This is a genomic window from Photorhabdus viridis (genome assembly GCF_040256935.1).
Lineage (GTDB): Bacteria > Pseudomonadota > Gammaproteobacteria > Enterobacterales > Enterobacteriaceae > Photorhabdus > Photorhabdus viridis.
Map to the genome: position 1 here is coordinate 1 of NZ_JBEJZY010000026.1, position 57,671 is coordinate 57,671.

Below are 57,671 nucleotides of genomic sequence, written 5' to 3' on the forward strand. Positions count from 1 at the left end.
ACCACCGTAGGTTTTAGCCAGTACAGTAGTGATAGCAGCAGTCAGGGTAGTTTTACCATGGTCAACGTGGCCGATAGTACCAACGTTAACGTGCGGTTTTTTACGTTCAAATTTTTCTTTAGACACGACTCTATTCCTTAATATCGCTCCCTCGTTATGTGAGGAGGGAGCTAAATCTAGATATTAAACCCGAAAAGCTTATTTAGCTTTACGAGCTTCGATAATAGCCTGAGCGACGTTGCTCGGCGCTTCATTGTACTTCAGGAACTCCATGGAGTAAGAAGCACGACCTTGGGTCTGAGAACGCAGGTCAGTAGCATAACCAAACATTTCAGATAATGGTACCTGAGCACGTACGATTTTACCGGTAGCAAGATCTTCCATACCGTCGATCATACCACGACGACGATTCAGGTCACCGATAACGTCACCCATGTAGTCTTCTGGAGTTTCAACTTCAACTTTCATGATAGGTTCCAGCAGAACTGGTTTCGCTTTCATGAAGCCTTCTTTGAAGCCCATAGAACCTGCGATTTTGAACGCCATTTCAGAGGAGTCAACTTCGTGGTAAGAACCATCGAACAATGCCACTTTAACGTCAACAATCGGGTAACCAGCCAGAACACCATTTTTCATTTGCTCCTGAATACCCTTATCTACCGCAGGGATATATTCTTTAGGAACAACACCGCCAACAATTTCGTTAGCGAATTGGTAGCCTGGACCACCTGCTTCCATTGGCTCAATACGCAGCCATACGTGACCAAACTGACCACGACCACCAGACTGACGAACAAATTTACCTTCTTGCTCAACAGTAGTACGGATGGTTTCACGGTAAGCAACCTGAGGTTTACCGACGTTCGCTTCAACTTTGAACTCACGACGCATACGGTCAACCAGAACGTCTAAGTGAAGCTCACCCATGCCCGCGATAATAGTCTGGCCGGATTCTTCATCGGTAGACACGCGGAATGATGGGTCTTCCTGAGCCAGACGACCTAAAGCGATACCCATTTTTTCCTGGTCGGCTTTAGTTTTTGGCTCAATCGCAACAGAGATTACCGGCTCTGGGAATTCCATACGCTCCAGAATGATTGGAGAACTGATATCACACAGAGTATCACCAGTAGTCACGTCTTTCAGACCGATCGCAGCTGCGATATCGCCTGCGCGAACTTCTTTGATCTCTTCACGCTTGTTAGCATGCATCTGAACGATACGGCCGAAACGCTCTTTTTTGTCTTTCACTGGGTTAAGAACAGTATCACCGGAATTAACCACGCCAGAGTAGACACGGAAGAAGGTCAGGTTACCAACGAATGGGTCAGTAGCGATTTTAAACGCCAGTGCCGAGAACGGTTCGTTATCGTCAGAATGACGCTCTGCCGGGGTATCTTTACCATCTGGCAGAAGACCTTTAATAGATTCAACGTCAGTTGGTGCCGGCAGGTACTCAATAACGGCATCCAACATTGCCTGAACACCTTTGTTCTTAAATGCAGAACCACAGGTAACCAAGATGATTTCGTTAGTCATAACACGATGACGCAGGCCAGCTTTGATCTCTTCTTCAGTCAGCTCTTCACCGCCGAGGTATTTTTCCATCAGCTCTTCTGATGCTTCCGCAGCGGCTTCAACCAAGTTGTTACGCCATTCTTCAGCCAGATCCTGCATATCAGCCGGAACATCTTCATAAGTGAAAGAAGTTCCCTGATCTTCATCGTTCCAGTTGATAGCTTTCATTTTCACCAAGTCAACAACACCGGTGAAGCCATCTTCTGCACCAATTGCCAATTGCAGAGGTACTGGGTTTGCAGCCAAACGAGTTTTGATCTGCTCAACAACGCGTAAGAAATTCGCTCCCATACGGTCCATTTTGTTAACGAACGCAATACGTGGAACTTTATATTTATTCGCCTGACGCCATACGGTTTCAGACTGTGGCTGAACACCACCAACCGCACAATAAACCATGACCGCACCGTCAAGAACACGCATGGAACGTTCTACTTCGATAGTGAAGTCAACGTGTCCTGGGGTGTCAATGATATTGATACGGTGCGCGTCAAACTGCTTAGCCATACCTGACCAGAAAGCAGTTGTTGCTGCGGAGGTGATGGTAATACCACGCTCCTGCTCCTGTTCCATCCAGTCCATAGTAGCAGCGCCATCATGAACTTCACCGATCTTATGGTTTACACCAGTGTAGAACAGAATACGTTCGGTAGTGGTGGTTTTACCGGCGTCGATGTGTGCACTGATACCGATGTTACGGTAGCGTGCAATGGGTGTTGTACGAGCCATTTGATTCCTCTATTCCTAGGACGTTCAATTTAAATCTGGGTGGCAGTGCCGCCACCCAGGGCATCATCACTACAATGGAATTACCAACGGTAGTGTGCGAACGCCTTGTTAGCTTCTGCCATACGGTGAACGTCTTCACGTTTCTTAACAGCAGAGCCTTTATTCTCGGCTGCGTCAGATAGTTCGTTCGCCAGGCGCAGGGCCATAGACTTATCACCGCGTTTACGAGCAGCTTCAACGATCCAGCGCATTGCCAGAGCATTACGACGAACCGGACGAACTTCAACTGGAACCTGATAAGTAGAACCACCAACACGGCGGGATTTAACTTCCACGGTTGGACGCACGTTATCCAGTGCGAGTTCAAACGCTTCCAGATGTTCTTTACCAGAACGCTGAGCCAGGGTCTCAAGCGCACTATATACAATTGCTTCCGCAGTAGATTTTTTACCATCTACCATCAGGATATTGACAAATTTGGCCAGTAATTCAGATCCGAACTTTGGATCTGGCAAAATTTTACGCTGACCAATTACACGACGACGTGGCATGGAAATACTCCGTTTCGAATTCAGGGTTGTCCAAAACTCTACGAGTTTATTTTGACATTAAAGTGAAAATGTTTGGCCTTACTTAACGGAGAACCATTAAGCCTTTGGCTTCTTCGCACCGTACTTAGAACGACCTTGTTTACGGTCTTTAACACCGGAACAGTCCAGTGCGCCGCGCACAGTGTGGTAACGCACACCTGGCAAGTCTTTAACACGACCGCCACGGATCAAAATTACGGAGTGTTCCTGCAAGTTGTGGCCTTCACCACCGATGTAGGAAGAAACTTCGTAACCGTTAGTCAAACGCACACGACATACTTTACGCAGTGCGGAGTTTGGTTTTTTAGGGGTGGTGGTATATACGCGAGTACATACGCCACGCTTCTGTGGGCAAGCTTCCAGAGCAGGAACGTTGCTTTTTGCAACCTTCATGCTGCGGGGTTTGCGCACCAGCTGGTTAATAGTTGCCATTATTAAAAAAACTCCTGGTTTTTTTGCTTCGTAAACACGGATAAAATCTCTTGTCTGCCCTGACGGCAAAACACGAGGACGCGGAATTTTATGGCTGACTCGCCGGGGTGTCAAGAAATATACATTTTCTCTGACTACCAAGCGAATTGTTGATGGTGTTTTACCGTCAGGTTAACAAAGTCAGTATAGTCGATAACTTGCACTTTGTCCGAAATCCGACCTACCAATCCCCGCGCCTCAATATCTTCTTTCAGAACATACAATGTAACGCCATGACTAATTAAAGCCGGAAGATAACAATTACCATCAATGCTTGCTAGTACGCCATCCTGAATAAACAGTATGTCATCACCACTGGCAAGCAGATTGAATATCACATTGAAATCACATTGATAAGGGGATCGGCCAACAGTATATAGCATATTATCGTCCTTCCAATCGCTCAGAATGTCAGCACCACATCATAGCCAGCCAGTTTTTCACGAATCGCTTTTGCGGATATCACTTCCGCATCCAGAATACCACTGCGGACTGCGCTTAACCCACGCATGATAAGGTCTTCCTGGCACAAATAATATTTTTCAATATCGTACAGAGGCAAGACCTTAAACGTAGCAATATAGTTTCTGGCGAGGATCCTGTCAGGTTGCTGATCCGGCAGGAGTTGCAGCACACCATCAGAAATAAAAAATACACCAATCTCTTCTGTTAATGCCGAGGTTGCCAATAATGCATCCAAACCTTCTCTACCGCCAGAATCACCATGAGGTGCTTTTGTAAAGACAAAAGCAATTCTTTTCATTTTTGCCTCTCAGAATTGCACCACACGATCACAAGTCAACATGGCTTCAGCGAGCGTTCCCAATCCACTTAATTCAAACCCTTCAGCCAGGTTTGCAACAGATAAATTCAATTCATTCGCCTGCTGCGTATCAAGGACGCCACGGCGAAGAGCGGCGGCAATACAAATATGTATGCCAAACCGATGCTCTGTTGCCATCATCTGCCACGCGTTAACCAAATTAAACTCATCACTGGCTGGTGTGGTCAATTGATTACCGTTATAAACCCCTTCCCGATAAAAAAATACGGTATTCAGTTTATGTCCCATCGCAATCAAAGTTTGCGCAAATTGGTAAGCACTGCTGGCTTGCTGGGCGCCATACGCAGGTCCCGTTACCAGCAGACAATAAGACAGCGAAGACATTACCGTTCGGGCCCTAAGCATTCCCCATTTTTAAACTGGCGAATATAAAGGTAAACAGTATGTTTAGAAATATTTAAACGCTCAGCAACCTGATTAATTGCGTCCTTAATATCAAAAATGCCTTTCTCATAGAGATTCAGAACCACCTGTCTGTTCTTTGCATTATTAGATACATTGCGATCAATATTAACTTCTTCAATAGTATATTCCAGCGTTTGCGCCACCAAATCATCCACGGATGATGCAAAGTTTACATTTGTTGGTGCAACGTCATGGGTTTCCTCTGGAATAAATGTCTGAATTATTTCAGAGAAAGGGACATCAAGATTCATATTAATGCACAAGAGGCCGATCACTCTGCGATTCCGGTTGCGGATCGCAATAGTGACAGACTTCATCAATGAGCCGCTTTTCGCTCGGGTAAAATAGGCTTTGGATACACTACAGTCTTCATCTGTAATGTCATGTAACATACGCAACGCAAGATCAGTGATAGGTGAACCTATTTTACGACCTGTATGTTCTCCATTAGCTATTCTGACCGCTGAACATTTAAGATCTTCCAGTGAATGAAGGACAATCTCGCAATGCCCACCAATCAGCATAGCCAAGCCATCAACTGCGGCTTCATAAGATTTTAAAATTTCGCGATCCGTTTCATTAAACGGTTGGTTTTCCAATAAATCGATATCATTGATATCATTGATATCACCAGATAATAACGGGTTAGACATTAAATACACCATCCTTCAAACGCAGACAACGTCTTGCTAAAAACACAACGTGATAAACGTATAAAAATTTCTTGTGAAAATTCAACTATTGCAGCTTAACAGAGATCTCAGCCAAAGATCTTTTCATTCACATCAAATATTGACGTTAAAACCACATTACATCATCGTCAAGCCATAGCTACTCAGACATTTGGCCTATATCACAGCTTTCAGTAACAAAAAACCGTTGACAGAATCTCTACCAACGGTTTTATCCATATTCATCAAAGATACTGAGTGAATAGATTACTTAGCTTTGGTATCCGCTTTCACATCCAGCAGCTCAATATCAAACACTAATGTAGAGTTTGCAGGAATGCCTGGAACACCAGCCTTACCATAGGCCAGCTCTGGTGGAATAACCAGTTTGATTTTTCCGCCTTTTTTCACATTTTGCAAACCTTCTGTCCAACCAGGGATAACGCCGTCCAGACGAATAGAAAGTGGTTCATTACGTTTATATGAACTGTCGAACTCTTTACCGTCAATCAACGCTCCCTTATAGTTTACGACGACAGTGTCACTTGCCGCAGGCTTTTTACCACTCCCTTCCTTTTCTATTTTATACAAAAGGCCGGTTTTGCTCTTAACGACGCCTTTTTCCTTAGCAAAAGCTTCACGATATTTAGCACCCTTAGCTTCATTATCGCTGGCTTCTTTTTCCATCTTAGCTTCAGCCGCAGACTTCACTTTGCCTTCAAATGCACGCAAAGTATTTTCAATTTCGCTGTCATTCAGTTTGCTCTTGTTATTAAAAGCATCCTGCACACCCGCCAACAATTGATCTTTATCCAATGGGATACCCAGAGATTTCTGCTCTTTCAGAGTGTTTTCCATATAACGCCCTAAAGATGCGCCCAGAGCATAAGCATTTTGCTGATCTTCCGTTTTAAATGCGCTGTTCAATTCTGTACTGCTCTGACTATCCGCTTTAGCAGCCAACGCCTGAGGAACGCTGAAAGCCATCGCCAATGTGGCAGTAAGCAAGGTCACTTTAAACAATAATTTCATCTATTTCTCCAATAACTTTGGGGGATATTTACCGTCAGCAAAAGTTATGCAATCAAGTCACTATAACTGTCTACAGGAGCACAACACAATATTTGCTGCTGTTTAGTGCCCCAAAACTGTTAAGACAACATGAATGAAAAGAGGTTTCATAACAACCATATTTCACAAAATATTCTGGGCATAATAGGTTACTCTTAATTAATATAAGGCGTCTAACACTAGTCATACACGACCTGAAACGGGAGAAAATCATGGATCTGTCAGAATTTGAGCAACGGCTTGAACATTTGGAAAGCCGGGTTGCCTTTCAGGAAATAACTATCGAAGAGTTGAACGAAGTGGTTACTGAGCAGCAAATGGAGATGGCTAAGTTAAGGGAGCATTTGCGGTTGATGACAGAAAGATTGAAAGCCACTCAGCCATCAATGGTCGCTTCACAGTCTGAAGAAACGCCGCCACCTCATTACTGATTTTGACTAAGTAAAAAAACAACCAGCCACTATACACAGGGCAAGTAAGAGAAACCGGCTCTCCCAATCTTGCCCCGCTTTTTTAAATATTAAAGCCTGACAATCCGCTTTAATTTATCAATGGCAGCTACCGCCACCGCAGCATCCGTTCCCTTCATTATGGTGGTGGTGACCATCGTCATGGCCGTGGCCACCACAGCAACCACCTTCGCCATGTTCGTGACCATGCGCGCCGTGAACATGACCATGAGCCAGCTCTTCTTCGGTCGCTTCGCGGATAGCAATAACTTCAACATTGAATTTCAGATTCTGGCCAGCCAGCATATGGTTACCATCAACCACAACGTGCTCATCTTCAACCTCAGTGATTTCTACGGGTACCGGTCCCATGTCAGTGTCAGCCAGGAAACGCATGCCAACTTCCAATTCATCAACACCAACAAATACATCTTTCGGCACACGCTGAACCAAATTGTCATCATACTGACCATAGGCATCATCAGCCTGTACGCTAACATCAAAATTCTCACCAGCCTCACGGCCTTCCAGCGCTTTTTCCAAACCGCTGATCAATGAACCACGGCCATGCAGATAGTCCAACGGCGCACTCACCGGTGACTCATCAACTAAAACACCATCTTCCGTTCTTACCTGATAAGCCAAGCTGACTACCAAGTCTTTTGCTACTTTCATGACATCTCCTACCCGTGGGCCTAAAAATTTTTACCGATTGTAGCGGAATTCTAAGCCCCTGTACCCACCCGCATTAAAATTCATACAATTATTGTGGTGTAAAAATACCAATAACCTGCTCCTGTTTTCTCACATGAGAGGCCACTTTCTCATCAGTTTGGCGTTGTTGATGTCCACAATGGACACATTCCACCACATCCACCTGATCTTCCCGCCACATTGCCAGCGTGTCTTGAGAGTGACATTCAGGGCAGACAGCACCAGCAATAAATCTTTTACGGCTTACTGTCATTGTTTGCTCCGTTACTAGTCATATGTTCGTGTTCATTCCAACCATCCGGTTGGAGACGCTCATTCAACATTTCCCGTTCGAACAACTCTTCCAGTTCCCGTCGCGCCTCTTTTATGCGGGATATGTGAGCCACATCACCCTGTAGCTGTGGCATCAATTCTCTCAGCATCCGCATATCCAACCGCTGAAAATGATGTTTTGCACGATAAGCCTTATGCGGATGCATTCCCAACCCGACCAACGTCTTACGGCCCAATTCCAATGCACTGGAAAAAGTTTCGCGGGTGAAATTTTCTACGCCATTCTGTAGCAGTTCATGCGCTTCCAGGCGTCCTCTGGCCCGCGCCATAATATGCAGATTCGGGAAATGTTTTTGGCATAAATGAACGATCATCATGGTATCTTCCGGCTCATTACAGGTAATAACAATCGCTTTGGCTTTATCTGCCCCTGCCGAACGCAGCAATTCCAACTCAACTGCATCACCATAATAAACTTTATAGCCATAACGCCGCATGGTACTAACAACACTGACATCACGCTCCAGCACAGTTATGTGGATTTTATTCACCATCAGAAGACGGCCTATTACCTGCCCAAACCGGCCAAAACCAACTAAAATCACCTGCGGATCATTATCTTCCACAAATGGCTGTTCTTCCGTCTCATCCGAGGCATTATAGCGGCGTGCCAAAATAGCATCTATCAATTGCATCACAAGCGGCGTTGTCATCATTGATATCGTCACTACAACCAACAGCAAAGCCATCTGCCCACTACTGAGCACATTCTGGCCCAGTGCAGCAGAAAACAGAACAAAGGCAAATTCTCCGCCCTGGCTGAGAACGCCGGAAAATTGCAAGCAGGATGAACCCCGTAAGCCAGCAGTCCATGCGATAAGATAAAGAACAACGCCTTTCACAATGACCAAAACCAGTACGCCAAGTAACACATCGGACAAATGTATCAACAACACGCCCAGATTCAGGGACATACCTACCGAAATAAAAAACAGTCCTAACAGTAATCCCTTGAACGGTTCTATGGATATTTCCAGTTCATGGCGATATTCACTATCTGCTAGCAATACCCCGGCGATAAAGGTTCCCAGCGCCATAGAAAAACCCAGCGCTTCCATAAACAGCGCCGAACTGAGCACCACCAATAATGCCGCCGCAGTAAACACCTCACGCACTCCAGCTCTGACGACCAAACGAAACAACGGACGTAACAGATAACGACCACCCAGCAACATAACGGCAAAAGCGGCTATTTTTAACGCTATCCGATACCAATCACTGGATGCTGTTTCACCTGCCAGAAGTGGGATCAATGCCAAAGCCGGGATCACCGCCATATCCTGAAACAGCAAAACAGAGAAACCAAGCTGCCCGCCTTCATTGCGGTTCATGCCCTTCTCTTTCATCAGTTGCAAAGCCATTGCTGTTGAGGACATCGCCATCCCGATACCACCGATAACCGCCGCCTGCCACGAAAAATCTGTCAGATATAACAGCCCAGCCAGCACACCTGCGGTGAAAATAACCTGGGCTGCGCCGACACCAAAAATCGATCGCCTGAGTTGCCAGAGTTTAGAAGGGTTAAGTTCAAGACCGATGATAAACATCAGGAAAACGATCCCCAGCTCAGAGAAATGAAGAATATCATCAACATCCCTGATAAAACTGAGCCCCCACGGGCCAAGGACAATCCCGGCAAACAAATAACCTAATACTGCCCCAATCCTGAATTTCTGTGCGATAGGCACTGCCACTACCGCAGCAAATAAAAACAACACCCCGGCGCTGAGTTGCGCTGAATGCTCCATAGCTATAGCCCTCCTAATGATAATGGCGATTTAAGCCACTCACGATAAGCATTAGCATGGATGGCAAGAAGTTCAGGTTTTTGACGACGTGCCCAATAAATAATGATCGGTGATAACCAATGCATATGGCACATAGATGCTGTTAGTTCAAAAGGGCGAAGAATCTCTTCCATCGGATAGAAGTTATAACCATCAGCCCGGAAAGCGCCTTCCGGTTCTCCGGTTGTGATCACTGAACGCCAATATTTCCCCTGTAATGCCAACCCGGTGGTACCACTAGCAAATCCCCGCGTCAGCACGCGATCCATCCACTCCTTTAATAAAGCTGGACAACTGTAGGTATATAATGGATGTTGAAAGACAACCACCTGATGTTCACGAAGCAGTTGTTGCTCATGATGAACATCAATAAAAAAATCTGGATAAGCTCTATATAAGTCGTGAACCGTAACATGCTCTAAATCCAGCACAGGTTGCAACAAAACGTGATTTGCTACTGAATCCTGTGGCTCAGGATGGGCATACAGCAGCAGGACTTTAGGCGGCTGTAACATCGTTCCCTCCTCAAGAACGTGTCAGGACACGTATTTTCCGTTACCATGCATACAAAGTGACAAAATTAGGGCGCTTATTGTCCCATTACTTTCTAATAATTTAACATACTCTATACAAACGACACCTATGATTGTTTTCTCTTCATTACAAATTCGTCGCGGAATCCGTGTCTTGCTGGATAATGCCAGCGCCACTATCAATCCCGGACAGAAAGTTGGTCTGGTAGGGAAAAATGGCTGTGGTAAATCCACCTTACTTGCACTATTAAAAAATGAACTTCAGGCTGAAGCAGGAACATTCACTTTTCCCGCTAACTGGGCGCTGGCTTGGGTGAATCAAGAAACACCAGCACTGGAAATACCTGCTCTGGAATATGTCATTGATGGTGATCGTGAATTCCGTCAACTGGAACGGCAACTACAATTAGCCAATGAAAAAAATGACGGTAATTTGATCGCTCATCTACACAACCAACTGGACACAATTCAAGCCTGGACCATCCGTTCAAGAGCATCAAGTTTACTTCATGGTCTAGGCTTTTCTCAGGATCAACTGAATCAACCAGTACGTGCGTTTTCCGGTGGATGGCGTATGCGCCTCAATCTAGCGCAAGCCTTGCTCTGCCGTTCTGATTTATTGTTACTTGACGAACCAACCAACCATCTTGATCTGGATGCAGTGATCTGGCTGGAGAAATGGCTGAAAAACTACCCCGGTACACTAATCCTTATCTCCCATGACCGGGATTTTCTAGACCCGATTGCCGATAAAATCCTTCATATCGAACAACAATCACTGTTTGAATATAGTGGCAACTACTCCTCTTTCGAACGTCAGCGCGCGACCAAACTGGCGCAACAACAAGCACTTTATAAAAGTCAGCAGGAGAAAGTAGCACATCTGCAAAGTTATATTGACCGCTTCCGGGCCAAGGCCAGTAAAGCCAAACAAGCTCAGAGCCGTATCAAGATGCTGGAGCGAATGGAGTTGATAGCGCCTGCCCATGTTGATAACCCGTTCCATTTCAGTTTCCGTAAACCGGAGAATCTGCCAAATCCCCTGCTGAAAATGGAAAAAGTTAGCGCAGGATATGGAGAACGAACGGTTTTGAACTCCATCAAACTGAATTTAGTCCCCGGCTCCCGCATTGGCCTACTTGGTCGTAACGGCGCAGGTAAATCCACGTTGATCAAATTACTGGCTGGTGAACTGCAATCCCAGAGTGGAGACGTGGAATTAGCCAAAGGGATCAAACTGGGATATTTCGCCCAGCACCAGTTGGAATATCTGCGTGCTGATGAATCACCATTACAGCATATAGCACGCCTTGCGCCACAGGAAACAGAGCAGCAACTCAGGGATTATCTGGGTGGTTTTGGTTTCAAAGGTGATCAAGTCACTGACCCAAGCGGACGTTTCTCCGGGGGAGAAAAAGCACGTCTGGTTTTAGCATTGATGGTTTGGCAACGCCCTAATCTTCTGTTGCTTGATGAGCCAACCAACCACCTAGACCTGGATATGCGTCAGGCCCTGACAGAAGCGCTGATCGATTTTGATGGTGCATTGGTTGTGGTTTCCCATGACAGGCATCTACTGCGTTCAACAACCGATGAGTTGTATTTGGTTCACGATGGCCGGGTAGAATCTTTCAATGGCGATTTGGAAGATTATCAACAATGGCTGACAGATCAGCAGCGTCAACAAAATCAGCAATTACGAGAGAACAACGATAAGGAAAAAGAATCTTCCGGTCAAAGTGCTCAGGAAAGAAAAGATCAAAAACGGCGTCAGGCTGACTTCCGTACCCAAACGCAGCCATTGCGCAAACAGCTGACCAATCTGGAAAAACAGATGGATAAACTGGGTAACGAACTGACGGTATTAGAAGAACAGCTGTCAGACAGCGCTGTCTATGATAATAGCCGTAAAGCAGAATTGACTGAATATCTGCAAAAACAAAATCAAACCAAATCAAAACTGGAAGAAATTGAATTAGCGTGGATGGAAATTCAGGAGCAACTTGAGCAAATGATGCAAGAGTTTGAAGGGTAAATACTTTCATAAATAACATTAAAAAAATAAAGCGGAGAAAACAATCCGCTTTATTTTTAATAACATTTACACCAAAAAATCTCATTCATATTATTAACCCATTCACAAAAATGAATATTATTATCGTAAAATTTTAATTAAAAAAATCATATGAAATTTACTTTCATCTAAAATTGCATTTATTAGTCGAATCCACCCGCGTTTTTCTGATTTACATATTATCAACTAATGTAGAAAATAGTTTCGCTGCATTTATCAAATCACAGTCTATTACTGGACTCCATAAGATACCAAAATCAATCTCCATATCAGTTTCTAAAATTTCAAGTAAATCAATATATTGTGATGGAATTGAACGAACCACTTTCTGCGGAACTAAAGAAAAGCCATTATGTTTTGTTATCAATTCAGTCATTACTATAATATCATTAGTTTTTAACATTAAATTCATGCTCTTATCATAAATAGAAAATATGTTGATGACATCGGTAAAATCAAGAGACATATCATTCTCACCAGTATCAATAAGATGATATAAGGAGACTATTTCAGCATTTAATTCAGCAAAACTCTGAATCCAATCACTGCCTTTTTTGAAAAGATAAACGAGTTTTTCAGTAAAAACCCGCTTGGGCATCAGTGATGAGGTTAACGGCAAAGGAACAATAGCAATATGCAATAGACCAGAATTTAACAAACTCATCTGCTGCTCGAATGGCAAACCTGTAATTAGCACAAGCACGGTTTTTTCCTGTGTACCTAAAAAAAGCGGCTCTTTCATTTTCCCAGAATCATAAATAGAAAAACAGGAACTCACATAAAGATAATTTGGTGAGTCGCCTTGCAAATCATGGTGAACCTGAATCTGAAACTGCTCAAAATGCCCCAGTAATTTCTGAGCATTCTCTAATGTTTTTTGCCCAAAATCAGTTAGCCTAGTCCCATTTGGCCCTCTGGAGAAAAGTAGAGCGCCAAATAATTTTTCCAGTACATTAATTTTCTTTGTCAACGCAGGTTGTGAAATATTTAATATTTGAGAGGCCTTATGATAATTAAGTGTTTCAGCTAACACGATAAAAGCTTTTAGATTACGTATATCCACATTTTCACCACTCAGGTTTATCTCATATACTTTCTTTACGTTACTATTTCAGCAATAAACTAAATCATTTGCATTTAAATTAATCAAACAAAGATTAAACAACAACTATACGATGATCAATTAATTTATTCTAAAAAAGTCGGCGATATATATTACGATATTTGCTATAACGATTTACCCATGTTTCCCAGATGAACAAGTAAGTAATCCAATTAAATAAAATGCATTAGAAAATGATAATTTTTTTCATTTTTTAAAATTTTTCCATATCAATTACCAGCCATCCTGTGATACGTAATTCCTGCTATGCAGGATAGTGCAATTTACCTGACGCATGCTATTTTTAAATAAAAAGAACAAGATCGCCGGTTATATGTATAATATTTTCTTATTTACCATAACACCCCTGTTTGAATAAATTGATTGAGATTAACCCCTGACATTCTTGGTTTTCTCTCCATTTCTTTTTTGATTAAATTAATGCCAAAATAACAATAATCCAAAAAAATAATTAACTCCCATAAAAGATCCTTAAACCATATTAAAAAAGCGCCTTGAACCATTTCTTACTAAAAATTTCCAGATCTCACACCCATGCTAAAATGCTAATTAATTAGTTATTGCAATAAAACAAGCTAAACATATATAAATATATTTATCTCCTCTTACTAATACACCAAAAAACAAAAGCCGTAACAACAACAATACCCAATAATGTTAATCGCCCCCATATATCTGGAAAACAGGCTGCGGCCATAGCTGACCAAGCGATAATCAAGATAAAAGGAATTGTGTTCCACAAAAGATCTTTAATCCATATAAAAAAAAGATCTTTGAACCATTCCTTACTGAAAATTTTTTTACTCACCTTCACACTCGTATACTAATTGAATTCGATAAACAATAATAAAATGATACAGCATGAAAAAGTCCTTAAAGAATACAAATCTATATCCTAGGATCACATAACAGCAGGCACATTAACCATATAGTATATGGGATGATAGAATTTATTAAAAATAAGCCAAGCTAAGCATATATATGCTTTTCACTTATATATGAAAAAACAAAAAGACAAATAAAAACAACAATAACACCAAACAATGCTAACCATCCCAATATATCTGGAAAAAAGACTACAGCCATCATTGACCAAACAAAAATAATTATTACAGGTATAGTTGACCACAAAAGATCCTTAAACCACTCTCTGCTAAAAATTTTTTTTTACTTTATTCATAATTAAATAGCTTTTCATAATTCTGCTACACATGACCTTCTTCAACCCATTGTTATATATGGAGTTATGAGTGGCATAAGATGTAGCGCTATTTTAGAATCTTATTTAATCATTCCAATAACCTCAGAAACAATATCATCTTCGCTACACTTTCCCCCAATAAGGCTAACACCTTTGACAATACAGGTCCAAATATAAAATACAACATTTCCAATTTCAGGTTGTGCAAGGTGTGGCACTATTTTGGAATGTTATTTATATGCTTAACAACGTTTACCAATAAACCACATAGCAACAAAAACAATAAAAATACCAACCAAAGTTAAACTAAACCATATATCTGGAAAAAAGATATTAGCTACAAATACCCAAATAACAATAATCCCAAAAGGAATGACCTCCCACAAAAGATCTTTAAGCCATATGAAAAAAAGATCTTTGAACCACTCTTTGCTAAAAAGTTTATTACTCATATTCACTCTCACACACTAATTACTTTAACAATTGTAGAAACAACATCGTCTTCACTGCTTTTTGTTCCAATAAGGCCAACACCTTTTGACAATGCGGGTTCAACTAAAAAATACAACATTTCCAGTTTCTTGCTGTACAAAGCCCAATAAAAATATGGATGCTCTCTTTTTAACTTATCTGCTGACACAGCAGCTTTCTCAAAGAGACCATATGATTGAAAAGCCGTCAAAATAATATTACCATATCTTCTAATGCCTTCTCTTATAATCACATTCATAATTAAAGATTGATATATAATCTCAGCTACCGCAGTAGATATAGAACTTTTTGTAGTTCTAGATGTTACGAATGTTGCTGAAATCTCCAATAATTTCTCTACTAATTTAGTGTATATCCTTTTTTTAGCTTCATCACTTTGATTCCTTAATAATTCTTTAGAAAACACTTCCGTTATTTCCTTCATAGGATTTCGTCCTTTGGTTACACTCCATAGAGCTGAAACAAACCTTCCATCCTCACTATTTATTTGTTCATTTACATCACGATAATCATCGAAGAAATATGACCCGCGCCTGACTAATCGATTGAACCCACCCTCCATTGTATTTACTGTATCTTCTGAGATTTCTCTTACTCCATCACCAGCCTTTTCTAGCCTTAAAGCCAGAATTCGGTCGGCCTCAAGTTTCATTTTTATATAATGTTCAACATAGTCTGCCATTTTTTATCTCCCTAAAAAATGAATTAGTCAAAAATCGCCACACTAGTGTTTAACGGATGGCGTTTCTAGTTTGAGTGAGAGAGTACGGCCATCCGAAACTCTCATATTAATTAAATCAGCTTCAATTGACGATAACAGCTGAAAACATAGCATCATCATCAATGCCAGTTTCTCCTCTGAAACTAACGAGCTATTCTCTAACGCATCACTTAGTTGTTGTAATAACTGTTCTCTATCTTTATCGTCCATACGACTAAACCCATTCACAATTAAAATTAGAGTATAACACCATTATATAGAAAATAACCACATCGATTATATAATAGCAAAACGTTTGTAAAGAGTAGAGCTTCAAATATGAATAAAATATAAATATTATTTTTAAGTAAATAAACTGTTAGATACTTCTTATGGAAAAAATTCGATATTGAACTATTAATTTTTTTATATTTTAATGTTAAGGTTACACTTCCACCACTAAGCACACAGCTTAGGTAATTTAAACAAAGAACTCATATGGTAATTGTTTATGTCACATATAATTTATTTGTCGTTAAACGGTAAAAAACAAGGTTTAATTTCTGCTGGTTGTTCAACGCTGGATTCTATAGGCAACCGATATCAAAAGGGGCACGAAGATCAAATACAGGTACTGAGTTTAAGTCATATGATAACTCGCGAACAAAATGTAGATCACCACCCATTGCAGTTCATTAAGCCAATAGATAAATCATCTCCATTATTATCAATGGCAATCTCTTCAAACGAACTACTGCATGCGGTTTTTTTCTTTTATAGAACAAACACCGCTGGACAGTTAGAACTTTTCTATGAGGTCAAATTAACAGAAGCGAGCATTGTTGACGTTTCTTGTACCTATCCGCATTCAATAAATGATAATGAAATGATGCCGTATGAAAAAATCCTTCTCAAATACAGATCTATATCTTGGAATCACGTAACGGCAGGCACATCAGCCTATAGCATATGGGATGACAGAATTTATTGAAAACAAGCCAAGCTAAGCATATATATTACATATGCTTAGTATTGACGTTTCTCACTTATATATGAAAAACAAAAATTTTCTCAAACCTATTCACAGCACTTTGTTCTATAACCGATAAAATACATTCACTTAACAAAGCCATCGCTTTTATCGAAATACCGATCAAATTTGCGCTTTATGACAAAGAAGAGTAAATAATTATTTATCATTTTAAAAGTATTCCGTTAGGAAAGTAATATGAAAATCAATCTCAACAATATGGTGACAGAAAGCCGCAACCCAGCCAGTGCCTGCATTGACACTCTGCCTACCCTTGAGATGCTAAAGGTCATTAATGATGAAGACAAAAAAGTCGCACTGGCGGTAGAGCAAACTTTGCCGCAAATTGCTGCAACGGTAGATAAAATTGCCGAAGCTTTCCGTCAGGGAGGCCGTTTAATCTATATTGGTGCCGGTACATCTGGCCGGTTAGGGATCCTGGATGCCAGTGAATGCCCACCCACTTATGGCTCCAGACCGGAGCAAGTGGTTGGCTTGATTGCAGGAGGGCATCAAGCCATCTTGAGGGCCGTTGAAAATGCAGAAGATAACCGGCAATTAGGCACAAATGATCTTCAAGCGCTAAACTTTAACTCTAAAGATGTACTGGTTGGTATTGCCGCCAGTGGCCGTACACCTTACGTTCTAGGTGCCATGGAGTATGCGAAATCAGTGGGAGCCACCGTCGCCTGTATCAGTTGTAATCCTGACAGTCCGATGACACAAGCAGCCGATATTGCCATAACACCTGTCGTTGGGCCAGAAATCGTCACTGGTTCATCACGTATGAAAGCAGGTACAGCACAAAAGCTGATCCTCAATATGCTCACTACCGGTGCCATGATCCGCACAGGAAAAGTGTATGGCAACCTGATGGTGGACGTAGAAGCGACAAATGCCAAACTGGTTGAAAGGCAGAAAAATATCGTTATAGCCGCCACAGAATGCAACCGCATACAAGCTGAACAGGCACTGGCTGCATGTGATGGACATTGCAAAACAGCCATTGTGATGATTCTGGCAGAGATAGATGCTCAACAAGCAAAGGCTTTACTGGAAAAGAATCACGGTTTTATTCGCCCGGCAATCTCAACAGTTCGGTAATCGTTTCTTCTTCTGAACAGGAATAAATAAGATGGCTAAAATTAATCAGGCAATAATTGTTCAGATCCTTACAGCTATCGGCAATGCGGGTAATGTGGCTCAATGTGGTAACTGTATGACCCGCCTGCGACTGACACTGCATGATAATACTCAGGTGGATAAAGCCACACTGAAACAGATCCCCAATGTGCTGGGTATTATTGAAAGTGATAACCAGTTGCAGATTGTCCTTGGACCGGGAAAAGCCCAGGCTGCGGCTGAAATAATGAATCAATTGCTGGATTCTTCTGTTCATGTAGAACAACCAGCACAAAGCGACACTGATTTAACCCATATAGCCTCCGCCAATAAAAAGCAGCTTAAAGAGAAACAGGTCAGCGCAGTACATAAATTTCTGACGAAATTCGCCACTATTTTTACACCGCTGATCCCCGGCTTTATTGCCGTTGGTTTACTGCTGGGCTTTGCCACTTTACTTGAACAGATCGCCATTCAGGGCGTTGAACATCCTAATACTGTATTGGTTGAAATCATCGGTTATATGAAAGTATTCAGTAAAGGAATGTTCAGCTTTTTGAGTATCCTGGTTGGTTATAACGCGCAAAAAGCCTTTGGTGGATCAGGTATAAACGGCGCAATTATCGCCTCGCTGTTTGTACTGGGTTATAACCCGGATGCCACCAGCGGTTTCTACTCCGGTATCTCCACTTTCTTTGGTTACAGTATCGATCCACGCGGCAATATTATCGGCGTTCTGCTCGCCGCTATTCTGGGAGCATGGGTAGAACGACAAGTTCGTAAGATCATTCCGGACAATCTGGATATGATCCTCACTTCAGCGATTACCCTGCTGATCATGGGAGCAATCGCCTTTATTATTATCATGCCGCTGGGAAGCTATCTGTTTAGCGGCATGTCATGGTTATTCCTTAATCTTAACGGCAATCCTTTTGGTACAGCGATATTGGCAGGGCTGTTTCTGCTCGCCGTTATGTTTGGTGTACATCAGGGGTTTGTTCCGGTCTATTTCGCGTTAATGGACGCACAAGGCTTTAACTCTCTGTTCCCAATCCTTGCTATGGCTGGAGGCGGGCAAGTTGGTGCAGCACTAGCGCTGTATGTCAAAGCGAAAAAAGACTCTCTGCTGCGCACTCAGATAAAAGGCGCCATTATTCCAGGCTTTCTCGGCATCGGTGAACCGTTGATTTACGGAGTAACCTTGCCACGCATCAAACCTTTTATCACTGCTTGTCTGGGAGGTGCTGCCGGTGGTTTCTTTATCGGCTTAGTGGCTTATTTAGGTTTACCTGTTGGATTGAACACGGTTTTCGGTCCATCTGGATTGGTAGCACTACCCCTAATGACCTCCAACAGCGGTATTTTTATTGGGATGGCAATTTATGCCGCAGGATTGGTGGTTGCTTATATCAGCGGTTTTGTCCTGACTCTGCTGTTCGGCAATAAAAATGTCGATTTAACTTAATAACCAAAATGAAATTAATGAGTTAAATTATCCAATCCAGATCAATGGCACACAGCTTGCCGTTAATATTCCCATCATGATATTGAAAATAAACCAGGCATTGCGACTACGAAGTAATGTTCCAATCAACGAACCAAAACCAGTCCACAGGATACTACTCAAAAAACTTATCAATATCGTTGCGACACTAATAATGATGATGGAATAGAGATACTGTTCACCTGCAATACTGTAACTGCCAACCGATCCTAATCCCATCAGCCAGGCTTTCGGATTCAAGAACTGTAGTAACCAGCCCTGATACCACCTCACTGGCTTTATGACAGCGCAGCCTTTAGTATCCAGACGCCGATAACTGGCTGTTGCCGTTTTCCATGCTAACCACAGTAAATAGAGACTACCCGCTATTTTCATTATCGTGTGAATAGTAGGATAAACCAGCAGTAATGCCGCCACACCGAAAGCGGACAGATATAAAATCGTCTGCATTCCCAAAAGAATGCCACATATCAATCCCAAAGAACGGATAAAACCAAAGTTAGCGCCCGATGAGGTCAGTAACATATTGTTTGGACCTGGGGTAATCGCAGAAATAAACAAAAAAGTTGTTAATGAAAAAATCAGGCCTGCTGTCATGAATGGTTCCTTTCATCCTGAATAATGGCGTTTCCCTTTCACAGAAAATATCAGTATGTTATTCACCATACAAGATAACTAATCAATTTAACTCGAAACCATTATGTCCGATATCTTTCGTCCTCTAACCGGAGCCAGTAATCCGCATTTGCAAACATTGCTCCCGCGTCTGGTGCGGCGGTATCCTGAACTGCAACCCTACTGGCAACGACTTAATCTGCCAGATCACGATTTTGTTGACCTGGCATGGAGTGAAGATCCAGCAACCGCAGCACATAAGCCACGGCTGATCCTGTTTCATGGTCTGGAAGGCAGTTTCCGCAGCCCTTATGCTCACGGTTTGCTTCATATCTGTCAGAAAAAAGGCTGGCTTGGCGTTGTCATGCATTTCCGTGGATGCAGTGGTGAACCAAACCGCCAAAAACGTCTCTATCATTCTGGCGAAACAGGCGATGCCCGTTATTTTCTGAACTGGTTAAAACAGACCTACGGTGATATACCAACCTCAGCCGTGGGTTATTCAGTCGGCGGTAATATGCTGGCCTGCTATCTGGCAGAAGAAAAAACACAGGCCCAGCTCAATGCAGCAGTCATTGTTTCTGCCCCTCTGATGTTAGAAGCCTGTTCCAGCCGGATAGAAAAAGGATTTTCTCAGGTTTACGAGCGCTATTTGCTTAACAATCTAAAACGTAATGTTACCCGCAAGTTGCTACGCTACCCAGGTTCTCTGCCTATCAATCTGTCCCAGGTAAAAGGATTGAAACACATTCGGGAATTTGATGAAATTGTAACCGCAAAAATCCACCGTTTTAAAGATGCAGCGGACTACTACCGCCAGTGTAGCGCTCTACCACGCCTGTCTGACATTACGGTACCACTGTTGATTATTCATGCAAAAGACGATCCTTTTATGACACCGGAAGTCGTTCCTGACCTCAAAACACTACCCAAAAATATTGAATACCAATTAACAGAATACGGTGGACATGTCGGCTTTGTCAGTGGTTCACTGAAGAAACCACAAATGTGGCTGGAACAACGTATTCCAAGCTGGCTGTCATCTTATCTGGAGCAACAACGATGATTATTCCATGGCAACAACTGGAGCCAGAAACTCTGCTAAATTTGATAGAGAGCTTTATCCTGCGGGAAGGCACTGATTATGGTGAATATGAAAAATCCCTTGAGCAGAAAGTCGCTGACATACGTCGTCAGTTGGAGCAGGGGGATGTTATGCTGGTGTGGTCTGAACTGCATGAGAGCATCAATATTATGCCAAAAGAAATGTTCCATTCTTAACATTATGGAGTTTACTGCTTATGTCTGCCAAACATCCGATTATTGCGATTACCGGTTCCAGCGGTGCCGGAACAACAACAACTAGTTTAGCTTTCCGTAAGATTTTCCAGCAACTTAATATCAGCGCAGCACAGATAGAGGGGGATAGTTTCCATCGCTATACCCGCCCTGAAATGGATGCAGCAATCCGTAAAGCCAAGGAGCAAGGCAGACACATCAGTTATTTTGGGCCAGAAGCCAATGATTTTGGCATGCTGGAAAAAACCATGATTGACTATGGTGAAGCTGGTGAAGGCCGTTGCCGTAAGTACCTTCACACCTATGATGACGCGGTTCCTTACAACCAGCTCCCCGGTACATTTACTCCGTGGGAAACCTTACCAAAGCAGACCGATGTGCTGTTTTATGAAGGCCTGCACGGTGGCGTGGTAACACCACAACATAATGTTGCCAGTCATGTCGATCTGCTGGTGGGGGTGGTGCCGATTGTCAACCTTGAATGGATACAGAAACTTATCCGCGATACCGGAGAACGGGGACACTCACAGGAAGCAGTAATGGATTCCGTCGTTCGTTCTATGGATGATTATATTAACTATATTACCCCCCAATTTTCCCGGACACATATAAATTTCCAGCGCGTCCCGACTGTTGATACGTCCAATCCATTTTCAGCCAAAGCCATTCCATCCCTGGATGAAAGTTTTATCGTCATCCGTTTCCGTGACCTCACTCAAATTGATTTCCCGTACCTTTTATCAATGTTACAAGGTTCATTTGTTTCAAGCATTAATACCATCGTAGTTCCCGGTGGAAAAATGGGACTGGCCATGGAGTTAATTATGACGCCATTGGTACAGAGATTACTGGAAGGGGAAAAAATTTGTTGATTAAAACCTAGGATAAATCCAAAAAAACCCGCATTTGAATCCACTTCTTATATTATTCAGTTAAAAAAACAGGTAACTGATATTAGTTACCTGTCGTTATTTTTCAATCAGGAAATAGTATCTTACTCTGTCTCTTTAATTTCAAAGCTGTGGGTAAGTTCAACTGATTTCCCCAGCATCAACGAAACAGAACAATATTTCTCAGCGGAAAGCATGACGGCACGTTCAACCGCGTTCTCTGTTAAATCCTTGCCGGTAACAATAAAATGCAGATTAATAGAAGTAAATAAGCGTGGCGCCTCTTCACGACGGCGGGAAATTAATTTCACTTCACAATCTTTTATGTCATATCTGCCTTTCTGCAAAATAGAAATAACATCAATCGTGCTACAACCGCCAACTGCCATTAATACCATTTCCATTGGGCTTGGTGCCTTATCGCCGGCATTTCCATCCATCATGATCTGATGACCCGAAGACGACTCCCCCAAAAGAGACAACCCTTCAACCCATTTTACCCGCGCGTGCATAAGTACCTCTCAAGTCATTTTTTGCATCAAAGCCTACTCTTTCAGTATTAAACTGGCAATGTGACTACTCCCCGCCGTAAAAAACGGCGAGGCTTCCCACTTCTCAGGCCGCAACCGTTGGTGCAACGGATTTACGCAGGCCTCCATGAGCAGAGACGACGTGTCCCGCCGCCTGTCATTCAACTATCCCTTTTTGCCGGATGTCATGTTCTACCGCGCACTCAGGGCATTGCCAGCGCCGTTTATGCAGCGGCATTTCCGACATCTTGCCACCACAACAATGACACCTTCTGGAACTCGCATACCACTGATCGAGTTTCACCACATAAACGCCTTTTTGTTCCGCTTTGTATTCCAGCCTGCTGATGAAACTATGCCAGCCTGCATCCCCAATGACACGGGAAAGCTTATGCTGAAAATCGGCTCTAGCGTTAGCTACGTGTTCATGGCACCTGACTACCTATAACCGCGCTTTCGCCCGGTTAGCACTGCCTTTTTTCTTTCGGGATAAGGCTTTTTTATCCGCAGCCGCCATGTCAGAATTTTAAATACGCATTTATCTCGTCATGCACTATGGTCACGATCTTATTTTGCATGTAGGTTAGCTCCCCTTATATCGCCGCCCGATTGGGCGACGGTTTACGGGGCAATGGCTAATGAACGGTTTATTATGCTGAAACAATACAAGACAAGACAGAAACCTTTTCCTGTGTTAAAAACAGAAGCAGGTCCGGGTATATGTGGGTTAAGATCAATACTCAAGTTTCAAATTTCAGATAACCTATATAAAACCCTCACCTATCGGTTTTTCAGCAAACTAATATGTTAAGCTAGTGTCTTTATAAGCCAGCCTGACGAGAAACTTTTAGGTTCTCGTGTTATTTAGGCAGCGATAACAACAGAGGATGAAGAGAATGGTTCTCGGCAAGCCACAAACAGACCCCACTCTTGAATGGTTTTTGTCACACTGCCATATTCATAAATATCCATCCAAAAGCACGCTTATTCATCAAGGCGAAAAAGCAGAGACGCTTTACTACATCGTAAAAGGTTCTGTTGCGGTTTTGATTAAAGATGAAGAAGGCAAAGAGATGATCCTCTCCTATTTAAACCAGGGAGATTTCATTGGCGAGCTTGGATTATTTGAAGAAGGACAAGAGCGAACAGCCTGGGTTCGGGCCAAAAGCGCCTGTGAAGTAGCGGAAATTTCCTATAAGAAATTCCGTCAACTGATTCAGGTAAACCCGGATATTTTAATGCGTTTATCTGCCCAAATGGCAAGCCGTTTGCAAACAACTTCTGAGAAAGTCGGTAACCTGGCTTTCTTAGATGTAACCGGCCGGATTGCTCAGACTTTACTGAATCTGGCGAAACAACCCGATGCAATGACTCACCCTGACGGGATGCAAATCAAAATCACTCGCCAGGAAATTGGTCAGATTGTTGGCTGTTCCCGTGAAACGGTTGGCCGTATTCTGAAAATGCTGGAAGATCAAAACCTGATCTCCGCACACGGCAAAACAATTGTTGTTTACGGTACGCGTTAATTCTGGATTAATCAGCGCATGATACTGCGCTGATTTCTCTTATCCTTGTTATACCAACTGGCTAATCGCCTTCTCCAGCCGTTCCATCCCCTGATCTATCTCCTCTTCACTGATTATCAGCGAAGGTGTGAAACGCAGTACATCACTACCGGCACTCAATAACATCAGGCCATTTTCAGCCGCCAGTCGCAGGATCTCTTTAGATTTTCCCTGATACTGCGCTTTTAGTTCCGCACCAATCAGCAATCCCTTGCCACGGATTTCACCAAATATCGAATATTTCTGATTGATATCGTTCAGAAAATTCACAATCAAATGATGACGTTTTTCAACACCATCCAAGACCTCTGGCGTATTGATAATGTCAAAAGCAGCATTTGCAACCGCACAAGCCAGCGGATTACCACCATAAGTTGTGCCGTGAGTTCCCGGCACCATCGCCGAAGCGATATTCGCCGTAGTCAGCATAGCGCTGACAGGGAAACCACCTCCCAGAGCCTTCGCTGTGGTGATAATGTCCGGCACAACATCATAATACATATAAGAAAATAACTTACCGGTACGGCCCATTCCACTTTGTACTTCATCAAATACCAGCAGTACCTGATGTTTATCACAAAGTTCACGCAACCCATGAATAAATGCGGATGTCGCCGGCGTGACTCCCCCTTCACCCTGAACAGGTTCTAATACAACAGCGCAAGTATGATCATCCATGACCGCCTTTACTGCATCTAAGTCATTAAAAGGCACATGAATAATATCTGCGGGTTTTGGCCCAAAACCATCAGCGTATTTTGGCTGACCACCAACAGAGACCGTAAACAGAGTACGACCATGAAACCCCTGATGGAATGCGATAATTTTGGTTTTATATGGATGGTAACGGGTAATGGCATAGTGACGCGCCAGCTTAAATGCGGCTTCATTCGCTTCCGCTCCTGAGTTGGCAAAAAATACCCGCTCGGCAAAAGTTGCATCAATCAGTTTCTGCGCGAGTATCAAAGCCGGTTCACAGGTGAAAATATTACTGATATGCCAAAGTCTCTCCCCTTGCTGCTTTAAAACATCCACTAACGCAGGGTGACAATGTCCCAAAGCCATAACAGCAATACCACCAGCAAAATCAATATACTCTTTTCCTTGCTGATCCCATACACGGCTGCCTTGCCCTTTCACCGGTATAAACTGTGCCGGTGAATAAATTGGCAACATGACTTGATCGTATGTATTTCTGTTTACTGCGGCATGCTCCATCATTTTCCCACCCGTTTTTTATATATACGCCATTCAAAAATGAAATTATAATCACTGAATATGCATAAAAAATCAAAGATGGGCAAATGAAAAAGATAAATAAATGAAGAAATTATTGGTATCTGGTTAATATCTAAGGAAGTTACTCAGTAGCTGATGCCCTTGCTCGCTGAGAATACTTTCAGGGTGGAACTGCACACCCTCCAGGGGCAGAGTACGATGACGAATTCCCATGATCTCATCTACATTACCGTTATGCTGACTCCATGCAGTGACTTCAAATACGGCTGGTAAAGTCTCTGCGGCAATCACCAATGAATGGTAACGGGTAACCGTTAATGGCCTGTTAAGCCCTTTGAACACACCTTGCTGATTATGATGAATAGCAGAAGTTTTCCCATGCATCACTTCCCTGGCTTTTACTACACTGGCGCCGAATGCCTGCCCAATTGCCTGATGCCCAAGGCAAACACCAAGAATCGGCAGTTTATCCGCAAAATGAGAAATCGCAGCCAGAGAAATTCCTGCTTCATTTGGAGTACAAGGACCTGGGGAAATAACCAGATGTGTAGGCGCCAATCGCTCAATATCTTCAAGCTGTAATTCATCATTGCGCTTGACTAAAACATCTGTTCCCAATTCACAAAAATATTGATATAAGTTATACGTAAAAGAATCATAGTTATCTATTATTAATAACATAGGAGTCTATCCTACCCATTTTTATCGCTGTATTTGTTGTCCTGCCAATCCTGCAATTTGTTTATCATGAACAACATGATTTCAGGTAAAACGGCCTAACGACAACGGGGCGGCTATCATAGCACATAAGCACTTGCAGCATAGTGTAACAAAATCAATGACTACTTTTTCCTCAATCAACTTACTCTCATACCGCTACAAAACATAGGCTCTTTTTGATATTCAATAAGTAAGGTAATTGTTATGAAGACAAAATTGATTATAGCATCTTCCCCGTTTTTGCTGTCTACCTGAGAGCCTGCAAATCCATTGTCGGGCTCGGGTATTTTCCTCTCCCTCTGCACGTTGTAATCGCCAGACCAGAACACAGGCCATGCTCGCTATCAGTAACCGGCGTAACACCGCAGGTGCACTGCGTTGCAACCACGAGAGTAAAGAGAAGGAATGCTATAAAGACGGATATTATCCACGAACCGAAGAAAATAAAGAATTCACCAAGAAGTTGTATGAATAACGGTAAAACGAGCCTTCATTAAATGAAGGCCCGATTGTTAATCAGATGCAAATTCACTGAGAGACCAGAAACTGCCATAATCGCAGCAATCATTAATATCTCAGAAAAAAGTTAAGGGACAATCTTAGCAGACAAGATAACCACAGGTTTCACCGGTACATTCTGATATGGGCCGACATTTTCAGTTTTTACTTGAGAAATTTTATCTACAACATCCATACCTTTTACGACTTTACCAAATACTGCATAGCCAAAGTCACGCTGACCATGATCAAGGAAAGCATTATCCGCTACGTTGATAAAGAATTGACTAGTAGCACTGTCTTTATCAGCGGTACGCGCCATAGAAATCGTTCCGCGTAAATTACGCAGCCCGTTATCCGCTTCATTTTTAATGGGTTCTTTAGTCGCTTTCTGCTGCAAATCTTTGGTAAAACCGCCACCCTGAACCATAAATCCAGGGATTACCCGATGAAAAATTGTGTTGTTATAATAACCCTCATTGACGTATTCAATAAAGTTTTTGGTTGTAATCGGCGCTTTCTGGCTATTTAATTCCAGTTCAATATTACCCTCTGTTGTCGTCAGCTTCACATGGGTTTCACCCGCAGCCAGAGCCAAAGGCGCCATTGCGCTCAGAGAACATGCAGTTACAAGCGTCACTAAAATACGTTTAAACATTCTGGATTCCTATATATTAAAGTCAACAACACAAGCTGAAATCAATTCTAATAATCTCCTCAGCATAGTGCTCAATATTTACTTACATTTACGATATCAATCGGTTGATGCCTTGGATAAAAATTTATCCTCTCACAATAGATCAGATTTTATTTCACAAATAAGGCAATAATTGACGGCAAAATAGCAAGTTTGACTTAACCCATCAGAAATATGTCATTACTTTTAATCCTGTCAACCAACAGTGGCTATCGGTATAATCCCCTTTGGCATATATTCAGTGCATTTCTCAGGGAGATAACCATTTTGACCATCAAAAACCACAACTATCATATGACCCGTTTTATCACGAGCGCACCTGATATTCGCCATCTACCTCAAGAACTGGGTATTGAAGTCGCATTTGCCGGTCGCTCAAACGCGGGTAAGTCCAGCGCGCTAAATGCCCTGACGAAACAGAAAAGCCTCGCCCGTACCAGCAAAACGCCAGGGCGAACACAACTCATCAATTTATTTGAAGTAGAAGAAGGTATTCACCTGGTTGACTTACCCGGCTATGGCTATGCCGAAGTACCAGAAGAGATAAAGCGTAAATGGCAGAAAGCATTGGGTGAATATCTGCAAAAGCGTGAGTGCCTAATTGGGCTGGTCGTACTGATGGATATCCGTCATCCATTGAAAGATCTCGACCAACAGATGATCCAATGGGCCGTGGCAATGCATGTACCGGTTATTGTGTTACTAACTAAAGCCGATAAACTGGCATCTGGCGCCCGCAAAAGCCAGTTAAATAAAGTACGTGAAGAATTAACAACTCTCAATGGAGATATTCAAGTGGAATACTTCTCCGCCCTGAAAAAAATCGGGATCGATAAATTACAACAAAAACTGGATATGTGGTTCAGTCAACCAACCATTCAAATTGAAAACAATATTTAACATCGCTTTTGTTATCCCCACCCGCTGAATTCAGACGAAAAAAATGCCCCAGTCAAAACTGACTGGGGCAGCTAATATTCAGCTAAATCCGATTACGTGAAGTAAAAGGTCTGAAAGATAGAACATCTTACCTCTGTACCCTACGCCAGTAACTCTACCTTATTTTATTTCTCAGAAAAAGCCTTTTTGTAATTTATTTTCAATGACTATCTCGATTCAGCTTAAGATTTTGATTGTTTTATCACCATTAAATGTAGTTTAATTACATATTTATGCGATCTGGATCTAATATGCATCGGATGGCGCAACAAATTAAATAGCACCTTGGTATCAAGTACCAGAACAACCGCTATATCTTGCTTGGGAAGACGGGGATACCAGAGCATATGGTGACTATGGTTAACAGGGCCATTGGACATTCAGCAGATTAAAAAAGGCTGAGCCAAATACACAGCTCAGCCTGTCGCTTATTAAACTGGCATATTAGTGTGCCTGATCCCAGTTGTCACCGATACCCACATCCACTTTCAAAGGAACATCAAGCACCAAACTTTTCTCCATCAATTCACGAATTTTCTGTTCTGCATTTTCAAGTTCTGACTCATGAACCTCGAATACCAGCTCATCGTGAACCTGCATGATCATGCGAACCTTCGGATCTTCACCGATAATCCATTTATCCACCGCAATCATCGCTTTTTTGATAATATCCGCTGCGGTTCCCTGCATTGGCGCATTAATGGCTTCACGCTCTGCCGCCTTACGGCGCATACCATTGCGAGATTTGATATCTGGCAAATAAAGACGACGACCATCCAAGGTTTCAACATAACCCTGCTCTTCCGCTTGCTTACGGGTACGCTCCATATACGCCAATACACCTGGGTAGCGCTCAAAATAGAGATCCATATAACGCTGAGCTTCACCGCGTGGAATACCCAACTGACGGGAAAGACCAAATGCGCTCATACCGTAGATCAAACCAAAGTTAATTGCCTTAGCACTACGGCGCTGCTCACTGGTTACCTGCTCCAGCGACAAACCAAAGACTTCCGCCGCCGTTGCCCGGTGAATATCTTGCCCTTCGGCAAAAGCCTTCAACAACCCTTGATCCTGAGATAAATGGGCCATAATCCGCAGCTCAATTTGAGAATAGTCAGCTGCCATAATTCGGTAACCTTCAGGTGCTACAAATGCCTGACGAATGCGGCGACCCTCGTCATTACGGACAGGAATATTTTGCAGGTTGGGATCACGCGAAGAGAGACGCCCAGTTGCTGTTACCGCCTGGTGATAGGAAGTATGAACCCGTTTAGTCAACGGATGGACCATCTGCGGCAGTTTATCTGTGTAAGTGGATTTCAGTTTTGCCAAGCCGCGATGCTCCAAAATCACTTTCGGCAAAACATGGTTATCCGCCAACTCTTCCAACACTTCTTCATTGGTGGATGGTGCGCCGCCCGGTGTCTTTTTTATTACCGGCAGCTGCAATTTTTCAAACAATATCGCCTGTAGCTGTTTTGGCGAAGCCAAGTTGAAAGCCTCGCCTGCCAGTTCATGTGCTTCTTTTTCCAATTCACCCAGACGAGCAGTAATCTCTTTTGAATGCTCAGCCAGAATATTTGAATCAATCAGTACACCTGTACGCTCCATGCGAGAAAGTACCATCACCAATGGCATTTCTGTTTTCAGGAATACTTTTTCTAGAGCGGGAGCTTTCTCCAGTTGCGGCCACATAACCTGATGCAGCAACAAAGTGACATCTGCATCTTCTGCGGCATACATTGCAGCCTGTTCCACTGGAACCTGATTAAAAGTAAGCTGATTTTTGCCTTTACCCGCGATCTCTTCAAAAGTCGTGGTCTTATGATTCAAATGACGTTCAGCCAAACTATCCATATCATGCCGCCCCATGCCTGCAACGCTGTTGAGCACGTAAGATTCCAACATGGTATCGTAAGCAATGCCTTGTAGTTCAATGCCATAACGAGCCAGAACACCACGGTCGAACTTAATATTCTGACCAATTTTCAACAAGTTACTATCTTCAAGCAGCGGTTTTAATACCGCCAGCACCGCATCTCGGTCAAGCTGCTCTGGCGCATCCAGATAATCATGCCCCAGAGGCAGATAAGCTGCGTCTCCGGCAGTCACTGCAAATGACATCCCCACCAAATTAGCTGTCAGGGTATCAAGGCTGTCAGTCTCGGTATCAAAAGCAAAAACCGGCGCTTTTTTCAGCTTCTCAATCCACTCATCGAAGCGTTTCTGATCGAGAATAGTCTGATAATTATCAGAAGAAAGTGTTGCCGAAACAGATTTATCTTCAGCCGAAGATGATTCATCATTACCCGTAGATGTCGGTTTTTTGCCCTTAGCAACCAACCAATCACCATTTGCCAAGTCACTCAACCAACGTTTAAATTCATAACGCGAGAACAATTCATGCAGTTTCTCTGTATCAGGCTCTTTGACTGACAAAGCAACACAGGTTTTATCCAACTCAACATCTGTTTTAATCGTTGCCAATTTATAGGAGAGATAAGCTACATCTTTATGTTGCTCCATTTTATCCGCCAGCGTTTTTGCGCCACGGAAGCTCAACCCCGCAATTTTATCCAGATTGGCAAAGATATCGTCCATGCCGCCAATTCCTTGCAGCAATCCCAGAGCCGTTTTCTCCCCTACTCCAGGCACGCCAGGAATATTATCTGAAGAGTCGCCCATCAGTGCCAGAAAATCGATGATCAGATTTGGCGACACGCCATACTTCTCAACCACTTCTTCTGGCCCCAGAATGGTATTATTCATTGTATTGATAAGTGTGATATTTGGCGTTACCAGTTGCGCCATATCTTTATCACCCGTGCTGATAAGGACCGCACGCCCCTCTTTTTCCGCCTGTAACGCCAGAGTCCCGATAACATCATCGGCTTCCACCCCCGAAACCACCAGCAACGGCAACCCCATAGCTTCTACCATCTGATGTAACGGCTCTACCTGCGCACGCAGATCATCCGGCATAGGGGGACGATGAGACTTATACTCAGCAAACAATTCATCACGGAAAGTTTTACCTTTAGCATCAAATACTACCGCCACATGGCTCGGTTTATACTGCATCACCAAACTGCGCAGCATATTCAATACGCCATACATGGCTCCGGTCGGTTCTCCAGCGCTGTTGGTCAGCGGAGGAAAAGCATGATAAGCACGATAAAGGTATGAGGAACCATCAACCAAAATCAGGGGATTGTCTGCTATCTGAGCCATAAGTCTTCTTCATTATCTGTTACGGGTGTAATAGGAATAGGATGCCACAGCAAGAAGCAGGAAACGAATTTTGTGTGAATTTTCTTTGCTGAAGCCAGATCCAAATATTCACACTCTGCTATAAATTCTGTGGATAACTTTGTGTATAGATATTACGGATTTCATTCAAGCATAGACCGTTGATAAAAAAAATTTATCAACGGTGGGTAAAAATCAATGACTTATAATCCTAGTCATTAAACTGTCATATTACCTTATAGATCACAGAGTTGTGGATATAACCGGAGTTTGCCTTACAAAAAATTCTTTCTGGCACGCATTGTGCCAAAGCTTCTCACTCCGGCACATGCTCATGTTATTCTATTTCAGTAACCAACCTTACTTCTGCTTTAACAGGAAGTTAACAACGTCCGAATATGATTTCGCATAGGTATCAGCAGAAGTTTCATCAATACCATTATTTCTCACCATATATTTGCCGTTAACAAACATTGCTGGTACACCACGCAATTGCAAGTCCTGAGCGGCTTTTTGCTGCTTAACAACTAAAGATTTCACAACAAAACTGTTCATTGCAGCATCATAATCTTCACCGGTTACTCCTGCTTTGATAAAGGTATTACGAATATCGGCCGGGGTATTAATAGTCTGTGTTTTCTGAAGGCCCTCAAACAGTAGTGGAGTCACTTTATCTTCAACACCCATCGCCATTGCCACCGCCCAAGCCACAGTCAAATCTTCACCCAGCGGCCCCAAGAACTCCACATGATAACGAACAAAATTCGTTCCCTCCGGTAAATTTTGTTTCACAGTCTGGGGAACTTTAAAACTCTCTTCAAACTGATAGCAATGAGGGCAATAGAATGAGAAGAACTCTAGCACCTGAGGTTGATTTGCCACGGGTGATTTCAGTTCAACATACTGTGTTCCTTCGGTAAAACTGGCAGCAGAGGCACCAAATACCATCACCATTCCAACTAAAGCTAACCAAAACTTTTTCATAAATATCTCCATGATAAACATTAATACATTGGGTTAAGCTGCAAAGGTGGTTCTTGTAACAGCTTAATCTGCCCAGCAAAAAGTGACGTCTGTTTTAACCAAAAATCGGCATCTGTCATCCAAGGAAATGCTCTGGGAAAAGCGGGATCCTGCCAACGTTGGGCAACCCATGTCAAATAATAGACCATCCGCATAGCACGCAATGGTTCTATTAATGACAACTCTCTAGGGTCAAAATCCGTAAACTCGCCATAGGCTTCCAACAGAGTATCCAACTGTAATAACTGTTCTTGGCGGGAGCCATGAAGCAACATCCATAAGTCCTGAACTGCCGGGCCATTACGCGCATCATCAAGATCAACAAACCAGGCTCCATCACGCCACAGGATATTACCTGGGTGACAGTCACCATGAAGCCTCAATATTTGCCAATCATCGCGCCAATTTGATTCTACGGCATTTATCAGATCATCCAATATAGTCAAAAATTGCACTTTCTGTACTGAAGGAATTAACTCACATGCAGCCAAAAACTGTCGCGGCTGATGCAAATACTCATTTAACCCGATAGTTGGACGAGAGGTGAATTTTTGCCGACGACCAATCTGATGCATTCTACCTAACAAGCGCCCTACATCTTCTAACTGAAAGAGATCATCGGATTCATATTGGCGGCCCCCGATACTTGGGAAAACAGCAAAAAAGAAATCCTTAAAAGTCAGTAAAGTTTGCTGATTAAACACCAGAGGCGCAGCTACCGACAAATCAGCCTGTTGCAGCGCCAGGGAAAAATCATGCTCTTCCTGAATCTGTTGCCGATCCCAGCGCTGCGGACGATAAAACTTCACGACATAACGTTTGCGATCTTCATCTGTAAACTGATAAACACGGTTCTCATAACTGTTTAACTCGGTCAGCCCGGAATCTATGTACAGTCCGGTCTGCACCAATGCATCCATAATCAAATCCGGTGTTAATTCCCGGAAATTAAAAGCAGACTGGTTTGTTAGCACATTCTATTCTCTTGATTAATTTGTAATAACGCCACGGGCGCACAATAACGCGCCAACTTCCGCAAAAATTCAGCCCGTGATATTTCACACCAAATTCCTTAATAGACAGAAACCTATACAAATTAACAGGGATAGCTATTCAGAGAAAGAATTGCTCTGTCAATAAGCGTAAAGATTATTATTTTATCAGCGAGTTATCCGGTAATCTTATCTGAAAAACGTTTTATGAAGCCCAAATAACCAAGCAAAAAAAGGTTATATTAGCGGACAATAACCGTCTTAGCTGATAGATTGAACATTATGCAACCAAAAATAAGCGGTGCGATCCTCGCAGGAGGCCGAGCTACCCGCATGGACGGCCATGATAAAGGGCTAATTCTCTTAAATAAGATACCGCTGTACCAGCATATTGTGAATAAGCTGTTACCACAGGTAGATGAATTAATCATCAATGCCAACCGTAATCTGGATATTTACCGACAAAGTTGTGATCAAGTTGTTCCTGATTTAACACCAGACTTCTCTGGACCACTGTCTGGAATGCTGGCAACCCTAAAATCAGCCCGCCACGATTGGGTTGTGTTTGTTCCTTGTGATGTACCGGGCTTGCCCCCTGATTTAGTCACTCGTTTATGGCAGGGCAAGCAGCAGGCATTAGCCGCCTATGTAAATGATGGCAATCTCGCTCATCCTACTCTCGCTTTACTGCACTGTAGTCTGTTCCATCAATTGGAAAATTATCTGGCTGCTGGTGATCGCAAACTGATGCTGTTTATGCATAAGATTGGCGCAATAGCTGTTCAGTTTGACGATAATCCAGTTGCTTTTACCAATCTGAACACACCAGAGGATTGCCGGAATTGGGAATATATGCGGGAGACCAGAAAATGAGTACAAGACCCCTTCCACTACTTGGCATCACGGCATACAGCAGTACAGGAAAAACCACGCTTCTCAAAAAAGTGATCCCATTATTACGCCAACGGCAAATCCGGGTTGGTCTGATAAAACACACTCATCACGATATAGATGTAGATAAACCAGGCAAAGACAGTTATGTACTACGCAAAGCTGGCGCAGAGCAAACGCTAGTCGCCAGCCAACAACGCTGGGCATTAATGACAGAAACGCCAGATTCACAGGAATTAGATTTGAGCTATCTTGCCAGTCGCTTTGATCCAGATTCACTGGATCTGATTCTGGTGGAGGGCTTTAAGAATGAGCCAATCACTAAGATTGCTCTATACCGTCGTATTCTTAACCGCCCATTAAGCGATCTTCTTGATCAATATGTGATTGCTGTTGCCAGTGATGAAAAATTGGAGACCGCTTTACCACAACTAAATCTCAATCAGCCTGAACAGGTGGCTGATTTTATTGTGGAATGGTTACAAAATCAGCAGCACTCCCACGCTGGATAAATTCATCAATACGCCGCCTAAAAAATTGTTACTCTAAATCCTGGATTCAGGAATGATTCACGAGGCGTATAATCCAGAGTCTGGCCTTTCCAGTTTGTCACATGAGCGCCGGCAGCAATTGCTATAGCATGACCTGCTGCGGTATCCCAGATATTAGTTGGTCCGAAACGGGGATAAAGTTGCGCCTTTCCTTCAGCCACCAGGCAGAACTTCAATGAAGAACCTACAGAAACCGTCTGATGTTCACCTAACTGATTGAGATAATCCTCCAATTCTGTATCCATATGAGAGCGACTGACGACCACCATTGGGGGATTAGCATCACGAATTTTAATCGGCAAACATTGACCACCACAGGTTTTTTTCCATGCTTGCCGTCCTTGCCCAAAATAAAGCGTCCCCTGCACAGGAGCATACACCACCCCCATCACAGGAATTCCACCATCAATCAGAGCGATATTAACCGTAAATTCACCGTTACGATTAATAAACTCCTTGGTTCCATCCAAAGGATCAACTAACCAGTAGCGCTTCCAATTACGTCTCTCTTCCCAGGCTGGCGGCTCTTCTTCCGACAACAATGGAATTTCCGGTGCGATACGGGATAATCCGGCTTTAATTATTTTATGAGCCGCAATATCAGCAATAGTAATCGGTGAATCATCCTGTTTATGATCAACTTTCAGGGGATGTTCATCCTGATAAATTGTCATAATAACCGCGCCAGCTTCCTGGGCCAGTTGGCAGACTTGTTCTAGCATCATACACCTCTACGGTTAGTTATCTGTTATCATTTTAGACTAAATTATCAATCGATCTTCTGCTGAAATTGTAAGAATTTTATTACCATCACCAAAGCAAAAACAGCCGGATATACCGGCTATTTTTAATCATATTTCTGGATAAAATTACAGAATATCCAGTAATTCCACTTCAAAAATCAGTGCGCTATATGGGGGAATCGATGCGCCGGCGCCCCGCTCACCATAAGCCAAATCATATGGGATATAAAGTTCCCATTTAGAACCGACAGGCATCAGGGTCAATGCTTCGATCCATCCGGCAATCACACCATTCACTGGGAATTCGGTAGGTTCACCACGCTGTACTGAACTGTCAAACACAGTGCCATCAATCAGGCGGCCAGTATAGTGAACACGAACCCGGTCAGTACGGGCCGGAATTGCGCCATCACCCTGTTTTAGTACAGAGAACTGTAAACCAGATTCTGTCGTACTGATACCATCACGCTGGGCATTTTCTGCCAGAAACTTCTGACCCTCTTCTGCCATAGCCTGCTGGCGTTCACGGCGCACACCGTCTGCACGCTCATGCATCTCACGTAAAGCACGATGCAGTATATCAACCGGCACCGCTGGAGAACGACTTTCCAGCGCATCACATAATCCTGTCAGCAATGCTTCAGGCTCCAGACCTTGCAGACCAGATTCCAGTAATTGCTGACCGACTTGTAAGCCAACCCCATAACTTGCTTGTGCTTCGATAGAGTCAAAAGAAAGTTTTGTCATGAAAATACCTGTGATCAAATTAAATTAGGCCTGCAAGCATAACAGTGCTATGTAACAGGGTAAACCGAAGATATCACTGGAGGATACGTCTCACCGCAATATATAAAACTCAATAATCGGTATAACTCTAAGTGGCATATTCATTTCTTAAAGGTTACAATACAAATAAATTCTTTCAAAATATTTTTACTTCCAATTGATTATATAAATAAAATATTGTTGATATAGAATTAATTCTACTGCTAATATTATACAATGAGGAAAATCTTATGAATACGTCATTTAATGAGATTTTATCAGAAATTCAGAAATCCAAGACTATGCCGGAATTAGAAAAAAAATTGTTAAACGCGATAAATTATCTGGATTTTGAATTTTACTCAATTTATCAGGAAGAAAAATACCCATTCACGACAAAAAAATATGTTTTAATAACCAATTTGAATATAGAAACCGCAAATAATTATAATCAAAATAATAATCACGACAGCGACCAATTAATGAACGGTGATTATACTTTCTCCATACCTTCAATTTGCAATGAAAAAATATCAAAAAACACTGATTTTATGATTGAAAAATCAAAGATAAATGAAGTTAAAAATAGTCTCTCAATTAAAATAAAAGGTTCCCATGGAGAAAGATCAATTTTTTCAGTTGCCAGAAAAGAAGGCGCTATTTCTCACAATGAGATACTCAATAAAGCAGGCATGCTAGGCATATTAGCAAATGAATGTGTGGAAACGTTCAATAACCTAAAGAATAAAGAGGATAAAATAATCGTCCCAACACTGTCCACAAGAGAAGTCGAAGTAATAAGATGGACTTGTGAAGGAAAAACCTCTGCTGAAATAGCCAATATACTGGAAATTTCAACAAGAACAGTTAATTTCCATATTAATAATATTATGGAGAAATTAGTTGTTCCCAATAAAGTCGCAGCGGTTGCTAAAGCAATAGCATATAACCTGATCATATAACAATTAGAGCCAAAACGAGGCCCTAATCATATAAAATTATAAAATATAATTTTTCAAAATATCTCTCCAGGCATCATTAACTTCATTCATCAGGGATTCACATTTGATATGCTCGTCATGAATATGCACACAAACATAACCACAGAAATCATTATTGCTCTTTGGTGTTTCATAAACCAGCGAATTTTTGTCTAAATTAATACTTATTGAAATAATATCATAATGTAATTTTCTAAAAATATTATCAATAGATAGTAATAATAATTTATTTACTGCTGTTTTACTAAATTTATCATTAATTTTCCCATTTTTACCCGCCAGCAAATTAATCAAGAATGCTCTCCCCTTCGCTTCGGGTAATATCATTCGATCACTAAACCCTTTAACTAAGTGATCAACCCAAACTTCCTGCAAGCTTATACCATATACCCGATTCGCCATATCCCAAATACGCATACCTGCTGGTCTACGGTTAGTTTCAACCAAGAAAGTTTCTCCCGTTTTACTATCTTGCTTAATCTCATTATGGAATGCGCCGAGAGTCTGGCCTGAAATTAGGTTAATTGCTTGCCCTGCTTTATGTAATGCAACAGCATTTCTTCCATCGCATTGCGCGGGAACTATTTGCCCTATTTCAACAGGATATTCGCCTTTCTGAGAGACTTTTTGCGTTAAAAAAGCCATACAACCAATACCATCGTACGAATATTCTGTATCGAAAGTAATAAGTTCTTCTGCAAGAATTGGGTTGCCACCAGACTGCGCAACAGATTGAGCAAAAGCAGTTGGAATTTTATTCCTATCTTTAATCGCCACCACACCGAAATTTGCCCGACCACAATTAGGTTTAATAACCGCACCATACGGAACAGAATCATAAAACTCCTCCAGTTCATTAATATCATTAATGAAACTGTATCGAGGGGTTTTAATATGCTGGGCCGCAAGCAGTGGCGATATACGGGTTTCTTGTTGACGGAACTGAGATTTCTCAATACCCGCGAAACTTAATTCAGGATCATCACCATAAACATTTAGTTTCTTCGCTATAACAGCAGCATATCCAGACACCGCATCCATAAAGGGAAGAATAGCGGCACATGTCATATCAAGTTCAGAAAGAACACCTATTACTTTATCAACATAATTTTCTGTCCGTACAGGTACATGATAGACAAATGGGGTGATATTTTTCTCTTCACCGGACAACATATCACTAATAATCACTAATTCAAGGGAATAATTATACTGAATATAGTCACGGATATTAACAATTTCATTCAGTCTTGCCGGAAGATAATCAAGGACTAACAAGTATTTTTTTGAACTCATATTTCCTCCATTATTAACTATTATGCAAATTGAATTTAAGCGAACGATAAGGATTAATAATGACGAACATCAATAAAACAAATACAGAGAATATCAAATAAATACTATTGTAGGAAAAATAGTTCAGTAAATTAGCACAAATGAAACTGGTTAAAGGTATCGCTATCTGATTCAAAACAAGCACAACGCCGAGATACTGAGAAAAATTCTTCTTTGGAATAAGGCTTGCCCGGTAAGAGCGGGAAAAAAGATTAAAACAACCTTCCGAACCAATAACCAACAAGAAACCCAATGTATAAATAACGAATAACGGACCAGTAGCGAATAATGTCAGACCACATAACGCAATAAGAAAAGCCGTCACACCAACGATACGCACATCAAAAATACGGCATAATTTCGGAGCAACAAAGAAGACACAACAATTCACCCCCCCTGCATAGGCCAAAAGCCGGGCATAACTCTCCTCCGGTTGTGAAAAAATACTGGTAATAACATAAACAGCCGTTGATAAGATAGCCCCTTGCATCACATTCATCAGAAATGTCAGACTAATAACCCGTAGCAGCGACGGGTTTCCCATCAGGAATTTAAAAATCGCAGGCAGATTATAACCTTCTCTATTCGCATGTTCTGCAATCTGATTTTTCCTTTGTAGCTGAAACCATATGAAGCTGCTAATTAGGAAAGGAAAAAAAGCAAATGCAAATACGGCATAAAGACTGAATTTATAAACCAGCACACCAACAACCGCCGGGGCTGCGATATAGGTAAACTGTTCAACAAATTGTAAACGAGAGTTAACAGAAGGCAACTCTATTGCATTAATGTTTTTAGAGACGAAACCTTCGAGGTTGACATATCCCGCGCCACTAAAAAAAGACAAAACACATGAGAGAGGAATAATGATATATACAATATTATTATCTGAATATATAAATGAAAGAATAAAAAGGAATAAACAAACCAATGAACGTAGAATATCACTCAAGAATAACATAACCAATGTATGCATCCTATCACCCATCCAACCAGAAATAGGGAGTGAAATGACTCTGAATAACCGTTCAAGCCCAAAAGCAAAAGATGCAAGTGAAGCGCTATGAGTTGAGGTATACACTAATACAGGCACAGCAAACATAACAAATGCCTCTGAAAAAACAGAAAAAAAGCGAGCCAATATGATCCTGTGTATCATTAGTATTACCTCAACCTTATTGTCTATCCCAATAAGCTATTTTATTTATCATAATTGAGTCTGGACAATACTCAAACTGATTTTATCAATTACGCCTACTGGGATAGACTTTTACTACGCAAATTTTAATGAATCGATTTAATCAAATAATTCCCCAAAACTAAATAATCAATATTTGTTTTCATGAAAGTTTTAATAGCATCCTCAGGAGAACAAACAATCGGTTCACTATCGTTATAAGAGGTATTCAGCAACAAAGGAACACCTGTTTTCAGATAAAATTCCTCAATCAACCGAGCATAACCTGAATTTGCTTCACTATCTACAACCTGGACTCTGGCAGTGCCATCTGCGTGAACGACGGCTGGAATTTGCGATGCTTTATCGACTTTAGCATCCATCGCCAACAACATATATTTTGCAGCTTCAGGCAATTCTTTCCGAACATGGAACCAATCAGCGACATGCTGGCGCAATACACTCGGCGCAAATGGCCTAAACATTTCACGATGCTTAATTTTACGATTCATTAAATCCCGAATATCTTTATTTCTCGGGTCTGCCAGCAAACTACGATTACCCAGTGCCCGCGGCCCAAATTCCATCCGCCCCTGGAACCAACCAATCACATTATTTTCAGCCAGTAAGCCTGCGACGACCTCATGAATATTTTCTTCATATGTCCAATCCAAGCCATACTCACTCAAACTACGCTGGTAATCATCATCACTATATTCAACCCCCCAATAAGTGTGAGGCAGAGGATAGCGTTGCTCATTTCCAAGAATCTGATGCCAAATAAATAATGCAGCGCCAGTAGCAGTACCCGCATCATGTGCGGCAGGTTGTACAAAGATATCTTCAATATCCAACTCTTCATACAACCGCTTATTCGTTATGCAATTTAATGCCACACCACCGGCAAGGCAAAGCTTATTCGTTGCAGTTTCCTGTAAATAATAACGAGCCATATTTAAAACTATCTCATCAGTTATTTCCTGAAGAGAGGCAGCAATATCATAATACTCCTGTGCAACTTCTCCACCAGGAACTCTTTTCTCAATGCCAAACAAAGATTCCAATTTAGAAAAATCTTCACTGCGAAAATTGAGAATAGTATTATCGATAGTAAACTCGCCTTTATCATAAATTTTGACTAATTGTTTGAATGCCGGCATAAAACCTTCATGCGTACCATAAGCAGACATTCCCATGACTTTGCAAGCATCGTATACAGAGAAACCCAAGAACTCTGCCAATTTTTCCCACATAAAACCGATTGAATTAGGGTATTCAATAGTTTTAATTTTTTTCAGGCTATTACCATCGCCCAAATATATTCCAGCGGTATTATCCTCTCCTACACCATCAAGTGATAACGTTAATGCTTTATCAAATGACGAGACAAAATAAGCCGATGCCGCATGAGCTGTATGATGAGGCACCCAATGAAATTGACCACGAAATCCCATCGATTGCAAAATTTCAGGCACTGAAGTCGTTTTACGATAGAAAATTGACTCACCCGAAATACTTCCCCAACTGCCTTCATTCTTAATTTCATCAATAAAAACTGACTTCCTTCGTTCTATTGGATCGATAGAAAACCCTATATGACTCACGTCTTCCAATTTAATACCAGCAAAATCTAATGCGATTTCAATTGAAGCCAGTGGCAGTTCATCAGGATTATCAACATTTGCCGGCTTTCCGTGTTTCCTTCTATTTAACCGCTCTTCTTCAATGGAAAAAATAGTTTCTCCATCCTTTAATAAACAAACTGCTGATTCATGATAAATAGAATTTATACCTAAAATATACATGATTTATTATCCCCTCATTATAGTTAGTTTATTTTTAATACTAGGCAACGCAAGCTACCACCACTCTTTAAGAATTCACCCATATTACATTTAACAACATGATAACCATAATTATTTAATTGTTGCTCAACCTCAATAGAACAATCATGCATTAAAATATCTTTTCCTATTGGGATATTATTACAAACAAATAACTCTTTGGCATCATGTTCTGATATTGGGATCCTTCGTTCAAAGGTTTTAGAAATATAATCCTGACTTTCTTTAGTAAATGCTTCCGGATAATAAATAACAGTATCTTTGTCAATAAATGAAAATGCCAAAGCCACGTGGAAAAAAGTGTTATCCTGAATATGCAGTTCACCTTTAACTTTAAGTTCTGGATATACTTTCTGAATTGTCTTTATTGCTTCTTTATCTGAGCGAGGACCATAACCAAATATGATGTCATTATCCCAATAGATAACATCTCCAAGCCCTTCAAAATAGATATCTTCATCAACACGATGTATCTCATAACCCAGATCTTCCAGATAATCTATATAATACTGACTTTCTCCCTGGCGTTCAGCGTACCGGAAATTACTGGCAAGAAACTTATTATTATGTACCATGCCACAATCACCTGAAAACGTCATATCAGGCAAACCATTAACAGGATCGATAATGCGAATATTAATACCTCTTTCAGTCAGTCGCTCATAAAGAAAATCCCACTGTTGTTGTGCTAATCTCTTATTCACTTTGTTATTAGGATCCATCCAGTCATTAATAACGTATTCAATATCGTAAAAATTAGGTTTACACATTAATAATTCTTTAATCATAATATTTTCCTCATTCTGGATTTAACACTTTGATTAGTATGAATATTAAATATTTTTGCGAATCCCTCCGCATCACTTTGACTATATAAATGTCCGCAGTTATATATAGCCAAATTATGATCATAAATGCTGCTCTTTGAAGAACGGGAGCAAACATTAATATATTTATAACCTAATTCAAGTTTGACCTCACCATTGACATGCTGATTCATACTATCAATAAATTGGTTCAAATGAGTAAATAAGGGATCATACCAAAGTCCAGAATAAACCAGTTCAGCCCATTTTTTATCAATTATTTCTTTAAACCAGTTTTCATTACGATTACTACAGTAGAGTTCCAAGTCACGATGAGCGGTAATTAAGATATGTGCAGCAGGTGATTGATAAATTGCTCGCGTTTTCAAACCTACAATGCCATCTTCAACAATATCAAAAATACCAATTGATAGATTTTTACCAATTTCATTTAATATTTCAATGATTTCAGTTAATGATTTCTTTTCGCCGTCAAGCAATAGAGGTATACCATTTTCAAAACCTAATGACAAAGATATTGGCTCAGTGGCCAATAGTGCGCGCTCAAATAACCTCTCTTTGACATCCTCAGGAACCAATGTTTCTGGTTCTTCCAATGGGCCGCATTCGATACTCAATCCCCATATATTTTCACTAGTAGAATAGGGATTATTACAACCAAATTCTTGAGGAATACCATATTGTGCAGCATAATTATTTACGATATTTTCATCGTATTTAAAATCTCTCAACGAAGAAATAGGAATTTTGTTCAGAATTTCTATATTCATATCCATTCTGACTTGATCATTACCTCTGAATTGATGTGCAATATAATTAATATTGAGCTCATTGGCTACTTCAACGGCGGCTTCAGCAATTGCAGGCCGGGAAAGTGCAGCACTGAGATAATAACCATTTTGATAAATAGCGTTGGCTTTTATTGCTTTTGAAAGAAAATTTTCAGCAAACTGCATTCGATAATCTTTATAAATAAATTTATCGGCACCCGCAACCATGCATTCCAATTCAATATCTTCAATATCTCTTACTTGCCCCTCATCAATATAAAGAGCAATAACCTCTTTAAACTCAGATTTAAGACTTCTTATTATAAGAGGATTATAACGGCGATTATAGTAAATCACCAAAACACTATCAGAATTCATTTAGCGTACACCCCATGCTTATAATAATTTCTTCTAACCCAGATTCTGTCGTACTTTCTTCAATGAGTTCTGAGAAATTATTTTCAAGTAGCCAGGTATTGTTATAAATCGTGTCTATATAACGCTCTCCACTATCAGGAATAATGACAACGATATTATCTCCAGGTTTAAAATCATCCAGGCGATCCAGTGCCGCACTAACCGCACAGGCTCCCGTCCCACCAATCAGAATACCTTCATTTCTGGCTAATTTTCTTGCCATACGGAATGCGTCAATATCTGCCACTTTCAAAGTAAAATCGATATTGCTGCAATCGAGAATAGTTGGTATAAATGCCAACCCAGCTCCCTGCACCAGATATTTTCCTGGCTCTCCACCGAAAATAATTGATCCAACAGGTTCAACACCATAAATTCGTACTTGTGGATTTTTTTCTTTCAAATAACGAGAAATCCCTGTGAGGGTTCCACAACTTCCTGCCGTAGAAAAACAAGCCGTCAAATTATCGCCAAAGGTTTCATACAACTCACGTCCTGTGGAATGATAATGTTCATCAGGATTAACCTGGTTTTCAAATTGCATGGGACTGAACGCATTCGGATAGGCTTTTATGATCTCTTTGGTTAAATCAATACGATATTTGACAGTATCCACTCCGGCTTCAAATTCTGGCAGGAAAATAATTTCAGCACCAAATGCTCTGATTTTATCGCGTTTCGCTATCGGCACCATGCGGTCTAAAACAGCAATAAATCGGTAACCCTTAACAGCACATGCCATTGCCAAACCGATCGCAGTATTACCCGATGATGGTTCAATAACCACCATTCCTGGCCTCAATTCTCCCTGGGCTTCCGCCCTTTCCAGCATAGCGACTGCAATACGGTCTTTAATACTTCCACCGGGGTTAATATTCTCCATTTTAAGAAAAACATTAACACCTTTAGTATATTTTCCATCCAACATAACCACAGGAGTATTACCTATAGTTTGTAATATATTTTTACCTAGCTTCATATCCGTTTTATCTCTCATTTTTTGGTCAATGTGAAGAACATACAGTGATAACGAGGTATTTTTATATATAATATATCTATTAATCTATTGATGAAATTATCTATTTTATGAATAATTCTTAGAAAGAATCTAATTCCCATTAAAAATAAGCCCATTTACTTGTGTTCTCACACAATGAGCAATCAACACAACTGATAATTATAAATTTACACCTAAAAGTCTACTGTCAACTCTGACAGTTATATAAAGAAAACTCCATATAAATTTTTAATATTATTATTTAATAATAAGAATATATATCGTTAATTTCCCATATTCTTATATAACATCAGATAAACCACTATTATAAATATAATATTTGTAATTATATAAAAATATATTTTTAAATTATTATGAAATAATAATATCTGTAATTAACCAGATTTATGAAAGAATAGATAAGAATAGATAAGAATATCTGATAAAAAATCACCCATCGCAACGGGATTAGCAATACCATATTATTAGATAATAAAAAATACGAAAACAATTATTTATAGATAATAATATGATAATTGGTGACATTTATACCATAAAAAACCAAAAATCAATGATAATAAAAACAAACTAAAAGTAAAAATTACAGAGAAATACGTAATAAAACCTCTGCTTTGATAAGTTAAAAATAAAGATAACAAATAGAAAATAAATTGGATTAATATTCAATCCAATATAAGTTACCCACGGAAATTTTATAAACTAACGAGATAATAGTAAGTTGAAACAATAAAAAACGCCGGCATTGCCGGCGTTTTTTACTTGTTAGCATCAGTTAATCAGAGATTAAGCTTCAGCAACAATGTTAACGTTCAATTTCGCGAATACGTCGCTGTGTACCTGGAAGTTAACTTCATGTTCACCAGTAGTACGCAGAACGCCATTAGGCAGACGAACTTCACTTTTAGATACTTCAACACCTGCGGCAGTCACTGCATCAGCAATATCGCGGGTACCGATAGAACCGAACAGTTTACCTTCGTCACCCGCTTTAGAAGCGATAGTGACGGAACCCAGTGCGCTGATTTTCTCAGCACGAGCTTGCGCCGCTGCCAGAACGTCAGCCAGTTTAGCTTCCAATTCAGCGCGACGAGCTTCGAAGAATTCGATGTTTTTCTTAGTTGCAGGAACAGCTTTGCCCTGTGGAACTAAGTAGTTACGGGCATAACCCGGTTTAACGTTAACTTGATCACCCAGACTACCCAGGTTTGCTACTTTATCAAGCAGAATAATTTGCATTACCTTATCCTCTCAGAGTCGTTAATGGACTGCGCCGATTACTGATGACGATCAGTGTAAGGCAACAAAGACAGGTAGCGCGCGCGCTTGATAGCACGAGCGAGCTGACGCTGGTATTTTGCACGGGTGCCAGTAATACGGCTTGGTACAATTTTACCGCTCTCGGTGATGTAGTTTTTCAGCGTAGCGATGTCTTTATAATCAATCTCTTGAACGCCTTCCGCGGTGAAACGGCAGAACTTGCGACGACGGAAATAACGTGCCATTTGGCTAGTCTCCAGAATCTATCAATTCAATCTGCTCGGCATGAAGAACCAGTTTGTTAAGACCATTGCGACCTTGATGGCAACTAATGAATCCTGAAACGGTTAATCGACTGCCGACCGTTATACTGTGAGTTAAAACTTGTAACAATTGTCCGCTGGCAATAACGGGCATTCTGCACCATGCTTGCCTGCTCAGACCGGCTTCCTGCTGCTGTGAGCGATGCTCGAGCACAAACTGGCAATGAGGAATGCCGGCAGGACTGACTTTTCGAATGGGGGCTTTGCACACTGTGCCAGAAAGCACCAAACGATTAGTTGTCACGGTTATTACTCTTCAGAATCCCCAGCTTCTTCAGCATCAACGCCGGCGTCTTCCATAGAGTAATCGCGGCTGCGACGCTCATCTTTGGCTTTAACCATTGGAGATGCTTCAGTTACCGCGTGCTTAACGCGCATAATCATGCTGCGGATAACGGCATCGTTGAAGCGGAAGTTAGTTTCCAGCTCATCAATCACTTCCTGCGGCGCTTCAACGTTCATCAGAACGTAATGAGCTTTGTGCAGTTTGTTGATTGGATAAGCCAGTTGACGGCGGCCCCAGTCTTCCAGACGGTGAATCTGACCTTGCGCGTTAGCGATAGTCGCACTGTAACGCTCAATCATGCCCGGAACCTGTTCGCTTTGGTCAGGATGGACCATAAAAACGATTTCGTAATGACGCATTAGAATTGCTCCTTACGGATTATTCAGCCTCCTGTCAGGGTCAACCGCGGCCCATGGAGGCAAGGAACTTGTTTAAGTGCGGCTGAAAAATTGACGCGTAACTATACCCGCCTCATATAAAAAACTCAAGGAGCGGGTAACGCTTTATGTTATGGGTTACTGCGAACTCCGCTGACGCACTGCTTCAAACAGGCAAATACCCGTTGCAACAGACACATTCAGGGATGAGACCGAACCCGCCATTGGAATACTAATCAATTCATCACAGTGTTCGCGGGTCAGACGACGCATACCTTCCCCTTCCGCCCCCATCACCAACGCCATAGGGCCGGTTAGTTTACTCTGATGTAGCGTATGGTCGGCTTCTCCTGCTGTACCCACCACCCAAATATTGTGTTCCTGTAACAAACGCAAAGTACGGGCGAGGTTGGTAACACGAACAAGCGGTACGCTCTCCGCGGCTCCACATGCCACTTTCTTCGTAGTGGCATTAAGCTGAGCGGAACGGTCACGGGGTACAATAACAGCATGTACGCCTGCTGCATCAGCACTGCGCAGGCAAGCCCCCAGATTATGCGGATCTGTCACACCATCAAGCACCAACAAGAAAGGAGTTTCCATTTGTGCCAGCAAATCCGGCAGGTCGTTTTCCTGATACTGACGACCTGGTTTTACTTTAGCAACAATCCCCTGATGCACAGCACCTTCCGTCTGATTATCCAGCCACTGACGATTTGCCAGTTGGATAGTCATCCCGATATTTTCCAGTTCATTAATCAGTGGCGTCAGACGGCGGTCTTCGCGCCCTTTCAGTACATAAACTTCTATAAAACGCTGAGGATTGCGCTCTAGTAAAGCTTTAACGGCATGAATACCGTAAATAATTTCACTCATAATCTTCTTATTTTCACTGACATACCATGGACCCATCCATCAGGCTCAATGTATTCAAGAGACTAAAATATTCAGGCTACCCTGAAAAAACAGGATAGCCCTTTGATTATTTATCTGCGCTTTTCTTAGCCCGCTTAGCTTTGAATTTAGCAGCAATTTTCTGTGTTTTGGCTGAAAGGTTCTTACCCTTTTTCTTATCTCCTTTAGGCTTATCCACAGATTTCTTTTTACGGAAAGCGCCATCGGGTTCAAAGTTAGCCTCTTTGCTATGACTACGCCCTTTCTTACTATTCTTACGACCAGGTTCTGCTTTTTTCGCCCTATCACGCGCTGTCTTACCGACGTTTCGGGCTTCCCGACCAACGGAGAGCAGTTTAAAATCAATATTACGCTCATCCATATGAACAGCTTCCACACGGATTTCAACTTCATCTCCCAACCGGAAAGTTTTACCAGAAAACTCACCAATTAAACGCTGACCAACATTATCGAAATGATAATAATCATTATTCAATGTGGAAACATGTACCAGGCCGTCAATAAACAGATCATTCAAACGAACAAAGAAACCGAAACCGGTCACACTGGTGATAATTCCGGTAAAGGCATTACCCACCTGATCCTGCATAAAGTCACACTTAAGCCAATCGGCAACGTCTCTTGTTGCTTCATCGGCACGGCGCTCTGCCATTGAACAATGTTGGCCCAGTTGCAGCATATGCTCCATATCGCTGTGCCATCCACCAGTCGACGTCCCACATTGTTCAACAACACCTTGTTGTTTCGCCAGCAGATATTTAATCGCCCGATGCAGCACCAAATCAGGATAACGGCGGATAGGTGAGGTAAAATGCGCATAAGAATTCAAGGACAGACCGAAATGACCACGGTTTTCCGGATCATAAATTGCCTGTTTCATTGAACGCAGCAACATAGTTTGCAGCAACTCATGATCCGGCCGTTCAGCCACTTGCTGCATCAGTTGCGCATAATCCTTTGGTGTTGGTTGCATACCACCCGGCAGAGTTAACCCCAATTCACCGAAAACAGAGCGCAAATTAACAATGCTCTCTTCTCTTGGCCGATCATGAATGCGATAAAGCACCGGCTCGCTGTTTTTCTCCACGAAACGTGCAGCCGCAATATTCGCCAGAATCATGCACTCTTCAATCAGCTTATGAGCATCATTGCGGGCAACCGGTTCAATTCGTTCAATACGGCGTTCAGCGTTAAAGATAAACTTCGCCTCCTCTGATTCAAAGGAGATTGCACCCCGCTGTTCACGGGCATTTTCCAACGCCTGATAAAGCCCATGTAAATGTTCAATATGCTGAACCAACGGTTTATAGTGCTCACGCAGTTCTTGATCACCCTGCAACATACGCCATACTTTGGTATATGTCAGGCGTGCATGAGAATTCATTACTGCTTCGTAAAATTTATAGGATGACAATTTTCCCTGCTCTGAAACCGTCATCTCACACACCATACAAAGGCGATCAACCTGCGGATTCAGAGAACAGAGACCATTGGAAAGCACTTCAGGTAACATGGGAACAACCTGAGATGGAAAGTAAACTGAGTTACTCCGGTTGCGGGCTTCTGTATCCAATGCCGTTTGTGGGCGGACATAGTAACTGACATCAGCAATAGCAACCCATAAACGCCAGCCGCCGCTTCGCTTTCTTTCACAATAAACGGCATCATCAAAGTCACGAGCATCTTCACCATCAATTGTCACCAATGGTAAATCACGCAGATCAACGCGACCTTCTTTCGCGGATTCCGGTACCTGCTCATTCAGGGAAGCCACTTGGTTTTCCACCTGTGGCGGCCAACTGTGCGGAATTTCATGAGTACGCAGGGCCATTTCCACGGCCATGTTCGTTCCCATCTTTTCACCCAGCACTTCAACTATTTTACCAACAGCTTTTGTACGGCGCGCTGGACGTGTAGTCAATTCAACGACAACGACGTTCCCCATGCGGGCGCCACTATTTTCATCTTTTGGGATCAGGATATCAAAGCTCAAACGACTATCATCCGGCACCACAAAACCCATACCGGAGTCAATAAAATAACGGCCAACAATCTGGCTGGTCTTAGGTACCAACACACGGACAATACGCGCTTCACTACGCCCTTTGCGATCAGAAGGTAGTGGCTGTGCCAGTACGACATCACCATGAATAGCCATTTTTAACTGCTCGGCAGAGAGATAAAAATCGTCTTTACGGCCTTCTACCCGCAGGAAACCATAACCATCCCTGTGACCGATGACGGTACCTTTCAATAAATCCAGTTTTTCCGGCAAGGCGTAACATTGACGACGCGTGAAAACCAGTTGACCATCACGTTCCATAGCCCGTAAACGACGACGTAACGCTTCAAGCTCTTCATCGTTAGTCAGATTCAGCTCTTGTGCCAGTTCCTGGCGACTTACCGGTGCAGTGTGTTTAGAAATAATGTCTAAGATGTATTCGCGGCTTGGAATAGGAGATTCGTATTTTTCTGCTTCACGTTCCAAAAAAGGATCTTGTGACATGGCGGTTCCTCCGTTGTCATCAGCAGGCTGTTTGCGCCATTTCTTCATTCGGTCAGAAGCAGCTTATAAAGGGGGATATTATCTTCAACCATATCAGCTAAAGTATGCTTATCCAGTTCATTCAAAAATGTTTCTATTGCCTGATTTAATACCACTTTCAGGCGACATGCAGAGGTAATATGGCAAAATTCCTGACTACAATTAACCAATGATAATGGTTCGAGAGCACGAACGACATCACCAATTCTAATATCCTTTGCTGGCTTACCCAGGCGAATGCCGCCGTTTTTACCACGAACAGCATCCACTAATCCTAAGTGGCTCAACTGGTTAATAATTTTTACCATGTGGTTACGAGAAACACCATAAACACGAGTGACTTCAGAAATACTGGTCATCCGGTTTTGCGGTAAAGCAGCCATATAAATTAGCGCGCGCAAGCCATAATCTGTAAAACTCGTTAACTGCACATCAACCTCTGGATAATGAGATATAAGCTAATATATCCGAGAACAAATTAAAAAAATAAGTATTTGTTCAATTTATATACCTTGAATTGGCCGAAATCATGTTAATCATCTGGTAGTTAGCAAAAAAGACCATAATAGATAGCAAAAAACCGGGCTGAAAAGCCCGGCTTTACCTGATTATGTGACACAATCAAGCATCAAACGGATCACGCAGAATCATCGTTTCTGAACGATCCGGGCCTGTAGAAATAATATCAACCGGAACGCCGGTCAGCTCTTCTACACGTTTGATATAATTCAGTGCCGCCTGAGGCAATTTACTGTGCTCTTTCACACCAAAAGTACTTTCGTCCCAGCCAGGCATAGTCTCATAAACAGGTTCAATACCTTCCCAGTCATCCGCAGCCAGAGGCGTTGTCTCAACCACGCGACCATCAGGCATCCGGTAACCAACACAAATTTTGACTTCTTTCAAACCATCCAGTACGTCCAGTTTGGTCATACAGAAACCAGACAGTGAGTTGATTTGTACTGCACGGCGGATAGCAATGATATCCAGCCAGCCAGTACGGCGGCTACGCCCCGTAGTCGCACCGAATTCCTGACCTTTTTCACGCAGGTAATTGCCAGTTTCATCAAACAACTCAGTTGGGAATGGGCCAGCGCCAACACGAGTGGAGTAAGCCTTGATAATCCCCAAAACATAATCAACATAGCGTGGACCTAAACCGGAACCTGTTGCAACACCACCCGCCGTGGTGTTGGAAGAGGTCACGTATGGATAGGTACCGTGGTCGATATCCAATAACGTGCCTTGTGCGCCTTCGAACATAACCAACTCACCTTTCTGAGTTGCTTTATACAACAGGTCAGAAACGTCAACAACCATACCCGTCAGAATATCGGCAACAGCCATAATTTCGTCCAGAGTTTTCTGGTAATCAACCGCCGGTTCCTGGTAATAATTAACCAGTTGGAAGTTATGATATTCGATAATTTCTTTCAGCTTGGCCGCAAGTACTTCTTTATCAAACAAATCACCAACGCGCAGACCACGACGTGCAACTTTGTCTTCATACGCAGGGCCGATACCGCGGCCGGTTGTACCAATTGCTTTTGCGCCACGTGCTTTTTCACGGGCATTATCTAACGCAACATGGTACGGAAGAATAAGCGGGCAAGCTTCTGAAATGAGCAAACGCTCGCGGACAGGAACACCTCGGGATTCTAACGCGTTCATCTCTTTCATCAGCGCGTCCGGTGCTAATACAACTCCGTTTGCGATGATGCTGATAACATTTTCACGCAGGATCCCCGATGGGATTAAGTGGAGAACGGTTTTTTCACCGTTGATAACCAGTGTATGACCAGCATTATGGCCCCCTTGATAACGAACAACATACTTAGCTCGTTCAGTCAGCAAGTCGACGATCTTGCCCTTGCCCTCGTCACCCCATTGGGTGCCCAATACGACAACGTTCTTACCCATTTCAAAATTCACTCGGTTGCTTAAAAATGGATTCTAACATCTCATTCCACACCTTTCAGTAATTTTTATCATATCTGTTATTTTTGTTGACCGCCTGACACGACAAGGCCCGCCTGATGCGGGCCTTACTTAGATATTCAAACATCTATCAATGCTGAACTGCACGTTTTTCAGGTGCTTTCATATAACGGAAGAAATCAGTATCCGGGCTTAACACCAGAACATCTTTCCCATCTTCACTGAAGCTCTTCTCGTAAGCACGTAAGCTACGGATAAATGCATAGAAGTCAGGATCTTTGCTGAATGCATCAGCAAACAGCTTAGCGGCTTCTGCATCACCGGAACCGCGCAAAGTACGGGCTTCACGCTCCGCTTTCGCCAACGTTTCAGTCACTTGTTTATCTGCTGTTGCCCGCAATTTTTCCGCCTCTTCCTGACCCTGAGAACGGTGACGACGGGCTACCGCTTCACGCTCTGCACGCATACGCTGGAAGATAGCTTCTGAAACTTCTAGTGGCAGGTTAATCTGTTTGATACGCACATCAACAACCTCAATACCCAGAGCAGCCATACTGTTCGGATTAATGGCCGGTTGTTTACCCGCAGTTTCTTTCTCTACAAGAGCCGCCGCTGAGGCAATCGCATCATCGGCTTCACTGGTAGCCACCGTTTCACCGTCAGTCGTACCTTTGTTCAGGGCGTCACGAACATCAGTAGTCAGTTTACCACGGGAATCAGTCACAATGCCGCGAACATCCAGACGACCAATCTCAGAACGCAAACGGTCACTGAACTTACGTTTCAACAGAACTTCAGCCTGAGAAATATCACCATTACCGGTAGCCAGATAGTAACGGCTAAAGTCGATAATGCGCCATTTCAGGTAAGAATCGACAATCAGGTCTTTGTTTTCACTGGTCAGGAAACGGTCCGCCTGAATATCCATAGTCTGGATACGGGCATCAAGTGTTTTCACTGTTTCAATGAATGGCACTTTAAAGTGCAAACCCGGTGCATAAACGATCGGTTTATTTTCCGCGTCACGGGCAACCTTACTAAAACGCAGAACAATACCGCGCTGTCCTTCATGCACAACAAACACTGAAGTATACAAAGCCACCAGTACAGCAACAATAATAACGATGAATGATTTACGCATGATTATTGTCTCCCTACTCTGACAGTATCGTTACGCAGATTATCTGTCCGGTTTGAACTTAAGGGTGCTGTCGGGCGAGTAATGCGCGAGCTAGAAACAGTTGTATTACCAAGCTGACTTTCCACGGCTGTTTTACCACTGGCTGCATCGCTACGGAACATTTGCTCCAATGGCAGGACCATCAGGTTATTACTGTTCTCATTAGCAATAACTTTGCGGGTATTACTCAGTACTTTTTCCATAGTTTCAATATACAGGCGCTCACGGGTAATTTCCGGTGCTGCTTTATATTCAGGCAGCATCTTGGCAAAACTCGCCACTTCACCCTGCGCTTCCAATACCACACGCGCTTTATAAGCCTTAGCATCTTCGATTAATCGTTGAGCCTGACCATTTGCACGCGGTTGAACTTCATTAGCATAAGCTTCCGCTTCACGAATGTACTGCTGTTCATTTTCCCGAGCAGCAATCGCATCGTCAAATGACGCTTTTACTTCTTCCGGTGGACGGGCAGTCTGGAAGTTAACATCCAGCAAAGTAATACCCATTTTGTATGGACGAATCGTTTCTTCCAGTACCTTCTGGGTATCGCTACGTACAATAGTACGGCCTTCAGTCAAGATTTTATCCATAGTGTATTTGCCGATAACACCGCGAACCGCGCTGTCAGTTGCCTGACGCAGGCTGTTATCAGGGCTTGTTACGCTATAGAGATAAGCGGCTGGATTCGTCACACGGTACTGAACGTTCATTTCCACGCGAACAACGTTTTCATCAGAAGTCAGCATCACACCGGACGCCGCCAGTTCACGAACAGATTCCACGTTGACCGGAACCACTTCATCAATGAATGTGGGTTTCCAGTTCAGACCTGGCTGCACGATATGGCTCAATTTACCCAAACGGGTGACAACACCACGTTCTGTTTCTTTAATCGTATAGAAACCACTGGCGGCCCAGATCACGACGACCGCGACAACAACAAGGCTAACGATACGCCCGCCAAATTTTGCCCCCTGATCAGAGCCATTACCGCCCTTATTCCCACCGAAACCACCGAGTTTACTGCTCAGCTTACGGAACAGATCGTCGAGATCAGATGCCCCACGGTTTCGACTACCTTTGTTCCCGCCGGAGTTGCCGCTATTATTATTGCTGCTCCCCCACGGGTCGCGGTCTTGTCCGTTGTTTCCGGGCTGATTCCACGCCATGTTTTCGCTCCATTCTTTTATGATTGGTTTTTCAGGCCAAGAGCTGCTTATAAACAAACCAGCTCTCAATCACACTAGTTTTCAGATATTCATCTGACAAGCACATCAGACGATATAATCAAACAAATCCTGTTCTTGTTTGCACAGACGGCGCCAGTCAACAATCGGCATTCTCACTTCAATACCAACTTTGCCGTCCTCTTCTATCCACTCTTTTTCTATTGCCTGAAGTTGATAGAAGCGGCTACGTAAACGACCCGCTTCTGGCGGCAAACGCAATTCGTAGTGTGCGATTTCACCCGAAAGGCGCTCCGTTAACGCTTGTAACAACAACGGGATACCTTCACCGGTTTGCGCCGACAACCAAACTCTGACCGGTAAGTTATCTTCGTTGCGATCAATACGTGGGGTGAAGTCTTCCAGCATATCAATCTTATTCATCACCAGCAGTACCGGAATTTCATGAGCTTCAATTTCTTCCAGTACACTGTCAACTGCGGTAATATTTTCGTCTAGGCGACTATCCGCAGCATCAACAACATGCAGCAATAGTGTCGCCTGCCGGGTTTCCTGCAATGTCGCTTTAAATGCCGCAACCAGATCATGAGGCAAATGACGGATAAAACCAACAGTATCAGCCAACACTGCCGTGCCGACATCATCAACTCCAATCCGCCGCAACGTTGGATCCAGTGTTGCAAACAGCTGATCAGCCGCGTAAACCTCAGCGGAAGTCATACGATTAAATAAGCTCGATTTCCCGGCGTTGGTATATCCCACCAGAGAAATCGTCGGTATATCCGCCTTATTCCGCGCCTGACGCCCCTGTTCACGCTGCTTCTCAACCCGATTAAGGCGGCCCAGAATCTGACGGATCCTATCCCGCAGTAAACGCCGGTCTGTCTCAAGCTGAGTTTCCCCCGGCCCCCTTAGACCAATCCCACCTTTTTGACGTTCAAGGTGAGTCCATCCCCGGACAAGACGGGTAGAAAAATGGCGTAACTGCGCCAGCTCCACCTGCAACTTCCCTTCGTGAGTCCGTGCCCGTTGAGCAAAAATATCCAGAATCACACCAGTGCGATCGATAACCCGACACTGGCAGAGCCGTTCAAGGTTACGCTCTTGCGCAGGGCTAAGAGTATGATTAAACAGCACAACATCAGCGCCACTAGCCTGTACAGCCTCAGCAATCTCCTCAGCCTTACCTTCTCCGACAAAATATTTCGGATGAGGCGCTTTTCTGCTTCCTGTGACAATTTGAACAGGAACCACACCAGCAGAAGTTACCAGTGATTCAAACTCACTGAGATTGTCTGTGTCTTTATCCTGCGAGAAGAAAATGTGCACCACAACGGCTCGTTCACCGCCTTCATAACGCTCAAACAAAGGAGAGACCTCTCAGGCTGAGTAAAAAACTATAGGAAAAAACATAGGTAAAGTCTCCCTACCTATGTTTTTCTTCATTTTGTTACCGTTCTCAAGCTTATTCAGCGCCATCACTTTCCTGTTGTGCTGCCGGAGCGGAAGCTCCACCAGAGTGGTAATTACCTACACTTGCCCCTACACCCGTATTGCTACTGTGATGAGAAACTGGGCGGGAAGGTACAACAGTCGAGATAGCGTGTTTATAAACCATCTGGCTAACTGTATTTTTCAGTAAAATGACAAACTGGTCAAAAGATTCAATCTGACCCTGCAATTTGATGCCGTTGACCAAATAAATAGAAACCGGGACCCTTTCACGCCGTAACGCGTTCAGGAACGGATCTTGCAAAGATTGCCCCTTAGCCATTCTATATTTTCCTTATTTTGTTGTTTTTAACTAAGAACCTAGAGGTTCGAAAAAATGAACTACTCAAAAATTGCGCTTTGGTACTCATCAATTGTACACAATCAATAAACCTATGCACTAACAACCTGCATAACTGTGCTTAAAGCCTGTTCAGGTTGAGAACTCTCCAACCAATGAACCGACTCCCAACTTCTGAGCCAAGTTATTTGACGCTTTGCCAATTGGCGTGTTGCACAAATACCGCGATAAACCATTTCATCGTAGTTAATCTCGCCGGAAAGATAGGACCACATCTGGCGATAACCAACGCAACGAATAGAAGGTAAATCCACATGCAAATCATTACGAGCATAAAGTGCTTTAACTTCTTCTTCAAATCCTGATTCAAGCATTTGATGAAAACGCGCTTCAATACGTTGATGAAGGATCTCACGCTTTGCCGGCGCAATAGCAAATTGATGGACACGGTAAGGAAGCGCTTCTCCTGACAATCTCGTCAGCTCAGTGAGAGTTTTACCTGAAATCAGAAAAACTTCCAGTGCCCGGGAAAGCCTCTGTGGATCATTGGGATGAATTCTTAACGCTGCCACAGGGTCAACCTTCTGTAGCTGCTGATGCAATGCATTCCATCCTTGCTCTGCTGCCTGCTGCTCTATTTGCGCCCGAATAACCGAATCAGCAGAAGGCAAAGGGGATAAACCTTCAAGTAATGCCTTGAAATAGAGCATAGTTCCGCCAACTAATAGAGGAATACGCCCAGAAGCGGTAATTTCCGCCATTTCCCTCAACGCATCCTGACGGAAATCAGCCGCAGAATAAGGCTGAGAAGGGTCAAGAATATCGATCAAACGATGAGGCGCCAATGCT

At 42.5% G+C, this 57,671-nt stretch carries 62 protein-coding genes and 1 pseudogene (1 of these 63 running past the window's edge); 14 read left to right on the forward strand and 49 right to left on the reverse strand.

The window, feature by feature from the left end; genetic code table 11:
• From ABR397_RS12530 to fkpA, 9 genes are all read right to left on the reverse strand, one after another.
• A partial coding sequence (locus tag ABR397_RS12530) for a GTP-binding protein (RefSeq protein WP_228940279.1) occupies positions 1-126 on the reverse strand: 126 nt, incomplete at its 3' end.
• Between the two features lie 72 nt (positions 127-198).
• Positions 199-2,307 (reverse strand): elongation factor G, encoded by a 2,109-nt coding sequence (gene fusA, locus ABR397_RS12535; protein ID WP_350306030.1) that lies wholly within the window; start codon positions 2,305-2,307, stop codon positions 199-201.
• Positions 2,308-2,387: 80 nt separating this feature from the next.
• Entirely contained in the window at positions 2,388-2,858 is a 471-nt protein-coding gene (gene rpsG, locus ABR397_RS12540; protein ID WP_023044363.1) for a 30S ribosomal protein S7, read from the reverse strand.
• 96 nt (positions 2,859-2,954) lie between these two features.
• Positions 2,955-3,329, reverse strand: coding sequence for a 30S ribosomal protein S12 (rpsL, locus tag ABR397_RS12545; protein ID WP_021322890.1), 375 nt, complete (start codon positions 3,327-3,329; stop codon positions 2,955-2,957).
• A gap of 134 nt (positions 3,330-3,463) precedes the next feature.
• Complete coding sequence (gene tusB, locus ABR397_RS12550; protein ID WP_350306031.1) at positions 3,464-3,751, reverse strand: sulfurtransferase complex subunit TusB; 288 nt, start codon at positions 3,749-3,751, stop codon at positions 3,464-3,466.
• 20 nt (positions 3,752-3,771) lie between these two features.
• Positions 3,772-4,131 (reverse strand): sulfurtransferase complex subunit TusC, encoded by a 360-nt coding sequence (tusC, locus tag ABR397_RS12555; RefSeq protein WP_350306032.1) that lies wholly within the window; start codon positions 4,129-4,131, stop codon positions 3,772-3,774.
• Positions 4,132-4,140: 9 nt separating this feature from the next.
• Positions 4,141-4,536: a sulfurtransferase complex subunit TusD gene (gene tusD, locus ABR397_RS12560; RefSeq protein ID WP_350306033.1), complete on the reverse strand. Its 396-nt coding sequence runs from the start codon at positions 4,534-4,536 to the stop codon at positions 4,141-4,143.
• Positions 4,536-5,270: a helix-turn-helix transcriptional regulator gene (locus ABR397_RS12565; protein ID WP_350306034.1), complete on the reverse strand. Its 735-nt coding sequence runs from the start codon at positions 5,268-5,270 to the stop codon at positions 4,536-4,538. Before ABR397_RS12565 ends, tusD begins: the two co-directional genes overlap by 1 nt.
• Before the next feature lie 285 nt (positions 5,271-5,555).
• A complete protein-coding gene (gene fkpA / locus ABR397_RS12570; protein WP_350306035.1) occupies positions 5,556-6,320 on the reverse strand; it encodes an FKBP-type peptidyl-prolyl cis-trans isomerase in 765 nt (254 codons plus the stop codon).
• Between the two features lie 251 nt (positions 6,321-6,571).
• On the opposite strand from fkpA, the gene ABR397_RS12575 reads away from it, so the two are divergent.
• Positions 6,572-6,790, forward strand: a complete 219-nt coding sequence (locus tag ABR397_RS12575; protein ID WP_021322895.1) for a protein SlyX — start codon at positions 6,572-6,574, stop codon at positions 6,788-6,790.
• A 117-nt stretch (positions 6,791-6,907) separates the two neighbouring features.
• On the opposite strand, the gene slyD is transcribed toward ABR397_RS12575, so the two are convergent.
• From slyD to kefG, 4 genes are all read right to left on the reverse strand, one after another.
• Positions 6,908-7,483: a peptidylprolyl isomerase gene (slyD, locus tag ABR397_RS12580; protein ID WP_350306036.1), complete on the reverse strand. Its 576-nt coding sequence runs from the start codon at positions 7,481-7,483 to the stop codon at positions 6,908-6,910.
• Between the two features lie 88 nt (positions 7,484-7,571).
• Positions 7,572-7,775, reverse strand: coding sequence for a YheV family putative zinc ribbon protein (locus tag ABR397_RS12585; RefSeq protein ID WP_021322897.1), 204 nt, complete (start codon positions 7,773-7,775; stop codon positions 7,572-7,574).
• Entirely contained in the window at positions 7,759-9,603 is a 1,845-nt protein-coding gene (gene kefB / locus ABR397_RS12590) for a glutathione-regulated potassium-efflux system protein KefB (RefSeq protein WP_350306037.1), read from the reverse strand. Before kefB ends, ABR397_RS12585 begins: the two co-directional genes overlap by 17 nt.
• 2 nt (positions 9,604-9,605) lie before the next feature.
• On the reverse strand, positions 9,606-10,157 hold the full coding sequence (gene kefG, locus ABR397_RS12595; RefSeq protein ID WP_350306038.1) for a glutathione-regulated potassium-efflux system ancillary protein KefG: 552 nt from the start codon (positions 10,155-10,157) through the stop codon (positions 9,606-9,608).
• A 127-nt stretch (positions 10,158-10,284) separates the two neighbouring features.
• Between kefG and ABR397_RS12600 the strand changes: the two genes are divergently transcribed.
• A complete protein-coding gene (locus ABR397_RS12600) occupies positions 10,285-12,210 on the forward strand; it encodes an ABC transporter ATP-binding protein (protein WP_350306039.1) in 1,926 nt (641 codons plus the stop codon).
• Between the two features lie 211 nt (positions 12,211-12,421).
• Here ABR397_RS12600 and ABR397_RS12605 read toward each other — a convergent pair whose 3' ends face one another.
• The 5 genes from ABR397_RS12605 to ABR397_RS12625 all read right to left on the reverse strand — a co-directional run bounded on the left by ABR397_RS12605 (position 12,422) and on the right by ABR397_RS12625 (position 15,996).
• On the reverse strand, positions 12,422-13,312 hold the full coding sequence (locus ABR397_RS12605; protein WP_350306040.1) for a LysR family transcriptional regulator: 891 nt from the start codon (positions 13,310-13,312) through the stop codon (positions 12,422-12,424).
• A gap of 655 nt (positions 13,313-13,967) precedes the next feature.
• A complete protein-coding gene (locus tag ABR397_RS12610; protein WP_350306041.1) occupies positions 13,968-14,180 on the reverse strand; it encodes a hypothetical protein in 213 nt (70 codons plus the stop codon).
• 635 nt (positions 14,181-14,815) lie between these two features.
• Positions 14,816-15,025: a hypothetical protein gene (locus tag ABR397_RS12615; protein WP_350306042.1), complete on the reverse strand. Its 210-nt coding sequence runs from the start codon at positions 15,023-15,025 to the stop codon at positions 14,816-14,818.
• Positions 15,026-15,033: 8 nt separating this feature from the next.
• Positions 15,034-15,747 carry a hypothetical protein gene (locus ABR397_RS12620; protein WP_350306043.1) on the reverse strand — a complete coding sequence of 238 codons (714 nt, stop codon included), beginning with the start codon at positions 15,745-15,747 and terminating at the stop codon, positions 15,034-15,036.
• 42 nt (positions 15,748-15,789) lie between these two features.
• A complete protein-coding gene (locus tag ABR397_RS12625) occupies positions 15,790-15,996 on the reverse strand; it encodes a hypothetical protein (protein ID WP_350306044.1) in 207 nt (68 codons plus the stop codon).
• A 280-nt stretch (positions 15,997-16,276) separates the two neighbouring features.
• Between ABR397_RS12625 and ABR397_RS12630 the strand changes: the two genes are divergently transcribed.
• The 3 genes from ABR397_RS12630 to murP all read left to right on the forward strand — a co-directional run bounded on the left by ABR397_RS12630 (position 16,277) and on the right by murP (position 19,382).
• Positions 16,277-16,756 (forward strand): Hcp family type VI secretion system effector, encoded by a 480-nt coding sequence (locus ABR397_RS12630; protein WP_350306045.1) that lies wholly within the window; start codon positions 16,277-16,279, stop codon positions 16,754-16,756.
• 237 nt (positions 16,757-16,993) lie between these two features.
• Positions 16,994-17,899, forward strand: coding sequence for an N-acetylmuramic acid 6-phosphate etherase (murQ, locus tag ABR397_RS12635; RefSeq protein ID WP_350306046.1), 906 nt, complete (start codon positions 16,994-16,996; stop codon positions 17,897-17,899).
• Positions 17,900-17,930: 31 nt separating this feature from the next.
• Complete coding sequence (murP, locus tag ABR397_RS12640) at positions 17,931-19,382, forward strand: PTS N-acetylmuramic acid transporter subunit IIBC (protein WP_350306047.1); 1,452 nt, start codon at positions 17,931-17,933, stop codon at positions 19,380-19,382.
• 27 nt (positions 19,383-19,409) lie between these two features.
• Here murP and ABR397_RS12645 read toward each other — a convergent pair whose 3' ends face one another.
• Complete coding sequence (locus ABR397_RS12645) at positions 19,410-20,018, reverse strand: LysE family translocator (protein WP_350306048.1); 609 nt, start codon at positions 20,016-20,018, stop codon at positions 19,410-19,412.
• Positions 20,019-20,121: 103 nt separating this feature from the next.
• On the opposite strand from ABR397_RS12645, the gene ABR397_RS12650 reads away from it, so the two are divergent.
• The 3 genes from ABR397_RS12650 to ABR397_RS12660 are packed head-to-tail and all read left to right on the forward strand — an operon-like array spanning position 20,122 to position 22,207.
• Positions 20,122-21,102 (forward strand): hydrolase, encoded by a 981-nt coding sequence (locus tag ABR397_RS12650; RefSeq protein WP_350306049.1) that lies wholly within the window; start codon positions 20,122-20,124, stop codon positions 21,100-21,102.
• Positions 21,099-21,317, forward strand: coding sequence for a YheU family protein (locus ABR397_RS12655; RefSeq protein WP_021322908.1), 219 nt, complete (start codon positions 21,099-21,101; stop codon positions 21,315-21,317). The genes ABR397_RS12650 and ABR397_RS12655 overlap by 4 nt, the downstream gene beginning before the upstream one ends.
• A 20-nt stretch (positions 21,318-21,337) precedes the next feature.
• A complete protein-coding gene (locus ABR397_RS12660; protein WP_350306050.1) occupies positions 21,338-22,207 on the forward strand; it encodes a phosphoribulokinase in 870 nt (289 codons plus the stop codon).
• Positions 22,208-22,329: 122 nt separating this feature from the next.
• Here the strand turns inward: ABR397_RS12660 and ABR397_RS12665 are convergent, their stop codons facing one another.
• Together ABR397_RS12665 and ABR397_RS12670 are read right to left on the reverse strand one after the other, a co-directional pair.
• Positions 22,330-22,737: an OsmC family protein gene (locus ABR397_RS12665; protein ID WP_350306051.1), complete on the reverse strand. Its 408-nt coding sequence runs from the start codon at positions 22,735-22,737 to the stop codon at positions 22,330-22,332.
• Positions 22,738-22,840: 103 nt separating this feature from the next.
• Positions 22,841-23,257, reverse strand: a pseudogene (locus tag ABR397_RS12670) (RNA-guided endonuclease InsQ/TnpB family protein); the annotation flags it as partial.
• Positions 23,258-23,651: 394 nt separating this feature from the next.
• Here ABR397_RS12670 and crp point away from each other — a divergent pair.
• Positions 23,652-24,284: a cAMP-activated global transcriptional regulator CRP gene (crp, locus tag ABR397_RS12675; RefSeq protein ID WP_004240730.1), complete on the forward strand. Its 633-nt coding sequence runs from the start codon at positions 23,652-23,654 to the stop codon at positions 24,282-24,284.
• Positions 24,285-24,332: 48 nt separating this feature from the next.
• On the opposite strand, the gene argD is transcribed toward crp, so the two are convergent.
• Positions 24,333-25,544: a bifunctional acetylornithine/succinyldiaminopimelate transaminase gene (gene argD, locus ABR397_RS12680; protein ID WP_350306052.1), complete on the reverse strand. Its 1,212-nt coding sequence runs from the start codon at positions 25,542-25,544 to the stop codon at positions 24,333-24,335.
• A gap of 123 nt (positions 25,545-25,667) precedes the next feature.
• Positions 25,668-26,243 (reverse strand): aminodeoxychorismate synthase component II, encoded by a 576-nt coding sequence (locus tag ABR397_RS12685; protein WP_350306053.1) that lies wholly within the window; start codon positions 26,241-26,243, stop codon positions 25,668-25,670.
• A 373-nt stretch (positions 26,244-26,616) separates the two neighbouring features.
• On the opposite strand from ABR397_RS12685, the gene ABR397_RS12690 reads away from it, so the two are divergent.
• The gene (locus ABR397_RS12690) at positions 26,617-26,757 is read left to right on the forward strand and encodes a hypothetical protein (protein WP_350306054.1); all 141 of its coding nucleotides are present in this window, start codon (positions 26,617-26,619) and stop codon (positions 26,755-26,757) included.
• A gap of 111 nt (positions 26,758-26,868) precedes the next feature.
• Here the strand turns inward: ABR397_RS12690 and ppiA are convergent, their stop codons facing one another.
• A complete protein-coding gene (gene ppiA, locus ABR397_RS12695; RefSeq protein ID WP_350306055.1) occupies positions 26,869-27,438 on the reverse strand; it encodes a peptidylprolyl isomerase A in 570 nt (189 codons plus the stop codon).
• A 306-nt stretch (positions 27,439-27,744) separates the two neighbouring features.
• Here ppiA and yihA point away from each other — a divergent pair, with 306 nt between their 5' ends.
• Positions 27,745-28,377 (forward strand): ribosome biogenesis GTP-binding protein YihA/YsxC, encoded by a 633-nt coding sequence (gene yihA / locus ABR397_RS12700; protein ID WP_350306056.1) that lies wholly within the window; start codon positions 27,745-27,747, stop codon positions 28,375-28,377.
• Between the two features lie 78 nt (positions 28,378-28,455).
• Here the strand turns inward: yihA and ABR397_RS25455 are convergent, their stop codons facing one another.
• The 4 genes from ABR397_RS25455 to ABR397_RS12715 all read right to left on the reverse strand — a co-directional run bounded on the left by ABR397_RS25455 (position 28,456) and on the right by ABR397_RS12715 (position 33,665).
• Positions 28,456-28,503 carry a hypothetical protein gene (locus tag ABR397_RS25455; protein WP_438361642.1) on the reverse strand — a complete coding sequence of 16 codons (48 nt, stop codon included), beginning with the start codon at positions 28,501-28,503 and terminating at the stop codon, positions 28,456-28,458.
• Positions 28,504-28,860: 357 nt separating this feature from the next.
• Positions 28,861-31,650 (reverse strand): DNA polymerase I, encoded by a 2,790-nt coding sequence (gene polA, locus ABR397_RS12705; protein ID WP_350306057.1) that lies wholly within the window; start codon positions 31,648-31,650, stop codon positions 28,861-28,863.
• 378 nt (positions 31,651-32,028) lie between these two features.
• Positions 32,029-32,652 carry a thiol:disulfide interchange protein DsbA gene (gene dsbA / locus ABR397_RS12710; protein ID WP_350306058.1) on the reverse strand — a complete coding sequence of 208 codons (624 nt, stop codon included), beginning with the start codon at positions 32,650-32,652 and terminating at the stop codon, positions 32,029-32,031.
• Positions 32,653-32,672: 20 nt separating this feature from the next.
• On the reverse strand, positions 32,673-33,665 hold the full coding sequence (locus ABR397_RS12715) for a serine/threonine protein kinase (RefSeq protein WP_350306059.1): 993 nt from the start codon (positions 33,663-33,665) through the stop codon (positions 32,673-32,675).
• 300 nt (positions 33,666-33,965) lie between these two features.
• Between ABR397_RS12715 and mobA the strand changes: the two genes are divergently transcribed.
• Positions 33,966-34,556 (forward strand): molybdenum cofactor guanylyltransferase MobA, encoded by a 591-nt coding sequence (gene mobA / locus ABR397_RS12720; RefSeq protein ID WP_350306060.1) that lies wholly within the window; start codon positions 33,966-33,968, stop codon positions 34,554-34,556.
• Positions 34,553-35,086: a molybdopterin-guanine dinucleotide biosynthesis protein MobB gene (gene mobB / locus ABR397_RS12725; protein ID WP_350306061.1), complete on the forward strand. Its 534-nt coding sequence runs from the start codon at positions 34,553-34,555 to the stop codon at positions 35,084-35,086. The genes mobA and mobB overlap by 4 nt, the downstream gene beginning before the upstream one ends.
• 17 nt (positions 35,087-35,103) lie before the next feature.
• Here mobB and cysQ read toward each other — a convergent pair whose 3' ends face one another.
• Both cysQ and ABR397_RS12735 read right to left on the reverse strand, forming a co-directional pair.
• On the reverse strand, positions 35,104-35,847 hold the full coding sequence (gene cysQ / locus ABR397_RS12730; RefSeq protein ID WP_350306062.1) for a 3'(2'),5'-bisphosphate nucleotidase CysQ: 744 nt from the start codon (positions 35,845-35,847) through the stop codon (positions 35,104-35,106).
• A 147-nt stretch (positions 35,848-35,994) separates the two neighbouring features.
• On the reverse strand, positions 35,995-36,615 hold the full coding sequence (locus ABR397_RS12735) for a peptidylprolyl isomerase (protein WP_350306063.1): 621 nt from the start codon (positions 36,613-36,615) through the stop codon (positions 35,995-35,997).
• 269 nt (positions 36,616-36,884) lie between these two features.
• Here ABR397_RS12735 and ABR397_RS12740 point away from each other — a divergent pair, with 269 nt between their 5' ends.
• A complete protein-coding gene (locus ABR397_RS12740; RefSeq protein ID WP_350306064.1) occupies positions 36,885-37,595 on the forward strand; it encodes a helix-turn-helix domain-containing protein in 711 nt (236 codons plus the stop codon).
• A gap of 36 nt (positions 37,596-37,631) precedes the next feature.
• Here the strand turns inward: ABR397_RS12740 and ABR397_RS12745 are convergent, their stop codons facing one another.
• From ABR397_RS12745 to miaA, 19 genes are all read right to left on the reverse strand, one after another.
• Positions 37,632-38,927, reverse strand: coding sequence for an ATP-grasp domain-containing protein (locus ABR397_RS12745; RefSeq protein ID WP_350306065.1), 1,296 nt, complete (start codon positions 38,925-38,927; stop codon positions 37,632-37,634).
• 13 nt (positions 38,928-38,940) lie between these two features.
• Positions 38,941-40,125, reverse strand: a complete 1,185-nt coding sequence (locus tag ABR397_RS12750; protein ID WP_350306066.1) for an MFS transporter — start codon at positions 40,123-40,125, stop codon at positions 38,941-38,943.
• 125 nt (positions 40,126-40,250) lie between these two features.
• Positions 40,251-41,948: a carbamoyltransferase family protein gene (locus ABR397_RS12755; RefSeq protein ID WP_350306067.1), complete on the reverse strand. Its 1,698-nt coding sequence runs from the start codon at positions 41,946-41,948 to the stop codon at positions 40,251-40,253.
• Between the two features lie 23 nt (positions 41,949-41,971).
• Positions 41,972-42,775: a dimethylarginine dimethylaminohydrolase family protein gene (locus ABR397_RS12760; protein ID WP_350306068.1), complete on the reverse strand. Its 804-nt coding sequence runs from the start codon at positions 42,773-42,775 to the stop codon at positions 41,972-41,974.
• The gene (gene argG, locus ABR397_RS12765) at positions 42,772-43,962 is read right to left on the reverse strand and encodes an argininosuccinate synthase (RefSeq protein WP_350306069.1); all 1,191 of its coding nucleotides are present in this window, start codon (positions 43,960-43,962) and stop codon (positions 42,772-42,774) included. The genes ABR397_RS12760 and argG overlap by 4 nt, the downstream gene beginning before the upstream one ends.
• On the reverse strand, positions 43,952-44,998 hold the full coding sequence (locus ABR397_RS12770) for a PLP-dependent cysteine synthase family protein (protein WP_350306070.1): 1,047 nt from the start codon (positions 44,996-44,998) through the stop codon (positions 43,952-43,954). The genes argG and ABR397_RS12770 overlap by 11 nt, the downstream gene beginning before the upstream one ends.
• A gap of 804 nt (positions 44,999-45,802) precedes the next feature.
• Positions 45,803-46,255 (reverse strand): 50S ribosomal protein L9, encoded by a 453-nt coding sequence (gene rplI / locus ABR397_RS12775; RefSeq protein WP_021322927.1) that lies wholly within the window; start codon positions 46,253-46,255, stop codon positions 45,803-45,805.
• Between the two features lie 38 nt (positions 46,256-46,293).
• A complete protein-coding gene (rpsR, locus tag ABR397_RS12780) occupies positions 46,294-46,521 on the reverse strand; it encodes a 30S ribosomal protein S18 (RefSeq protein ID WP_000135199.1) in 228 nt (75 codons plus the stop codon).
• A gap of 4 nt (positions 46,522-46,525) precedes the next feature.
• Positions 46,526-46,843, reverse strand: a complete 318-nt coding sequence (gene priB / locus ABR397_RS12785; RefSeq protein WP_021322928.1) for a primosomal replication protein N — start codon at positions 46,841-46,843, stop codon at positions 46,526-46,528.
• 5 nt (positions 46,844-46,848) lie between these two features.
• On the reverse strand, positions 46,849-47,244 hold the full coding sequence (gene rpsF / locus ABR397_RS12790) for a 30S ribosomal protein S6 (RefSeq protein ID WP_021322929.1): 396 nt from the start codon (positions 47,242-47,244) through the stop codon (positions 46,849-46,851).
• A gap of 156 nt (positions 47,245-47,400) precedes the next feature.
• Positions 47,401-48,138 carry a 23S rRNA (guanosine(2251)-2'-O)-methyltransferase RlmB gene (rlmB, locus tag ABR397_RS12795; protein WP_350306071.1) on the reverse strand — a complete coding sequence of 246 codons (738 nt, stop codon included), beginning with the start codon at positions 48,136-48,138 and terminating at the stop codon, positions 47,401-47,403.
• Positions 48,139-48,244: 106 nt separating this feature from the next.
• Entirely contained in the window at positions 48,245-50,683 is a 2,439-nt protein-coding gene (rnr, locus tag ABR397_RS12800) for a ribonuclease R (protein ID WP_350306072.1), read from the reverse strand.
• A 44-nt stretch (positions 50,684-50,727) separates the two neighbouring features.
• Positions 50,728-51,153 (reverse strand): nitric oxide-sensing transcriptional repressor NsrR, encoded by a 426-nt coding sequence (gene nsrR, locus ABR397_RS12805; protein ID WP_350306073.1) that lies wholly within the window; start codon positions 51,151-51,153, stop codon positions 50,728-50,730.
• A 190-nt stretch (positions 51,154-51,343) separates the two neighbouring features.
• Positions 51,344-52,642, reverse strand: a complete 1,299-nt coding sequence (locus ABR397_RS12810; protein WP_350306074.1) for an adenylosuccinate synthase — start codon at positions 52,640-52,642, stop codon at positions 51,344-51,346.
• A 148-nt stretch (positions 52,643-52,790) separates the two neighbouring features.
• Positions 52,791-53,801 (reverse strand): protease modulator HflC, encoded by a 1,011-nt coding sequence (hflC, locus tag ABR397_RS12815; protein WP_350306075.1) that lies wholly within the window; start codon positions 53,799-53,801, stop codon positions 52,791-52,793.
• A gap of 2 nt (positions 53,802-53,803) precedes the next feature.
• The gene (gene hflK / locus ABR397_RS12820) at positions 53,804-55,012 is read right to left on the reverse strand and encodes an FtsH protease activity modulator HflK (protein ID WP_350306076.1); all 1,209 of its coding nucleotides are present in this window, start codon (positions 55,010-55,012) and stop codon (positions 53,804-53,806) included.
• 105 nt (positions 55,013-55,117) lie between these two features.
• The gene (hflX, locus tag ABR397_RS12825) at positions 55,118-56,398 is read right to left on the reverse strand and encodes a ribosome rescue GTPase HflX (RefSeq protein ID WP_350306077.1); all 1,281 of its coding nucleotides are present in this window, start codon (positions 56,396-56,398) and stop codon (positions 55,118-55,120) included.
• A 97-nt stretch (positions 56,399-56,495) separates the two neighbouring features.
• Positions 56,496-56,804 carry an RNA chaperone Hfq gene (gene hfq, locus ABR397_RS12830; protein WP_023044707.1) on the reverse strand — a complete coding sequence of 103 codons (309 nt, stop codon included), beginning with the start codon at positions 56,802-56,804 and terminating at the stop codon, positions 56,496-56,498.
• A gap of 110 nt (positions 56,805-56,914) precedes the next feature.
• Positions 56,915-57,671, reverse strand: partial view of a tRNA (adenosine(37)-N6)-dimethylallyltransferase MiaA gene (gene miaA, locus ABR397_RS12835; RefSeq protein ID WP_350306078.1) — the 3' portion only. Its footprint extends 185 nt past the window's final position; the window shows 757 of its 942 coding nt (coding positions 186-942); the start codon falls outside the window, past its right edge; its stop codon occupies positions 56,915-56,917.

Excerpts from the sequence above, each read along its gene's own strand:
- fusA (WP_350306030.1), bottom strand. The coding sequence starts at position 2,307 with ATGGCTCGTACAACACCCATTGCACGCTACCGTAACATCGGTATCAGT.
- rpsG (WP_023044363.1), bottom strand. The coding sequence starts at position 2,858 with ATGCCACGTCGTCGTGTAATTGGTCAGCGTAAAATTTTGCCAGATCCA.
- rpsL (WP_021322890.1), bottom strand. The coding sequence starts at position 3,329 with ATGGCAACTATTAACCAGCTGGTGCGCAAACCCCGCAGCATGAAGGTT.
- tusB (WP_350306031.1), bottom strand. The coding sequence starts at position 3,751 with ATGCTATATACTGTTGGCCGATCCCCTTATCAATGTGATTTCAATGTG.
- tusC (WP_350306032.1), bottom strand. The coding sequence starts at position 4,131 with ATGAAAAGAATTGCTTTTGTCTTTACAAAAGCACCTCATGGTGATTCT.
- tusD (WP_350306033.1), bottom strand. The coding sequence starts at position 4,536 with ATGTCTTCGCTGTCTTATTGTCTGCTGGTAACGGGACCTGCGTATGGC.
- ABR397_RS12565 (WP_350306034.1), bottom strand. The coding sequence starts at position 5,270 with ATGTCTAACCCGTTATTATCTGGTGATATCAATGATATCAATGATATC.
- fkpA (WP_350306035.1), bottom strand. The coding sequence starts at position 6,320 with ATGAAATTATTGTTTAAAGTGACCTTGCTTACTGCCACATTGGCGATG.
- ABR397_RS12575 (WP_021322895.1), top strand. The coding sequence starts at position 6,572 with ATGGATCTGTCAGAATTTGAGCAACGGCTTGAACATTTGGAAAGCCGG.
- slyD (WP_350306036.1), bottom strand. The coding sequence starts at position 7,483 with ATGAAAGTAGCAAAAGACTTGGTAGTCAGCTTGGCTTATCAGGTAAGA.
- ABR397_RS12585 (WP_021322897.1), bottom strand. The coding sequence starts at position 7,775 with ATGACAGTAAGCCGTAAAAGATTTATTGCTGGTGCTGTCTGCCCTGAA.
- kefB (WP_350306037.1), bottom strand. The coding sequence starts at position 9,603 with ATGGAGCATTCAGCGCAACTCAGCGCCGGGGTGTTGTTTTTATTTGCT.
- kefG (WP_350306038.1), bottom strand. The coding sequence starts at position 10,157 with ATGTTACAGCCGCCTAAAGTCCTGCTGCTGTATGCCCATCCTGAGCCA.
- ABR397_RS12600 (WP_350306039.1), top strand. The coding sequence starts at position 10,285 with ATGATTGTTTTCTCTTCATTACAAATTCGTCGCGGAATCCGTGTCTTG.
- ABR397_RS12615 (WP_350306042.1), bottom strand. The coding sequence starts at position 15,025 with ATGAGTAATAAACTTTTTAGCAAAGAGTGGTTCAAAGATCTTTTTTTC.
- ABR397_RS12620 (WP_350306043.1), bottom strand. The coding sequence starts at position 15,747 with ATGGCAGACTATGTTGAACATTATATAAAAATGAAACTTGAGGCCGAC.
- ABR397_RS12625 (WP_350306044.1), bottom strand. The coding sequence starts at position 15,996 with ATGGACGATAAAGATAGAGAACAGTTATTACAACAACTAAGTGATGCG.
- ABR397_RS12630 (WP_350306045.1), top strand. The coding sequence starts at position 16,277 with ATGTCACATATAATTTATTTGTCGTTAAACGGTAAAAAACAAGGTTTA.
- murQ (WP_350306046.1), top strand. The coding sequence starts at position 16,994 with ATGAAAATCAATCTCAACAATATGGTGACAGAAAGCCGCAACCCAGCC.
- murP (WP_350306047.1), top strand. The coding sequence starts at position 17,931 with ATGGCTAAAATTAATCAGGCAATAATTGTTCAGATCCTTACAGCTATC.
- ABR397_RS12645 (WP_350306048.1), bottom strand. The coding sequence starts at position 20,018 with ATGACAGCAGGCCTGATTTTTTCATTAACAACTTTTTTGTTTATTTCT.
- ABR397_RS12650 (WP_350306049.1), top strand. The coding sequence starts at position 20,122 with ATGTCCGATATCTTTCGTCCTCTAACCGGAGCCAGTAATCCGCATTTG.
- ABR397_RS12655 (WP_021322908.1), top strand. The coding sequence starts at position 21,099 with ATGATTATTCCATGGCAACAACTGGAGCCAGAAACTCTGCTAAATTTG.
- ABR397_RS12660 (WP_350306050.1), top strand. The coding sequence starts at position 21,338 with ATGTCTGCCAAACATCCGATTATTGCGATTACCGGTTCCAGCGGTGCC.
- ABR397_RS12665 (WP_350306051.1), bottom strand. The coding sequence starts at position 22,737 with ATGCACGCGCGGGTAAAATGGGTTGAAGGGTTGTCTCTTTTGGGGGAG.
- crp (WP_004240730.1), top strand. The coding sequence starts at position 23,652 with ATGGTTCTCGGCAAGCCACAAACAGACCCCACTCTTGAATGGTTTTTG.
- argD (WP_350306052.1), bottom strand. The coding sequence starts at position 25,544 with ATGATGGAGCATGCCGCAGTAAACAGAAATACATACGATCAAGTCATG.
- ABR397_RS12685 (WP_350306053.1), bottom strand. The coding sequence starts at position 26,243 with ATGTTATTAATAATAGATAACTATGATTCTTTTACGTATAACTTATAT.
- ABR397_RS12690 (WP_350306054.1), top strand. The coding sequence starts at position 26,617 with ATGCTCGCTATCAGTAACCGGCGTAACACCGCAGGTGCACTGCGTTGC.
- ppiA (WP_350306055.1), bottom strand. The coding sequence starts at position 27,438 with ATGTTTAAACGTATTTTAGTGACGCTTGTAACTGCATGTTCTCTGAGC.
- polA (WP_350306057.1), bottom strand. The coding sequence starts at position 31,650 with ATGGCTCAGATAGCAGACAATCCCCTGATTTTGGTTGATGGTTCCTCA.
- dsbA (WP_350306058.1), bottom strand. The coding sequence starts at position 32,652 with ATGAAAAAGTTTTGGTTAGCTTTAGTTGGAATGGTGATGGTATTTGGT.
- mobA (WP_350306060.1), top strand. The coding sequence starts at position 33,966 with ATGCAACCAAAAATAAGCGGTGCGATCCTCGCAGGAGGCCGAGCTACC.
- mobB (WP_350306061.1), top strand. The coding sequence starts at position 34,553 with ATGAGTACAAGACCCCTTCCACTACTTGGCATCACGGCATACAGCAGT.
- cysQ (WP_350306062.1), bottom strand. The coding sequence starts at position 35,847 with ATGCTAGAACAAGTCTGCCAACTGGCCCAGGAAGCTGGCGCGGTTATT.
- ABR397_RS12735 (WP_350306063.1), bottom strand. The coding sequence starts at position 36,615 with ATGACAAAACTTTCTTTTGACTCTATCGAAGCACAAGCAAGTTATGGG.
- ABR397_RS12740 (WP_350306064.1), top strand. The coding sequence starts at position 36,885 with ATGAATACGTCATTTAATGAGATTTTATCAGAAATTCAGAAATCCAAG.
- ABR397_RS12745 (WP_350306065.1), bottom strand. The coding sequence starts at position 38,927 with ATGAGTTCAAAAAAATACTTGTTAGTCCTTGATTATCTTCCGGCAAGA.
- ABR397_RS12750 (WP_350306066.1), bottom strand. The coding sequence starts at position 40,125 with ATGATACACAGGATCATATTGGCTCGCTTTTTTTCTGTTTTTTCAGAG.
- ABR397_RS12755 (WP_350306067.1), bottom strand. The coding sequence starts at position 41,948 with ATGTATATTTTAGGTATAAATTCTATTTATCATGAATCAGCAGTTTGT.
- ABR397_RS12760 (WP_350306068.1), bottom strand. The coding sequence starts at position 42,775 with ATGATTAAAGAATTATTAATGTGTAAACCTAATTTTTACGATATTGAA.
- argG (WP_350306069.1), bottom strand. The coding sequence starts at position 43,962 with ATGAATTCTGATAGTGTTTTGGTGATTTACTATAATCGCCGTTATAAT.
- ABR397_RS12770 (WP_350306070.1), bottom strand. The coding sequence starts at position 44,998 with ATGAGAGATAAAACGGATATGAAGCTAGGTAAAAATATATTACAAACT.
- rplI (WP_021322927.1), bottom strand. The coding sequence starts at position 46,255 with ATGCAAATTATTCTGCTTGATAAAGTAGCAAACCTGGGTAGTCTGGGT.
- rpsR (WP_000135199.1), bottom strand. The coding sequence starts at position 46,521 with ATGGCACGTTATTTCCGTCGTCGCAAGTTCTGCCGTTTCACCGCGGAA.
- rpsF (WP_021322929.1), bottom strand. The coding sequence starts at position 47,244 with ATGCGTCATTACGAAATCGTTTTTATGGTCCATCCTGACCAAAGCGAA.
- rlmB (WP_350306071.1), bottom strand. The coding sequence starts at position 48,138 with ATGAGTGAAATTATTTACGGTATTCATGCCGTTAAAGCTTTACTAGAG.
- rnr (WP_350306072.1), bottom strand. The coding sequence starts at position 50,683 with ATGTCACAAGATCCTTTTTTGGAACGTGAAGCAGAAAAATACGAATCT.
- ABR397_RS12810 (WP_350306074.1), bottom strand. The coding sequence starts at position 52,642 with ATGGGTAAGAACGTTGTCGTATTGGGCACCCAATGGGGTGACGAGGGC.
- hflC (WP_350306075.1), bottom strand. The coding sequence starts at position 53,801 with ATGCGTAAATCATTCATCGTTATTATTGTTGCTGTACTGGTGGCTTTG.
- hflK (WP_350306076.1), bottom strand. The coding sequence starts at position 55,012 with ATGGCGTGGAATCAGCCCGGAAACAACGGACAAGACCGCGACCCGTGG.
- hfq (WP_023044707.1), bottom strand. The coding sequence starts at position 56,804 with ATGGCTAAGGGGCAATCTTTGCAAGATCCGTTCCTGAACGCGTTACGG.